The 55,500-nt window shown below is 30.2% G+C and carries 45 protein-coding genes, 1 tRNA gene, 1 other RNA gene, 2 pseudogenes, 2 riboswitches and 1 other annotated feature; of the genes and pseudogenes, 37 read left to right on the top strand and 12 right to left on the bottom strand.

The window, feature by feature from the left end; translation table 11 throughout:
- Positions 1-566, bottom strand: a 566-nt coding sequence (locus RH99_RS03975) for an MBL fold metallo-hydrolase (protein ID WP_010234257.1), incomplete at its 3' end; no start/stop codon positions are given.
- A 177-nt stretch (positions 567-743) separates the two neighbouring features.
- Between RH99_RS03975 and RH99_RS03970 the strand changes: the two genes are divergently transcribed.
- Positions 744-1,115 carry a VOC family protein gene (locus RH99_RS03970; RefSeq protein WP_010234255.1) on the top strand — a complete coding sequence of 124 codons (372 nt, stop codon included), beginning with the start codon at positions 744-746 and terminating at the stop codon, positions 1,113-1,115.
- Positions 1,116-1,308: 193 nt separating this feature from the next.
- On the opposite strand, the gene RH99_RS03965 is transcribed toward RH99_RS03970, so the two are convergent.
- Positions 1,309-2,094 carry an SDR family NAD(P)-dependent oxidoreductase gene (locus RH99_RS03965; RefSeq protein WP_010234253.1) on the bottom strand — a complete coding sequence of 262 codons (786 nt, stop codon included), beginning with the start codon at positions 2,092-2,094 and terminating at the stop codon, positions 1,309-1,311.
- Between the two features lie 130 nt (positions 2,095-2,224).
- Positions 2,225-2,695, bottom strand: a complete 471-nt coding sequence (locus RH99_RS19605) for a CPBP family intramembrane glutamic endopeptidase (protein WP_243441443.1) — start codon at positions 2,693-2,695, stop codon at positions 2,225-2,227.
- A gap of 690 nt (positions 2,696-3,385) precedes the next feature.
- Positions 3,386-3,656 (top strand) — a binding site (T-box leader).
- Between the two features lie 96 nt (positions 3,657-3,752).
- Between RH99_RS19605 and ilvA the strand changes: the two genes are divergently transcribed.
- The 7 genes from ilvA (at position 3,753) to RH99_RS03930 (ending at position 12,824) form a co-directional block, all read left to right on the top strand.
- Positions 3,753-4,997, top strand: coding sequence for a threonine ammonia-lyase (ilvA, locus tag RH99_RS03955; protein ID WP_010234247.1), 1,245 nt, complete (start codon positions 3,753-3,755; stop codon positions 4,995-4,997).
- 225 nt (positions 4,998-5,222) lie between these two features.
- Positions 5,223-5,332, top strand: a riboswitch (SAM riboswitch).
- Between the two features lie 92 nt (positions 5,333-5,424).
- Positions 5,425-5,527, top strand: a riboswitch (SAM riboswitch).
- Positions 5,528-5,839: 312 nt separating this feature from the next.
- Complete coding sequence (locus tag RH99_RS03950) at positions 5,840-6,985, top strand: trans-sulfuration enzyme family protein (protein WP_010234243.1); 1,146 nt, start codon at positions 5,840-5,842, stop codon at positions 6,983-6,985.
- 264 nt (positions 6,986-7,249) lie between these two features.
- Positions 7,250-8,389 carry a trans-sulfuration enzyme family protein gene (locus tag RH99_RS03945; protein WP_010234240.1) on the top strand — a complete coding sequence of 380 codons (1,140 nt, stop codon included), beginning with the start codon at positions 7,250-7,252 and terminating at the stop codon, positions 8,387-8,389.
- A gap of 174 nt (positions 8,390-8,563) precedes the next feature.
- On the top strand, positions 8,564-8,737 hold the full coding sequence (locus tag RH99_RS19170; protein WP_158511932.1) for a hypothetical protein: 174 nt from the start codon (positions 8,564-8,566) through the stop codon (positions 8,735-8,737).
- A 111-nt stretch (positions 8,738-8,848) separates the two neighbouring features.
- Positions 8,849-11,089 (top strand): RNA polymerase recycling motor HelD, encoded by a 2,241-nt coding sequence (helD, locus tag RH99_RS03940; protein WP_010234238.1) that lies wholly within the window; start codon positions 8,849-8,851, stop codon positions 11,087-11,089.
- A 112-nt stretch (positions 11,090-11,201) separates the two neighbouring features.
- Complete coding sequence (locus RH99_RS03935; RefSeq protein WP_010234236.1) at positions 11,202-11,699, top strand: TspO/MBR family protein; 498 nt, start codon at positions 11,202-11,204, stop codon at positions 11,697-11,699.
- A gap of 138 nt (positions 11,700-11,837) precedes the next feature.
- Positions 11,838-12,824, top strand: coding sequence for a biotin--[acetyl-CoA-carboxylase] ligase (locus tag RH99_RS03930; RefSeq protein WP_010234234.1), 987 nt, complete (start codon positions 11,838-11,840; stop codon positions 12,822-12,824).
- Positions 12,825-12,922: 98 nt separating this feature from the next.
- On the opposite strand, the gene RH99_RS03925 is transcribed toward RH99_RS03930, so the two are convergent.
- Complete coding sequence (locus tag RH99_RS03925; protein ID WP_010234232.1) at positions 12,923-13,750, bottom strand: SDR family oxidoreductase; 828 nt, start codon at positions 13,748-13,750, stop codon at positions 12,923-12,925.
- Positions 13,751-13,917: 167 nt separating this feature from the next.
- Here RH99_RS03925 and helD (RH99_RS03920) point away from each other — a divergent pair, with 167 nt between their 5' ends.
- On the top strand, positions 13,918-16,212 hold the full coding sequence (gene helD / locus RH99_RS03920) for an RNA polymerase recycling motor HelD (RefSeq protein ID WP_010234230.1): 2,295 nt from the start codon (positions 13,918-13,920) through the stop codon (positions 16,210-16,212).
- A gap of 395 nt (positions 16,213-16,607) precedes the next feature.
- Complete coding sequence (locus tag RH99_RS03915) at positions 16,608-17,786, top strand: FprA family A-type flavoprotein (RefSeq protein WP_010234228.1); 1,179 nt, start codon at positions 16,608-16,610, stop codon at positions 17,784-17,786.
- Between the two features lie 227 nt (positions 17,787-18,013).
- Here the strand turns inward: RH99_RS03915 and rocF are convergent, their stop codons facing one another.
- A complete protein-coding gene (gene rocF / locus RH99_RS03910; protein ID WP_010234225.1) occupies positions 18,014-18,913 on the bottom strand; it encodes an arginase in 900 nt (299 codons plus the stop codon).
- 298 nt (positions 18,914-19,211) lie between these two features.
- On the opposite strand from rocF, the gene RH99_RS03905 reads away from it, so the two are divergent.
- The 3 genes from RH99_RS03905 (at position 19,212) to RH99_RS03900 (ending at position 20,070) form a co-directional block, all read left to right on the top strand.
- Complete coding sequence (locus tag RH99_RS03905; protein WP_010234223.1) at positions 19,212-19,607, top strand: hypothetical protein; 396 nt, start codon at positions 19,212-19,214, stop codon at positions 19,605-19,607.
- Between the two features lie 136 nt (positions 19,608-19,743).
- A non-coding RNA gene (gene ssrS / locus RH99_RS18500) (6S RNA) lies at positions 19,744-19,927 on the top strand.
- A 68-nt stretch (positions 19,928-19,995) separates the two neighbouring features.
- Positions 19,996-20,070, top strand: a tRNA-Glu gene (locus RH99_RS03900).
- Between the two features lie 768 nt (positions 20,071-20,838).
- Here the strand turns inward: RH99_RS03900 and RH99_RS03895 are convergent.
- Complete coding sequence (locus tag RH99_RS03895; protein ID WP_010234221.1) at positions 20,839-21,258, bottom strand: Lrp/AsnC family transcriptional regulator; 420 nt, start codon at positions 21,256-21,258, stop codon at positions 20,839-20,841.
- Between the two features lie 175 nt (positions 21,259-21,433).
- Between RH99_RS03895 and RH99_RS03890 the strand changes: the two are divergent.
- From RH99_RS03890 to RH99_RS03865, 6 genes and pseudogenes are all read left to right on the top strand, one after another.
- Positions 21,434-21,880: pseudogene (locus RH99_RS03890) on the top strand (VOC family protein).
- 951 nt (positions 21,881-22,831) lie between these two features.
- A complete protein-coding gene (gene nuoF, locus RH99_RS03885; RefSeq protein WP_444979456.1) occupies positions 22,832-24,682 on the top strand; it encodes an NADH-quinone oxidoreductase subunit NuoF in 1,851 nt (616 codons plus the stop codon).
- A 59-nt stretch (positions 24,683-24,741) separates the two neighbouring features.
- On the top strand, positions 24,742-26,613 hold the full coding sequence (gene cooS / locus RH99_RS03880) for an anaerobic carbon-monoxide dehydrogenase catalytic subunit (protein WP_010234217.1): 1,872 nt from the start codon (positions 24,742-24,744) through the stop codon (positions 26,611-26,613).
- A gap of 5 nt (positions 26,614-26,618) precedes the next feature.
- The gene (locus tag RH99_RS03875) at positions 26,619-27,161 is read left to right on the top strand and encodes a 4Fe-4S dicluster domain-containing protein (RefSeq protein WP_010234215.1); all 543 of its coding nucleotides are present in this window, start codon (positions 26,619-26,621) and stop codon (positions 27,159-27,161) included.
- A 4-nt stretch (positions 27,162-27,165) separates the two neighbouring features.
- Complete coding sequence (locus tag RH99_RS03870) at positions 27,166-27,912, top strand: 2Fe-2S iron-sulfur cluster-binding protein (RefSeq protein ID WP_010234213.1); 747 nt, start codon at positions 27,166-27,168, stop codon at positions 27,910-27,912.
- Positions 27,909-28,673 (top strand): ATP-binding protein, encoded by a 765-nt coding sequence (locus RH99_RS03865; RefSeq protein ID WP_010234211.1) that lies wholly within the window; start codon positions 27,909-27,911, stop codon positions 28,671-28,673. The genes RH99_RS03870 and RH99_RS03865 overlap by 4 nt, the downstream gene beginning before the upstream one ends.
- 195 nt (positions 28,674-28,868) lie before the next feature.
- Here RH99_RS03865 and RH99_RS03860 read toward each other — a convergent pair whose 3' ends face one another.
- Together RH99_RS03860 and RH99_RS20020 are read right to left on the bottom strand one after the other, a co-directional pair.
- Positions 28,869-29,345 (bottom strand): NADH-quinone oxidoreductase subunit NuoE family protein, encoded by a 477-nt coding sequence (locus RH99_RS03860; protein WP_010234209.1) that lies wholly within the window; start codon positions 29,343-29,345, stop codon positions 28,869-28,871.
- 248 nt (positions 29,346-29,593) lie between these two features.
- Positions 29,594-29,695: an IS3 family transposase gene (locus RH99_RS20020; protein ID WP_138990592.1), complete on the bottom strand. Its 102-nt coding sequence runs from the start codon at positions 29,693-29,695 to the stop codon at positions 29,594-29,596.
- 105 nt (positions 29,696-29,800) lie between these two features.
- Here RH99_RS20020 and RH99_RS03855 point away from each other — a divergent pair, with 105 nt between their 5' ends.
- The 9 genes and pseudogenes from RH99_RS03855 (at position 29,801) to RH99_RS03825 (ending at position 39,497) form a co-directional block, all read left to right on the top strand.
- Entirely contained in the window at positions 29,801-29,992 is a 192-nt protein-coding gene (locus RH99_RS03855) for a hypothetical protein (protein WP_010234206.1), read from the top strand.
- A gap of 62 nt (positions 29,993-30,054) precedes the next feature.
- Positions 30,055-30,195 (top strand): hypothetical protein, encoded by a 141-nt coding sequence (locus tag RH99_RS19165; RefSeq protein WP_158511931.1) that lies wholly within the window; start codon positions 30,055-30,057, stop codon positions 30,193-30,195.
- Positions 30,196-30,837: 642 nt separating this feature from the next.
- Positions 30,838-31,398, top strand: coding sequence for a beta-class carbonic anhydrase (locus RH99_RS03850; protein WP_010234204.1), 561 nt, complete (start codon positions 30,838-30,840; stop codon positions 31,396-31,398).
- A 327-nt stretch (positions 31,399-31,725) separates the two neighbouring features.
- On the top strand, positions 31,726-32,682 hold the full coding sequence (locus RH99_RS03845) for a tRNA dihydrouridine synthase (protein WP_010234202.1): 957 nt from the start codon (positions 31,726-31,728) through the stop codon (positions 32,680-32,682).
- A 492-nt stretch (positions 32,683-33,174) separates the two neighbouring features.
- A complete protein-coding gene (locus RH99_RS03840) occupies positions 33,175-34,557 on the top strand; it encodes a L,D-transpeptidase family protein (RefSeq protein WP_010234200.1) in 1,383 nt (460 codons plus the stop codon).
- 385 nt (positions 34,558-34,942) lie between these two features.
- The gene (locus tag RH99_RS03835; protein WP_010234198.1) at positions 34,943-37,723 is read left to right on the top strand and encodes a bifunctional YncE family protein/alkaline phosphatase family protein; all 2,781 of its coding nucleotides are present in this window, start codon (positions 34,943-34,945) and stop codon (positions 37,721-37,723) included.
- Between the two features lie 153 nt (positions 37,724-37,876).
- A pseudogene (locus RH99_RS20075) lies at positions 37,877-38,142 on the top strand (transposase); the annotation flags it as partial.
- A gap of 206 nt (positions 38,143-38,348) precedes the next feature.
- Positions 38,349-39,077 (top strand): DUF421 domain-containing protein, encoded by a 729-nt coding sequence (locus RH99_RS03830; RefSeq protein WP_010234195.1) that lies wholly within the window; start codon positions 38,349-38,351, stop codon positions 39,075-39,077.
- Positions 39,078-39,131: 54 nt separating this feature from the next.
- Positions 39,132-39,497, top strand: coding sequence for a DUF4363 family protein (locus RH99_RS03825; RefSeq protein WP_010234193.1), 366 nt, complete (start codon positions 39,132-39,134; stop codon positions 39,495-39,497).
- A gap of 97 nt (positions 39,498-39,594) precedes the next feature.
- Here the strand turns inward: RH99_RS03825 and RH99_RS03820 are convergent, their stop codons facing one another.
- Positions 39,595-42,558: a cation-translocating P-type ATPase gene (locus RH99_RS03820; RefSeq protein ID WP_010234190.1), complete on the bottom strand. Its 2,964-nt coding sequence runs from the start codon at positions 42,556-42,558 to the stop codon at positions 39,595-39,597.
- A 240-nt stretch (positions 42,559-42,798) separates the two neighbouring features.
- On the opposite strand from RH99_RS03820, the gene RH99_RS03815 reads away from it, so the two are divergent.
- The 4 genes from RH99_RS03815 to RH99_RS03800 all read left to right on the top strand — a co-directional run bounded on the left by RH99_RS03815 (position 42,799) and on the right by RH99_RS03800 (position 46,141).
- Positions 42,799-43,239 carry a hypothetical protein gene (locus tag RH99_RS03815; RefSeq protein WP_010234187.1) on the top strand — a complete coding sequence of 147 codons (441 nt, stop codon included), beginning with the start codon at positions 42,799-42,801 and terminating at the stop codon, positions 43,237-43,239.
- Positions 43,240-43,313: 74 nt separating this feature from the next.
- Positions 43,314-43,586 (top strand): hypothetical protein, encoded by a 273-nt coding sequence (locus tag RH99_RS03810; protein WP_010234185.1) that lies wholly within the window; start codon positions 43,314-43,316, stop codon positions 43,584-43,586.
- Between the two features lie 109 nt (positions 43,587-43,695).
- Positions 43,696-43,941, top strand: a complete 246-nt coding sequence (locus RH99_RS03805; protein WP_010234181.1) for a hypothetical protein — start codon at positions 43,696-43,698, stop codon at positions 43,939-43,941.
- 34 nt (positions 43,942-43,975) lie between these two features.
- Positions 43,976-46,141 (top strand): heavy metal translocating P-type ATPase, encoded by a 2,166-nt coding sequence (locus RH99_RS03800; RefSeq protein ID WP_010234179.1) that lies wholly within the window; start codon positions 43,976-43,978, stop codon positions 46,139-46,141.
- Positions 46,142-46,614: 473 nt separating this feature from the next.
- Here RH99_RS03800 and RH99_RS19595 read toward each other — a convergent pair whose 3' ends face one another.
- A complete protein-coding gene (locus tag RH99_RS19595) occupies positions 46,615-47,607 on the bottom strand; it encodes a hypothetical protein (protein ID WP_507590838.1) in 993 nt (330 codons plus the stop codon).
- Between the two features lie 179 nt (positions 47,608-47,786).
- Complete coding sequence (locus RH99_RS19590; protein WP_050993320.1) at positions 47,787-48,209, bottom strand: hypothetical protein; 423 nt, start codon at positions 48,207-48,209, stop codon at positions 47,787-47,789.
- 284 nt (positions 48,210-48,493) lie between these two features.
- Between RH99_RS19590 and RH99_RS03790 the strand changes: the two genes are divergently transcribed.
- Positions 48,494-50,731: a glycosyltransferase family 39 protein gene (locus RH99_RS03790; protein WP_010234178.1), complete on the top strand. Its 2,238-nt coding sequence runs from the start codon at positions 48,494-48,496 to the stop codon at positions 50,729-50,731.
- A gap of 176 nt (positions 50,732-50,907) precedes the next feature.
- Here RH99_RS03790 and RH99_RS03785 read toward each other — a convergent pair whose 3' ends face one another.
- The gene (locus RH99_RS03785) at positions 50,908-51,084 is read right to left on the bottom strand and encodes an aspartyl-phosphate phosphatase Spo0E family protein (RefSeq protein WP_010234176.1); all 177 of its coding nucleotides are present in this window, start codon (positions 51,082-51,084) and stop codon (positions 50,908-50,910) included.
- A gap of 451 nt (positions 51,085-51,535) precedes the next feature.
- Here RH99_RS03785 and glpX point away from each other — a divergent pair, with 451 nt between their 5' ends.
- The 4 genes from glpX to RH99_RS03765 all read left to right on the top strand — a co-directional run.
- On the top strand, positions 51,536-52,507 hold the full coding sequence (gene glpX, locus RH99_RS03780; protein ID WP_010234173.1) for a class II fructose-bisphosphatase: 972 nt from the start codon (positions 51,536-51,538) through the stop codon (positions 52,505-52,507).
- A gap of 17 nt (positions 52,508-52,524) precedes the next feature.
- Entirely contained in the window at positions 52,525-53,454 is a 930-nt protein-coding gene (gene hprK, locus RH99_RS03775) for an HPr(Ser) kinase/phosphatase (protein ID WP_373854698.1), read from the top strand.
- Positions 53,435-54,019, top strand: coding sequence for a 5-formyltetrahydrofolate cyclo-ligase (locus RH99_RS03770; RefSeq protein WP_026038392.1), 585 nt, complete (start codon positions 53,435-53,437; stop codon positions 54,017-54,019). The genes hprK and RH99_RS03770 overlap by 20 nt, the downstream gene beginning before the upstream one ends.
- 241 nt (positions 54,020-54,260) lie before the next feature.
- Positions 54,261-55,500: aminopeptidase (locus RH99_RS03765; protein WP_010234168.1), on the top strand; the 1,240-nt coding region annotated here is incomplete at its 3' end.

Below are 55,500 nucleotides of genomic sequence, written 5' to 3'. Positions count from 1 at the left end.
TAGTCCTTAAGACGCAAATCTACGGGAAAAAAAGCTATATCTATAGAATTACCCTTAATTTTTTTTATTTCTTCTTTAAAAGATTTTTCCATATTTGAATTAAATTCTTCGTTTTCATCCAACCAATACCACCAATTTAAATCACCAGCATGAAATATAGTTATTTCATCTATCTTTACTAAAAAGGAAATGCCTATATCAGTAGAACCAAAAGCTTTAATATATATATCTTTTATATTCAAATCTTCATAAGCAGATATCATATTAATATGAGAATCTTTCTTATCTATACTGATGTCACTACTCAATATATATTGAATATCTGGTCTTGATTCTTTCCAATTTAATATTACGGGATTAAAATGGTCAAAATGGCTATGAGAAGAAAAAACTATAATCTGTTTTGGTGTTTTTAAATCTATATCACCTATAGCACCATTTTCTATACGTTTTTCACCCTTGGATACAGAGTCTTTATAGTAATCAAATATTAAAAGATTATTTTCTGTTTCTACAGTAAATCCACTATTATACAAATAATTAATTTTTACATTTTTATTTTTCATAAATTAAATACCTCACTTACTAATTAATATTTTATAAGATTGTATATATTTATTATTGCACAAATTTATATTTTGTTCTATATAGCTGAATTAGAATAGGATTTTTAATATTTCAAGAATTGTATTATAATAGATTATAATACTTTGTAGACGATATATAAGAGAGGAGTTATAAAAATGAAATTTGTATTTGATCACAATAATTTTAATGTTTTAAATTTAGAGAAAAGCATTGCTTTCTATAAAGAGGCCCTGGGTTTTGAAGAAATAAGAAGGTATAATGCACCAGATGGAAGTTTTATTTTAAGTTTTCTTGGAGATAAAGAAACTAACCATAAGTTAGAGTTAACTTGCCTAAAGGATAGAAAAGAACCTTATAATCTTGGAGAAAATGAATTTCATCTAGCTGTAAAAGTAGATAATTTTGATGAAGCTTATGAATATCATAAAAAAATGGGGTGTATATGTTACGAGAATAAGCCTATGGGAATATATTTTATAATTGATCCAGATGGATATTGGATAGAAATAGTACCTTGTAAAAAATAAATTTATCTGATAACTGGTGGCTGTAATATTTTATAGTCTTTTTAAAGCCAGAGATAACAGGAGTACATTTCTGGATTATTTTATGTAAGCATAATATATTTCTTTGAGAGCTATGCTATGCTTACATAATTCTATTTTAGATAATATTTGGTGAAATGTAAAATATTTAATTAGTGTTAATAATGCAATGTATTCATCTTGGATTTTTGTTATTTTTTTTAAGCCATAAATTGAAACTTATTGAAAAAAGTTTACTATAAATAGGATATAAAATTGGAATTACTCTATTTATGATACTAGAAATAAGAAATAAAATTGAAGGATATATATTTCGTAGATTAAGTTTTATTCCGAGTATTATACTAGAAGCAACTATTTTAGGTGATTGAACAGGCCAAGGTACTGGCGCCGTATTTCCTCCAGCTCTTTTAAAAAACTTTGTCCTTGTTGCAATAGGATAAACTAAAGCCAATCTTCCTTTATTCTTCATTTCATATCTATAAGTTTTAGCAAACATATTTATAGAAGCTTTCGTTGCACAGTAAAGAGTATATCCAGGCAGAGGTACTTTACTCACTGCAGAACAGGTTATAACCATATAATATTTTCTATCTTTATTTACAAGTTTCATCTTTTCAGTAGAATATATAGGTGAGAAAACATTTGTATTGTATATTTCTTCTATATGTTCCCAATTTGCCACTTTAATTTCCTCGCAATAGGCAAAACCGGCATTAGCTATAAATATATCTATATGACCTAGAAGATTTAAGGCATATTCAAAAAGTTTATCTACTTCCTCTTTTTTTGATAAATCACAGGATAATGATGTAACTCTTTCTCCATAATTAGGTATTTGGCTAATATTTCGTGCTACAGCAATTATTTTAACATCATAATTTTTTAACTTTCTTAATAGCTCTTTACCAATACCAGAAGAAGCCCCTGTTAAAATTATATTTTTACCTTGTATATTCATAAAATATAATGCCTTCTTTCATGCTTTTGATTTTAATATTAGTGTATATTAAGATTATATACCCAAAATTGTATAAATTATAATAGAATGATGAGGAATGTAAAAAGAGTACTTGCTAAAAGATAAAAACTTAACTTTTAGCAAGTACTCTTTTTATCTTAGGTATTAAAACTTGGTTCACTATAATAAATACTAAAATTGCAGAAGCTGCAAACTGTATAGTTTCATGACCTAGAGGCTCTACATGAGATATAAAAGCAATAGTATCAAAGATAAAGTGTGCAGCTATTAAAATATAGAGACTTTTGTATTTTAATAAATATATAAAACATGGAATTGTATTAAACATTATAGGGATCATAGCAGTTTGTTTATAGTTTATTGCATGCATAGCACCAAAAATGAAGGATGTAAATATAATGGATATAAATATATTAAACTTGTTATCCATATTTATTAAAGATAAAATTGCAATGAATATAGTAAACTTAAAAAATTCTTCGCTAAAGGCTAAGATTATTGTTTGTACAACATGATTGCTTAAGTAATAATTAAATGAGTAGGACATATTTTTTATGCCTTGAGGGTCTGAATTTTTCATAAGTAAAATAACTGCAGAAGATATTATTATTTGAAAGCAATATAATTGCAAGGCTAGTACTAGAATTTGTTTTAAGGATTTATCATTCTTTTGCAAATATAATGATGTGTCTGACCAACCAAAGGTTAGAGCAAATAAAATGAAAATTAAATAAAAAACAGCTTCGAATAGTATATGATTTTTTATAGGATGATAAACTAGAAGTATATACATAATGGGTATTTGAGTTAAATAAATAAGAGCTTTATATTTCGGTGTAAATTTAATAGGATAAGAATAAAATTTAGACATAAGTACTCCTTGTACAATTAATAAATTTAAACTAATACCTTAAATTATATTAATAAAAACTAAGAATTATTACTTAGGCACATTGAAATAAATAACTAGTCAGTATGCTAGTCTATTTTGAATCCCACCGCGTCAACAGAACCCTAAGATAGCTCACTATCTTAGGAACCTATTTCCTTGTTGACTTCAAAATATACGTCGCATCTTTGACTTGTTATTTATTTTCATATGCCTTAAAATACATAATGTGAATTGACTTTTATAGATATTAGAAGAATATACAATGAATTTAAATGAAGTATAGATATAGCTAGGGTGAAATTAAAATTTGAGTTAAAAAATGTATTGACAATTGTATTAAACAATAATATACTTAAGAACATATTAACTGATTATAAAATTAAAACTAAGATGGAGAAAAAAGTATTCAATCTGTTATTTAAAGAGAGTTAGCGGTTGGTGTAAGCTAATATTAGCATGGGTATGTAATGATCACTCCGGAGTTTCCAAATTGAAAGGCTTCTGTTAAGTAGATAAGGACGGTTACCAGCGATATATGGTTAAGATTAATTATGATAGTCATCTCATAATGATCTGATTGAAGGGGTAGTTATTATGATGTAACTACAAAAAAGGTGGTACCGCGGAAGCTTAATCTTTCGTCCTTATGAGCATATGACTTAATATGTGTGCTTATAAGGACGAAAGATTTTTTGTTTATAATTATTGAAATATTAATAAAATAGTATAAGGAAGGGATATTGTTATGGAAGAGAGTTCAGTATTAGAAGTAGAGAATGAAGCAAATTACATTACTTTAAATGATGTATTAGAGGCAAGAGAAAGAATAAGGGATATATGTATAAATACAAAATTAATATATAGTTCAGAATTTAGCAATGAAAATGGTAATGAAGTGTATATAAAGCCTGAAAATCTTCAAATTACTGGAGCTTTTAAATTAAGAGGAGCATTAAACAAGATAAGTAAATTAAGTGATGATCAGAAAAAAAGAGGGTTAATAGCATCTTCAGCAGGAAATCATGCTCAAGGAGTTGCTTACTCTGCAAATAAACTTGGAATTAAGGCAACTATTGTTATGCCAGAAACTACTCCTTTAATAAAGGTACAAGCAACTAGAAGTTATGGGGTAGATGTGGTGCTTAAAGGCCAAATTTATGATGAGGCTTATGAAGAAGCTAAGAGATTGGAAAAAGAAAATGGATATACTTTTATACATCCATTTGATGATGTAGATGTTATGGCTGGACAGGGGACTATAGCACTTGAAATAATTGATGAGCTAAAAGATGTAGATGCTATTTTAGTACCGATTGGTGGCGGTGGATTAATAAGTGGCATAGCAGTAGCTGCTAAATCTATTAATCCTAATATAAAAGTTATAGGAGTTCAAGCAGAAGGAGCAAACGCTATGAAAGTATCTTTTGATACTGGTGTGTTAACTGCATCAGATAAAGTTGATACTATTGCTGATGGCGCGGCTGTAAAGCAACCTGGATATAAAACTTTTGAAGTTGTAAAAAAATATGTGGATGAAATTGTTACTGTAAGTGATTGTGAACTTATAGAGGCTGCATTTATACTATTAGAAAAGCATAAACTCGTAGCAGAAGCGACGGGAGTAATGTCTTTAGCGGCTTTGAAAAGGCTGGATTTCAAAGGTAAGAAAGTGGTGTCACTAATAAGTGGAGGAAATATAGATGTAGTAACTATAGCATCAATGTTAAACAATGGATTGTTATCTAGAGGTAGAATATTCTGCTTCTCAGTTAAACTACAAGATTCTCCAGGACAGTTACTTAAAATATCTCAAATATTATCTAATAAAAAGGCTAATGTAATAAAATTGGAACATAACCAATTCAAAGCTATTGATAGATTAAAAGATGTTATGCTTGAAGTAACAGTAGAAACCAATGGTCATGAGCATATAAGTGAAATAATAAAGGCTTTAAATGAAGATGGATATAATGTAGAAAAGGTCTATTAATAATAAAGGGAAAATAGTTGCTGTTATAGGCACTATTTTCCCTTTGTTTATTGAAATACAATATTTAACTTTTATATTAGTAAAATTATCTGTAATTTTAAAACTTAATTATAAATAAAGTATCAATTTACAGTTGCATTTTAAATTTTTATTAAAAAGTTATTGACATTAGTAAGAATAATAGCTATCATATGAATTAAAGAAAATTTAATAACGAAAATCTTGTTCTTATCAAGAGAGGTGGAGGGACTGGCCCGATGAAACCCAACAACCGACATTTTGTTGAAAATGTGACGGTGTTAATTCCAGCAGAATCATTTTCTGAGAGATAAGGAAAGAAGCGGATAATGTATTATTTGCTGCTTTTCTTATGAAGAGCAGCTTTTATTATTAAATTAAAATTTGTTTAAATATAAAATTAAATAAACTCTTATCAAGAGAGGTGGAGGGATAGGCCCAATGAAACCCAGCAACAGTCAGTGAAAACTGAAAATGTGCTAATTCCTACAGTGTTTTCTGAAAGATAAGGGGCTAAATTTCTATAAGCCTCTTATTTTTAAGAGGCTTATTTCAATTAATAATAATTTGCTTTATAAGTATCTGAAAAGAAATAATAAAATAAAAGATGACAGGAATATTTTGCTTTATCTGATGACTAGCAGCTATAACACTCCCATCTTCTTTAAGTGGGAGATAACAGCTGCACGTCCCTAGATAATTCATCTAAACTTAGTGGGAGAAACAAACTCCCACTAAGTAAGATTCATTGATAAATAACACAATAATTTATTAGTTAATTTAAGATGATTAATATAAAATCATGTAGTCTTAGGAGGGATTTTATGAAAGAGGATTGTAGGGCATTAGAAACAATTATGGTGCATGGATCTAAAGAAAAGGATGAGCAGACTGGAACTATAAGTATGCCTATATATCAAACTGCAACTTTTAGTCACAGAGGATTAAATCAAAGTACGGGATATGACTATTCAAGATCAGAAAATCCTACTAGAGAGGAACTTGAAAAGACAATTGCAAAACTTGAGGGTGGTAAAAGTGGTTTCGCTTTTTCAACAGGAATGGCAGCTATAGATGCGGTGTTAAGACTTTTTTTACCTAAAGATCACGTAATTGTATCAGAAGATTTGTATGGAGGAACATATAGATTATTTGAAAAAGTTTATAAGAAATATGGAATTGAAGTTGATTATGTGGATACAACAGATATAGAAAAGATTAAAGCAGCTGTAAGAAAAAATACTAAAGCAATTTTTATAGAAACACCTTCAAATCCTATGATGAGAGTAACAGATATAGAAAAGATAGCAGCTATTGCAGAACCATTTAAAATATTGACTATAGTAGATAACACTTTTTTAACTCCATATTTTCAAAGACCATTATCTTTAGGTGCCGATATAGTAATTCACAGTGGAACTAAATTCTTAGGTGGACATAATGATACTCTTTCGGGACTAGTAGTAGCAAATAAATTTATTGAAGAATTAAAATTTACTCAAACTTCTACGGGTGCAGTACTTTCACCTTTTGATAGTTGGCTCATACTTAGAGGGATAAAAACACTGGCATTAAGAGTTGAAAAACAGCAAGAGAATGCAATTAAATTAGCTGACTGGCTTAGAAAATGTAAAAATGTCAATGAAGTTTACTATCCAGGACTTAAAGAACATAAAGGATATGATATAGCTATTAAGCAGGCCACTGGTTTTGGATCAATGATTTCCTTTACTGTTGTAAAAAAAGAATTTATTGAAAAAGTTCTTAAAAATCTTGAAATTATATATTTTGCAGAAAGTCTTGGAGGAGTTGAAAGTCTTATAACCTACCCGTATCTTCAAACTCACGCGGCTATACCTGAGGAGATGAGAAATAGAATAGGAGTTACAGATAAATTATTAAGATTATCTGTAGGTATAGAAAATATTAATGATTTAATAGGAGACTTAGATAGAGCGTTGAATTTTTAATTGGCTAGGTAGTTAAGAAAAATTAAAATATATTGTATATTTTATTAATATGAAATTAAGGCATATGAAAATAAATAGTAAGTCAAAGATGCGACGTATATTTTGAAGTCTACAAGGAAACGGGTTCTGAGGATAGTGAGCTATCTGAGGGTTCTGTTGACGTAGTAGGATTCAAAATAGACTAGCATACTGACTATTTATTTATTTGAATATGCCTAAAACAAAGTAATGGTATTAAATACCGTATATAAAGGGGATAGTAAAATGGATTTTGGAACAAAACTTATTCATAATGGAAATGAAATAGATAAGAATACAGGAGCATTAAGCGTACCAATATATCAAGCATCTACCTTTCATCAATTCGATATAGATAATTTTGGTAAATATGATTATTCTAGATCGGGAAATCCTACTAGAGAGGCCCTTGAGAATACAATAGCTATTTTAGAGGAAGGAGATAGTGGCTTTGCTTTTTCTTCAGGAATGGCCGCTATATCATCGGTATTATCAATTTTTTCTGCTGGAGATCATATTTTAGTTTGTAAAGACGTTTACGGTGGTACTTATAGAGTAACTTCTTCATTTTTTACAAAGTTTAATATGGAAACAACTTTTATTGATGCAACTAATATTGGAGAAATTAAAGAGAGAATAAAAGATAACACAAAGGCAATATTTTTGGAATCGCCGTCTAATCCACTTTTAAAAATAACTGATTTTAGAGCTGTTATAGAATTAGCAAAGGAACATGATATTATAGTCATTGTAGATAATACTTTTATGTCTCCATATTTACAAAATCCTATTAAATTAGGAGCTGATATTGTAGTTCATAGTGCTACAAAGTTTATTGGAGGTCATAGTGATGTAGTAAGTGGACTTGTAGCAGTAAAGGGAAAAGAGCTTTCAGATAAAGTTAAATTTGTACAGAATTCTTTTGGAGCAATTCTAGGGCCTCAGGATTGTTGGTTACTTTTGAGAGGACTTAAAACTCTTAAGGTAAGACTTGACTATCAGCAAAAAAGTGCATTAAAGCTTGCTAATTGGTTAAAAGAGCAAGCTGAAGTTGCTAAGGTTTACTATCCAGGACTTTCTGATCATCCAGGTAGTGCCATTCATCTTTCACAGTCTAGGGGGGGAGGTGCAGTTCTTTCCTTTGAAACTAAAGATGATGAGACAGCTAGAAATTTCATGAAGAAAGTTAGACTTGCAGCAGTAGCAGTTAGTCTTGGGGGAGTAGAAACTATAGTTTCTTATCCAGCAAAGATGTCCCATGCAGCCATACCAAAAGAAGAAAGAGAAGAATTAGGAATTAAGGATAGTCTTATAAGGGTTTCTTTAGGACTTGAGGATACGAATGATATAATAGAAGATTTTAAAAAAGCACTTTCAATAAAATAAAAAAGGGGCTGTCTATAAAAAATTAGTGTGTCAGCCTCTTTTTATGCAGATTATTTATAGTTAAAGAATGTTTAAAAAGATACAAAAAACACTAGAAATTTATGCTAGAGTGATTTTTATGTTTATTATAGCATTGCAGGTGGCCGAATAAGGTTTGCATATACTGATTGTGGTATGATAAATCTTGAGGCTAGAGAAGAAGAACTTGTAAATGCTTTAGCTGAAGGTGCTGGTTGGGAAAGAGATTTTGCTAGTGATTATTTTAATTATAGTTTATTAGAAGATTTATATATGACTTTAACACAAAATGGTATTCATACTTTACATGAATGCCTTTTTGTTATATAATTAAAAATTGAACTCAAAACCTTAAAAATATAATATTTTACATCTAAATTATATCACAATGATATATTATAAGTCAATAGGTTTTATGAAAAAAGTTTGGAGGTAGATGAAATGTGTAGTATTAAAGAGGAAAGAGAAAATGAAGAAAGCTATTTGGATAAAACAGTGAGTTTAATAAAAAAATCACTGCTAAAGGAAGAAAATAATCTCCCAAGCAAACTTAGTAAACTTATTGCGTCCGGAAAGGAGATGTGGGAAAATAGTGTTCACTTCTCCAATGATTTTGATAAAATTCCTGAAGTGACAGATTATCTTATGGAGGTAAATAATGATAATAGAAATTTATGCAGCCTTAAAAAAGAGATAAAAAAGTATAAATCCATGATTAAATGTCCTTATTTCGGAAGGTTTGATTTCAAGGAAGATAATTTTGAGGATGAAGATAAAATATATATAGGACTCCATAATTTAATGGATTCAAAAACTAATGATATATATGTTTATGATTGGCGTGCTCCAATTTCCAGTATATTCTATAGAAAGGAGCTTGGAGATGCCTCTTATATTTCACCAAAGGGGCAGATTACAGGCAAAGTTAGTTTGAAAAGACAATATAAAATAGAAAAATCACAACTTAAATATTTTTTTGATAGCAGCATTACTATTAATGATGAAGTTTTACAGGACGTATTGAGTAGAAATTCATCTTCTAAGATGAAAAATATAGTAGAAACCATACAGAAGGAACAAGATATAATTATAAGGGATACGGATAATGAATTACTAATAGTTCAAGGTGTAGCAGGAAGTGGAAAGACATCTATAGCACTTCATAGAATTGCATTTTTATTGTATACAGGTTTGAAATTAAGTTCTAACAATATAATTATAATTTCTCCAAATTCTATATTTAGTAATTATATTTCCAATGTATTACCAGAACTTGGTGAAGAAAATGTTATAGAAACAACCTATGATGAAATCATTAAAAAAGCTTTTGGCAATAATTTCAAGATTGAAAATAGAAATATAGCTTTAGAATGTATAATAAGTAATCAGAATAGTGAAAAAAGTATTGATGAAATTGAAAATATAGAATTTAAAGGATCCATGGAATTTATAAAGCTTATAGATAGATTTATAAAGTATTATGAACATAGGCTTATTTCATTTAAAGATATATATTATGATGGAAGGGTTATTGATACTAGAGAGGAATTAAAAAATAAATTTTTAAATAATAAAATCAATATGCCTATGTCAAAGAGGCTTAAGAGAATGGAGAATATCATACTTCACAAGGTACATTCTATGAGGAAAAAAAGACTTAGTAAAATAGAAAACATAGTTAAAAACAGTTATGGACATGAATTTGAAGAAAAATCTTTTAGTAGACTTTTAGCCATAAAAGAAGCAAAAAAATTTATGAAAACATTGAGATGTTTTACCAATATATCTTATTTAGAGGTATATAAGGGTTTATTTTATAGCGAAGAACTTTTCTTCAGATTAAGCAAAGGCTTAAAGCTTCCTGAAAATATTAAAAATATCATAGAGGAAACTAGAGAAAATTTAAATAAAGGATTTATTTCTTTTGAGGATTCAGCACCTCTTTTATACATTAAGCTGAATATAGAAGGTAGTGATGTGTTTAAAGAAATAAGGCAAGTTGTTATTGATGAGGCTCAGGACTATTATCCAATTCACTACAAAATATTTAGCATTTTATTTGAGTCTGCAAGATTTACTGTACTTGGCGATATAAATCAATCCATTGAAAAAGATAAAAATGAGAATATCTATGATGAAATAGAAAGAATACTTAATAAGAGAAAATCATTAAAATTGTTTTTAAAAAAGGGGTACAGATCTTCATTTGAAATAAATGCTTTTGCACAAAGTCTATTAAAAATTAAAGATGATTCATTAATTTTTGAAAGACACGAGGAAAAACCTGAAACTATATTTAAATCTAATGTAGAAGAAATAAATGAATCAATAATAAATAAGATAAAAGAGTACTATAAGCAGGGATATGAATCTGTAGCCATTATATGTAAGAATGAAATGGAGAAAGAAAGTTTGTATCATAATCTAAAGAAAAGTATCAATGTAAAAAGTATAGATGAAAGTAATATAGAAATGAAAAAGGGAACTTTAATTGTATCATCTTATATGGCAAAAGGATTAGAGTTTGATGCGGTTATAGTATATAATGTTTCTAATGAAAATTATTTTACTGAATTAGATAAAAGATTATTGTATATAGCATGTACAAGATCTCTTCACAAATTAACAATATATTATGCAGGTAAAGCTAGCAAGTTTATTAAAAGTAAATACACAAAATAAATTTAGGACTATAGTCTTATTAAATAAAGATTAACTTTCATCTATTTTACTCATAATATAACGTTCTCCTAACTATAATATTATTATAATATAATCTGGAGGGAGCTATATAATGGTTAATATATTTAAAGTCAATGGTAAGAGTAATATACTGAAAGCTATTCTATTTGTTGCTATTACTGAAGCAATAGGTTTATTAGGTGGATCTTTAGGAAATATAAATATTCAAACCTATGAGGCATTTATAAAACCAGTATTTTCACCACCAGCCTATTTATTTCCTATAGTATGGCCAATTTTATACTTATTAATGGGACTAGCAGCTTATAGAATATGGGAAGTGGGCAAGCAAAGAAAAAATGTTAGAAAGGCATTACTTCTCTATGGAATTCAGCTTTTTTTTAATTTTCTTTGGCCAATTTTATTTTTTAGATTAAGATTATATGGACTTGCTTTCCTAGAACTTATGATTTTACTTGTATTTATGCTTTTAACTACTTTTAAATTCTTTAAATATGACAAATTGTCAGCATTTATGATGATACCTTATATAGCATGGGTTTCCTTTGCTGGAGTATTGAATTTTTCTATATGGTATTTAAATTGCTAGAATTGTGTTTATAAGAATTCATATAGGAATATATATTAATAAGATTTATAATAAATATTAAAAGATGGCAATAATTAAAAGAAGTAGTTTTTTATTGATAGTGAGTTTTACTCTATGAGAAACTTAGGAGGAAAAAAATTGAAAGATGAAATATTAAGACTATTAAAAGGAAATGTTGAAGGATTTATATCCGGCCAGGAAATCAGCGAGAAGTTTGGTGTTAGTCGTACTGCTATATGGAAATACATAAATCAGCTAAAAATAGATGGGTATGAAATTGAAGCTATATCTAAAAAGGGTTATAGATTAATATCATCTCCAGATATACTAACGAATGAGGAAATAGCAGGAAGTTTAAATACAAAATATATAGGAAGAAGTATTATTCATTTTGATAGTATTGATTCTACAAATAATAAAGCTAAGGAATTAGCTTTATTAGATGAAAAAAATGGTACAGTTATAATATCAGAAGAACAGACTATGGGAAAGGGACGAATGGGAAGGAATTTTATATCTCCAAAGGGTAAGGGCATATGGATGTCAATTATTTTAAAACCAGATATAAATCCTTTAAATGTAGCTATGGTAACTCAAATAGGTGCAGCGGCTATAAATAAGGCCTTTAGAGAAATGAAAATAGAGACTCTTATAAAATGGCCTAATGATATATTGCTAAATAAAAAAAAGATTTGTGGTATACTTACTGAGATGAGCGCTGAGCTTACTAAAGTAAACTTTTTAGTTATGGGTATTGGTATAAATGTAAATCTAGATGAAGGTGATTTTACAGAAGAGGTGAAAGAAATGGCTACTTCTGTAAAAATAGAAACAGGTAAAAGCTTAAGTAGAAAAGAAATTGTAAGTAGAATACTCAACAATTTTGAAGTCCTATATGAAGATTTCATTGAAAGAGAAGATATAGAGAAGACTATATCCATTTGTAGAGAAAATTCTATTCTGATAGGCAGAGAAATTAGAGTTATTAAAAGAGAAAATTCAATAAATGCAAAGGTACTGGATATAGACAATAAAGGAGAACTTGTTGTTCAATATGAAGATGGAAAAAGAGAAAATTTAATATCCGGGGAAATATCTATAAGGGGAATGAAAAGCTATATATAGCTCCAAAAACACTATCAAAATTCATGGATTTTGATAGTGTTTTTATATTTCATCTAACTAATTTGTAGAATATATATCATATTATTATCATGTATATACTATTTGGTGTTTATATATTGGATAAGTCTATCTTCCCAATCAGGAAGGTCTATATCAAAGCAATTTTTTATAAGAGATATATTTAAAGAAGAATTTTTAGGACGTGTTGCAGTATTTCTTAAAAAATTTTCTGGTATTTCAAGTATACGTCTTTCTATGCCTGCATAGTTAAAAATCTTCTTTACCCAAGTTGATTTAGTAGTACTAGGAGGATTGCCGCAGTTGTATATTCCATATAAGTCTGAGTAAAACATTTTTTCAATTACATTACATAGGTCCGCTACATATGTAGGGCTACCTGTTTCAGTACTGCATACAAACATAGATACATTTTTATTACTCAATACTTTTTTTACAAAACAATTATCCTCACCGAATATCCAGCCAGTTCGTACAATGAAATATTTCTTGCAAAGAGTTCTAATAAGTTTTTCTCCCGCAAGTTTTGTTTTACCATATATATTTACAGGAGAACATTTGTCGGTTTCAAAATAAGGGGAATCTTTCTCACCACCATATACATAAGAAGTAGATAAATAAATTATAGGGATATTTAATATGCTGCAGGGATAAGCAACATTCAGTGTTCCTATGGTATTTATGGTATAGGCAAGGGATTCATCTGATTCGCAGGTATCAATATTGCTCATTGAATCAACATGAATTAAAATATCGGGTTTGATATCTGTTATAATTCTATAGGTCATTTCTCTATTTGATATGTCTAGTTCGTCTCTTGTAAAACTATATATTTCATGAGTGTTATCAAAGTAATTTTTAATGTATTTTGATAATGAATTTTCAATTCCTGTAATCAGGATTTTCATAATATAACTACCTCCCAAAAGTATAAGTTATAATAAAATTATATGCAGCAAAAACTTAAAATAGTGCTATTGATTAATTTACATACTAGGGATATAATTTTATTTTGCATATAAAAATAATAGTATAGATAGATTATTTAAAATATTTATTAAAGTGGGGTTTTAATATGGCCATAGATAAAGAAAATTTTAAATTGGAAAAGGATAGACTAAATAACACAAAAAATTGGATAAAGAATGAAATTGATTTAATAAATAAGAATGATTTAGATCTTCAAGGGAAAATTGCTGAACTTAGAAAACAATCTAAAGGTAGATATAATGAGGAACTAGAGACAACTCAAAAATTATATAACATAACACATAAAAATTTAGAAAAATATATGGATGCAGAGGAGCAACCTTATTTTGCAAGAATAGATTTTAGAGAAAAATATAGAGATAATGAAAGCTATTATATAGGAAAGTTTGGTCTTGGTGACAGTAAAACAGGAGATGAAATTGTAATTGACTGGAGAGCACCTATTGCAGATTTATATTACAGTGGAACGCAAGGAGAAACTTCTTATGAAATACCAGATGGATTTGTAGATGGAACATTAAATTTAAAACGCAAATTTTTAATTAGAGATTCAAAACTGAAAGATGCCTTTGATGAAGGGATAAATGAAATAATATTAAAGTCCAGTGATAACGATGAAAATTCACTAGTAGATGAATTCCTAAGGATAAATCTTGAAGAAAGCGTTAGTAGCAAGCTTAAAGATGTAGTTGCCACCATACAAAAGGAGCAAAATGATATTATAAGAGCAAGTAAAAATTCGCCCCTTATAGTACAAGGATCGGCGGGATCAGGAAAGACAACTATTGCACTACATAGACTTGCTTATCTTCTTTACAAATATCGTAAAAACTTAAATGGTAGTGATATATTAGTTATTGCACCAAATAAAATATTTTTGGATTATATTTCAATGGTACTGCCTAGTCTTGGAATTAATAAAGTTAAACAGAAAACTTTTGAAGAATTGTCTATTGAAATGCTTAATTTAAAGGGAAAAGTACTTACCAAGGATAAAAAGCTTGCTGAAATATTGGAAGAAAAAGGTGAAAATAATAATTTTATAACGTCAAGCAGTAGACTCAAGGGATCTATGATGTATAAATGTATTATGGATAATTATATAAAGTATATAGAAGAAAAAGATGCAGAAATTGAAGATATAAGAGTGGATAAATATATGTTGTTTTCTGCAGTGGATATAAAGAGATTATTTATAAAAGATATGACACATTTGCCTGTAGATAGAAGAAAAGATGAAATAAAAAGATATTTTACAATTAAATTTTCAGATAGAATTGCAGAAATAATAGAAAAGGTAGCTTTTAATTATGAATATAACATAGCTAGAATAAAAAAGACCATGGAAGATGGAACAGAAAGACGAAAGAAAATTATAGAGTTATATGATGAAAGAGATGCTAAAAAGAAATATATAATAAAGCTTGCTAAAAATAATATAGAGGACTATTTTGAAAATTGGAAACATAAGGATACTAAACAGCTTCTTCATAAACTTTTTAATGATAAAGATATGTTTAATAGGGTTACTGAAAATAAAATACCGAAAGAATTATCTGATTATATAAAAGTAGAATTAAAACATAATGAAGAAAAGGGAATCGTAGATAGTGATGATTTAGCTGCTATGATTTATTTGAAATTTAAAATAGAAGGTGTACCAGAAAAATTTACATTTAAACATATAGTTATAGATGAAGCCCAGGATTATAGCTTTTTTCAATACTGTATAATTAAAGCTATGGCAAGAAATAATTCATATACAATAGTTGGAGATGTAGGCCAAGGAATTTACTATTATAAAGGTATAGATGATTGGAAAAAACTTATAAGCGCTGTATTCTTAAACGATGGGAACTATGTTCAATTAACACAAAGTTATCGTTCCACAGTAGAAATTATAAATTTTGCTAATAAGATACTAATAAAACAAGAAAATAGTTTAAAGCCAGCAAAACCGGTATTAAGACATGGAATGGAACCAGAAATTAAAAAATTTGAAAATAATAAAGATTTTGCCTCTAAGCTTGATGAAATTGTAAAATATTGTGAAAAACTAGGAAAAAGTAATGTAGCAATTATAGGTAGAACTTATGAGGAATGTAAAAAAATAAAAGGATTTTTAAAAAAATATAGTAACTATGATTGGAACATAATAAAGGATACAGATAAAGATGTGAAACTAGAAAAAGTAATTATTCCATCTTATATGACAAAGGGATTAGAGTTTGACTGTAGCATAATATATAACTGTAATGAGGATAATTATGCTGATAATGAACTGGATAAAAAAATATTATACGTAGTACTTACAAGGGCCTTGCATTTAGAATATGTATTTTATAATAAGAAGTTATCTTCACTTTTAAATGATAACTAAATACTTCAGTATTATGTATATATAAGATAAATTCTTAGATTTAATTAGAATAAAATTAAATCTAAGAATTTTGTTTATAATTAATAATATAAATGCTATCTATTGGCAGATTAAGTTAAAAAATTAACATATAAGGCACATTCAAATAAATAACTAGTCAGTATGCTAGTCTATTTTGAATCATACTACGTTAACAGAACCCTCTGATAGCACCACTATCATCAGAACCTGTTTCCTTGTATAATTCAAAATATACGTCGCATCTTTGACTTATTATTTATTTTCACATGCCTAAGTTTGAAATATTGCTTAGTTGTGGTAAAATTAAATGAATTTAAGAATTTAATTTTGGCTATGAAACATTATAAGAGGAAGAATTTATAGGAGGTATGAAAATGAGCGCTATAAAATTAAAAGACAACATCTATTGGGTTGGGGTAAAAGATGAGGAATTAAGAGTATTCGATATAATAATGAATACTAAAAAGGGAAGTACTTATAATTCTTATTTAATTGATGATGAAAAAGTAGCTGTAATTGATAGTGTTAAAAATGGATTTTTTGATGAATTTTTAGATAATATAAAAGAAGTTATAGGTGAAAGAAAAGTGGATTACATCATTGTTCAACATACAGAACTTGATCATAGTGGTTCACTTTTTAGACTTATAGAAGAATATCCAGATGCAACAATAATAGCTACAAAAGCTGCTATAAATTATGCAAAGGAAATTGTTAATGGAGATTTTAAAAATGAAGATGCATTAGCGCTTGGTAGTCTTAATCTTGGAAAAACTAATTTGAAGTTCATATCTGCACCAAATTTACATTGGCCTGATACAATGTTTACTTATGATGAATCAGATGCTACATTGTTTACTTGCGATGTAATGGGATGTCACTATTGTCCAACTTGTGATGTAACTGATAACTGTAATGAAGAATATTTCCAAGAAATGAAATATTATTTTGATGTAATAATGGCTCCATTCAAAAGATTTGTTAATGCAGGACTAGATAAAATAAAAGATTTAAAAATCCAGATGGTGGCACCAAGTCATGGACCAGTTCACATTAAAAATGTGGAGAAATATATTAATCTTTACAGAGAATGGGCAAAACAAGAACCTATTAAGGAAAAAAATGTACAAGTATTTTATATAACTGCTTATGGAAATACAGGACTTATGGCAGATTATTTAGCTGAATCTATAAATAAAAAAGGTATAAAAGCAGAGGTGCATGAAATTACATCTATGGATCCTTCTGAAATAAATGAACTTATTGAAAAGGCAAGTGGTATCCTAATTGGTTCGCCTACAATAAATCAAGATGCTGTAAAGCCATCATGGGATGTACTTTCACATGTATCAGCCATTGTTAATAGAGGTAAAGCCGCAGGTGCATTTGGATCCTATGGATGGAGCGGAGAAGGTGTTCCAATGCTTACTGAGAGATTAAAAACTCTTAAATTTAAAACAGTACCAGAAGGATATAGATTTAAATTTGTTCCAGCTGAAAAGAAATTTAGTGGAGCAGATGAATTTGTAGAAAAATTTATAGCCTTATTATAAAACTATCAATGAATCTTACTTAGAGGAAATTTGTACTCTCACTAAGTTTAGATGAATTAGCTTGAGTAATTATGGTTAATGTCACATTTGAAAAACTTTTTTATACATAATTTAATAAAGCTAAGTATATACCAAGTTAAGGGTTATATGCTTAGCTTTTTAGTTATATAATCTTAAAAATCAGTATTGAATTTTACTATAACAATTGTAGCTTATAAAAAAGTTTATTAATGCATATTTTTAAAGGTCCAGTCTACTAGATCTATAACTAGCTTTGTTGTAGAATCATTTTTATCCAATAAAGTATTTAACTCGACTAAATCCATTGATTTTATAAGTTTGGTACTCATTAAATACCTTAGTAGAAATTTTGCATCTTCTATAGACATGCCATTTAAAACAGGAGTACCAGTGCCAGGAACAATAGAAGGATCAAGGCAATCTATATCAAAACTTAAATGTACCGCATCTACACCATTTTCAATTAGTTTATGGTGGATTTCCTCAAGAATAAATTCTATGCCTTTATTTTTTATATCTTTAGTTGAATATAAACTAATTCTTTTCTCTTCAACTAATGCTGACTCTCCTTTATCTAAGTCTCGTGCACCTATTATAAATACGTTTTCTGGTTCTACCTTTCTACCTTTAAAGTACAAATCTGTTAAGATAGATGGTCCTATACCCATAGCAGCAGCTAGAGGCATGCCATGTACATTACCAGAGTTTGTAGTTTTATCAGTATTTATATCACCATGGGCATCTACCCATATTACTGCAAGATTTTTGTGGTATTTACTAGCTCCTGATATGCTGCCAAGGCCTAAGGAATGGTCTCCTCCAACTACGAAAGGAAAACTACCAGAGGTGAAGGAACTATATACCTCATGGGCTAAATTTGTATTGACATCTATAATGGGCTTTAAATATTTCATTTTAGAATTAAAGGAATATTTATTCCCTTCATTTACATTTGGAACAAACATATTTCCACAATCATATATTTCGTGATGGTCATTATGAATAATATCTATTATTCTATTTTCTCTTAATTTATCTGGAGCACAGTCTACACCTTTTCTATCCGAACCATAAAATAATGGTACTCCTATCATATTTATAATCATTTATCATACCTGGTTAAGAAAATTTGGATAATCTTAACCATATCCCTTCTCTATATTTTTTGTTTATCAAGTTTTTATATGCAATAAACTTTATTAAATCTATATAGTAACTGACTATATATTAATTAAAATGAAAAAGATTTTAAATATTTACATAAGATATATTCATATATATAATTTTTATATTTACAATTATAATTTATGTATTTCTGTGATATTATAATTACAAGAAAGACTTTAATATTAAATTTAACCAAAAAACATATAATTATCAAAAAAATTTTTGGAGGGTTTTGTTATGGATAAACAAAATATAATAAAATTTTTAAAACAAAATCAAATAGATGATATAGAAGAAATTAAGTATAAAGAAGATATTTTTACTACTAGGATTTATTATGACTTCGATGATTCTGAGATTGAAGCAGCAAGAGCCTACGCAAATGACGAATGTGAAGATGAAGAGGAAGGAGAAGTTTGGTATGGTGAATTCTTTAAGCCTTATTTAAATGATATAGTAATAGACAATGTTGGAGACCTATTAGAAGACTGTATGAAAGAATTTAACATAGAAATTCAGTTTATAACTTATGACATAGATGATCAGTATGAATATAGTGAAGTAGTTGCAATATTTTATGATGAAAATAAAAATATTAATATTGAAAATGTAATAGATGATTTAAAACTTTAGTATTATGTATGCACAAGTAAATGAAAGAATAACAGAGTAAAATTGAGGTATTGTATATTTAAACTCTAAAAATAGGGCTAATTGATGAAATAAAAGTTTGAAACTAAAGTGAAAAATGATATAATAATACACGTAGTTAGTTCTGATGTGCCCGTGAAGCTTATATGTTCAACCGACATAATCAAAAAGGGATTTTCAAAATATTATTTGTGGATATGGAACTTCTCTTTAATTGGGAAGTAGATAGAAGCAAATTGAGAAAAACCCACCTGCTATAGTGCGGGTGTGACTTTTAGGCGTGACGACATATCGGAAATACATTTTAAAAATAATGTTTTTTTAATTATGACATGGAGCTTAGTTCCATGTCATATAAATGTTATAATGTGGCCTCATGGTCAAGCGGTTAAGACATCGCCCTCTCAAGGCGGAATCACGGGTTCGATTCCCGTTGGGGCTACCAAAGCTTTAAATAAGCTAGTTTACAGAGTTTGTAGACTGGCTTATTTTTTATTTGCCCAAATTAGTTTTAGAAAATTATAGTTTCTGTCAGAAAGCAGTAGTTAGTAAAGCTAGAAATATCAATGCTTACAGCAAATTTTAGAAAACTGTAGTTTGCTATTAGGGTAAAGCATTGGTTGTGGTTCAAATCTATTTACCATCCTATTTATGAGGCTTTCAGAGGTTCCGGAAAGCCTTAGATATTTTATAAAAGATATTATTAGAATAATATGTAGTATTATGGTGAGCGATGATATAATTAACTATAATAATAGAGTATATTCTACAAGTATATTTTATCTAAGAATAATTATGTCTATAATATGTAGTTCATGTGCCCTATTTATTTTCTGTAATTCATAAATTGTATCAAAAACCGGATAAAGTAAAAATACAAAAAGGAGGAGCTATTATGTTTCCATTTATGAGAAAGAAAATAGATGATAGAAAGCTAGAGTAAAAACACTCTGGTTTTATTTTATTTGAAAGTACCTGTGGTAGTATCAGCTTTCGTGACAACAGGGGCAAAGTAGGTATTTATAGTAAATTAAAGGTTTAAAACTATAAATAACTTTACTTTGAATAAATAACTAAATATATTTACTTATAAAATGGCTTAAAACCGTAAATAAAGAACTCCACTAACCAAAGTAAATAAAATGGCGTTTATTTTATCCAATTTATTTACTTTGCACTTCATGACACGGATGATGGTATTATCTATATATTATTAATTAAAATCAATATTCTTTGTCACTACAAATGCATTAGATGGTCCAAATTTCACAAGTCCTTCTTGGAATTTATATAGTTCACGTAAAGTTTCTGTCTCTAATTTAATCAAATAATTATAATTTCCACTTACTCTTTTCATTTCCTTAACAGACTTAAAGTTTCGACAATAGTCTTCAAGCTGCAGACATTTTGATGTTTTTATCATGATATAAGTTTCAATAAAGTTTTCTTTTTCTTGAATTTTTATTGTATAACTTTTAATAATATTTGCTTCTTCTAATTTAGTCATTCTTTCTTTCACAGCAGGTGGTGACATATTTACTTGTGTTGCAATATCCACCAGTGGAATTCTTGAATTACTTTTTAAAAGTTCCCAAATCATATAATCTGTTCTATCTAATTGTAATGACTTCATTCCATTAACACCTCAATATTTTCTGAAAATTGAATTAAACACTTTTTATTTAAAAGTAATTTGACTTATATACCTTTGAAAAGATATTCTTTTGAGTTAACAAAAAAAGTATAATTTTATTATAAGAAGAACATTAAATAAATACAATATAATTTTATTACAAGGAGTAGATTATATGAATACAAAAGGATTAGCTCATATAGCAATAATGGCTTATGACTATAACAAAACAATTCAGTTTTACAAAGATGTATTTGACTTTAAAACAGGACATCATTGAACCTTACCTTCATTTAAAATTAATGATGCTACTATGCTTATTTCACCAGATGGAGTGACAGGCATAGAAATATTTGACCGTAATGCAGAAGTTCCCGCACAAGGATTAAAAGCTAAGCATAAAGAAGATGTTAGATATGGTGCTTTACTTCATTTTGCACTATATGTTGATGATGTAGATGCAATATATGAAAAAGCTTTGGCACATGGCGCCAAAGCTGTCGTACCACCTGATAAATTATATTTGGGTGAACCTACATTAGATATCTATAATGCTTTATTTGAAGGATTAAATGGCGAAATTATTGAAGTAATTAAAAATGTGAATTTTAAAATAAAATAATATACCAGCTTATGCCATATTTCTAACAATTATAAAACATTTATGCTACTTATATTTGGTTATTATTAGTTTTACGTGCGCTTTGTCGGAAATGTTGGCGACACCCATTATAGAAAAAATATTAATTCATATTTCTCCTAAAGTACGAATAAGTAAAATGCGATTTCAAATAAAGTAAGCATAACTTTATTTAAATCAAAAGTTAGCTTATTCAACAAATAAACTGATTAAAATTTCCCCACACTTTTTCCACAAAAGTTTCAGATAGCTATAGTTTTGTTTAGAGAGTATAAGTAAGGAAATCTAGTAATATCAACATTTATAGGAAAGTGCAGAAAAATAAAAATATATAAAAACAAATCACGGGTTCGATTTTCGTTGGGACTACCAAAGCTTGAAATAAGCGGGCTTACAGAGTTTGTAGACTTGCTTATTTTTTTATTTTTCCCACATTAGCTTTAGATAGATATAAAAGGCTATGCAAATAAACCATTTATTTTTTCTACAGCAGTGACTTTTTCTTTAGGTATAACAATTCTATTTAATAATCTTCAATATGTTGATGTGGAGACAATTACACAAGCAAGAATGACAAAGCTATGGGAGAATATAAGTTAGCAGACTACTTAGAACATAGACAGAATTATACAGATTATATCTATAAATTTGTTATAAAATATGGTATAATTATCCGTATATTTCATTTTTTCAGCCCCTTTGTTTAACGGATTTTGCAACATAGTGATTAAACAAAGAAGCTTTTATTTTCAAAGTGATTTCAGCTAAAAAACGATGAAACGCTAGTGATGTGGAATAAATAAATTTAATAACTTTTCAAGATTTTATAGAATAAATAATGAATTAAGCAATAACTAACCAAGTATATGAATTATGAGAAAAAATACTGAAGTACTTAATTTTATTCTTGAATTAATGCTCTTTATTGTGGAGGTGAATAGTTTGAAATCACTGGAAGAATTAAAAAAGCTGCAGAAAGATTTTCAAGAAGGTTTAGAAGAAGTAGAAAAACGAATTCTAGTCTGTGGGGGTACAGGGTGTATTTCCTCCGGATGCAGAGAAGTTCAACATGCATTAAAAGAAGAACTTATTAATAACCATTTAGAAAATGAAGTAAAGGTAGTAGAAACAGGTTGTCATGGTTTTTGTGAAAAAGGACCAATTGTAATAGTGTATCCAGAAAGAATATTTTATTGTAAAGTAAGTGCTGAAGATGTAAAAGAGCTAGTAGAAAAACAGTTTTTAAAGGGTGAGATAGTAGAAAGATTATTATATAAAGATCCGGTTAGTGGAAAAAATATATTTTCTTATGATGATATTGATTTTTATAGTAAACAGAAGAAAATTGTATTGAATAATTGCGGTAAAATCAATCCAAAAGATATTAAAGATTACATAGCAAGAGATGGTTATCAGGCATTAGGACAAGCTTTAACTGAAATGAAGCCACAGGAAGTAATTGATGAAATTAAGCAATCAGGTCTTCGTGGACGAGGAGGCGGAGGATTTCCAACTGGACTTAAGTGGCAATTTGCTCGAGATAGTAAAGGAAGCAAAAAATATGTTATTTGCAATGCTGATGAAGGTGATCCAGGTGCTTTTATGGATGAAAGTGTACTGGTAGGAGATCCACATAAGGTTCTTGAAGGAATGATTATTGCTGCGTATGCTATTGGTTCCAATGAAGGATATGTTTATGTTAGAGCTGAGTATCCACTAGCCATTAAACGCTTAAAAGAGGCTATTGTTCAGGCTAGAGAGTATGGTTTTTTGGGAAAAGAATTGTTTGGTACAGAGTTTAATTTTGATATTGAGATTAAAGCTGGTGCTGGAGCTTTTGTCTGTGGTGAAGAGACGGCTTTGATAGCATCTATTGAAGGAAAACGTGGGATGCCTAAATCTAAACCACCATTTCCAGCCCAGAAAGGATTGTGGGGTAAGCCTACAAACATTAATAATGTAGAAACCTATGCTAATATTGCAGGGATTATTATTAATGGAGCTAAAGTCTATAGCAAAATAGGCACTGAAGGCAGCAGAGGAACTAAGGTCTTTTCTTTGACGGGTAAGATAAATAATACTGGTTTAGTGGAAGTACCAATGGGAATTTCAATGAAAAAAATAATTTATGATATAGGTGGCGGGATACCTAATGGCAGAGACTTTAAAGCAGTTCAGATTGGTGGCCCTTCTGGGGGCTGCCTCCCAAAAGATAAGTTAGATTTAGCAGTTGATTATGACTCATTAGTGCAAGCGGGAGCAATGATGGGTTCTGGTGGGTTGGTTGTACTAGATGAAGATAACTGTATGGTAGATATAGCTAGGTTCTTTTTAAACTTTACAGTAGCGGAATCTTGTGGTAAGTGTGCTCCTTGCTGTGAAGGTACTAAAAGAATGTTAGATATATTGGATAAGATTACAGAAGGTAAGGCTAAAATCGAAGATTTAGATCAATTAGAGACTTTGGGCAAAACAATAAAAGATACTGCTTTATGTGGCTTGGGACAAGCTGCACCTAATCCTGTATTGTCAACACTGAAATATTTTAGAGCTGAATATGAAGTTCATATAAAAGATAAAAAATGTTCAGCTGGGGTATGTCAGTCATTATTGGAATACTATATTACTGATGATTGTAGAGGATGTACTAAATGTGTAAAGGAATGTCCTGCAGATGCTATCAGTGGAGAAGTTAAAAAGCAGCATATTATACATAAAGACAAATGTATTAAGTGTGGAACGTGTATTGAAGTTTGTCATTTTAATGCAATAGCAAAAGAATAAAAAATAATAAAATATATTTAAATATTGATAATTCATACAAAAGAGAGGAGTTAAGTATTTTGCTTGAAAAAAAGTCATATGATAAAGCAACACAGGAAGGAATTAAAAAATCACATGCTGATGGAGTGGAGACTGTTTGGGATAGATTTGAAGCGCAACAGCCTCAATGTGGTTTTGGTCAACTTGGTTTATGCTGTACTAATTGTACTATGGGTCCATGTAGAATAGATCCTTTTGGAGAAGGACCTTCAAAGGGGGTATGTGGTGCCACAGCGGCTACAATAGTTTCTAGAAACTTAGTTAGAATGATTGCGGCTGGTGCGGCTGCCCATAGCGATCATAGTCGAGAGATAGCATTAGTATTTAAAGAGGTGGCTGAAGGAGAATTATTAGGGTATGAGATAAAGGATGAAGCTAAATTAAAGGCAATAGCGTCTAAATTAGGAATTGATATAAATAGAGAAATTAAAGATATTGCTGAAGATGTTGCTAGAATAGCTCTTTTAGACTTTGGAAAACAGGATGAAAACATGCTTCAATTTGCCAATGCTTATGCTCCTGAAAGTTTAAAGAAGATTTGGAAGAATATAAATATTGCTCCTAGAAATATAGATAGGGAAGTTACAGAAAGTATGCACCGAACACACATGGGAGTTGATGCTGATCCTCTTAACTTGAGTCTACATGGACTTAGAACAGCGCTTGGAGATGGTTGGGGTGGTTCTTTAATTGGTACTGAATTTTCAGATGTAATGTTTGGTACTCCTCAGCCTGTTAAATCTTTTTCTAATTTAGGTGTGTTAGAAGAAGATAAAGTAAATATAATTACTCATGGTCATGTGCCAATCTTGTCTGAAAAAATTGTTGAAGCTGCTGAAGATGAAGAAATGATAGAATTGGCTAAAAGTAAAGGAGCAGAAGGAATTGTCGTAGCTGGTATGTGCTGTACAGGAAATGAAATTACAATGAGACATGGAATACCAACAGCGGGTAACTTTCTACAACAAGAATTAGCAATAACTACCGGTGCTGTAGATGCTATGGTAGTCGATTATCAATGTATTATGCCTTCGCTGGTAGATGTAGCTGATTGTTATCATACAAAATTAATTACTACTTCTGAAAAAGCAAAGATACCAGGAGCAGAACATATTGAGTTTTCTCCAAAACAGGCAGATGAAATTGCTAGGAAAATTATTAAAACAGCCATTGAGAATTACCCTTCTAGAGCAAAAGATAAGATTAAAATACCTTCAGAAAAGATGGATGGAATTGTAGGCTTTTCTGTTGAAGCTATAGTTGAAGCCCTAGGTGGTTCCTTGAATCCACTTATTGATGCAATTAAAGAAGGTACAATCAAAGGGATAGCAGGTATAGTAGGTTGTAATAATCCTAAAGTAGAACATGATAAAAGCCATATTGAAGTTGCTAAAGATTTAATAGCTAATGATATCTTGGTAGTAGGAACAGGCTGCTGGTCAATTGCTGCTATGAAAGCTGGCCTTTTTAAAACAGAAGGTGCTAAATTAGCAGGAGATGGTCTGAGAGCAGTTTGTGAACAGCTTGGTATTCCTCCTTGTTTACACATGGGAAGCTGTGTAGATAATACAAGAATTCTTGTTGCAATAGCAGCAATAGCAGAAGCTTTAGGTGTTAAGACTTCTGACCTACCTGTTGCAGGAGCAGCTCCTGAATGGATGAGTGAAAAGGCAGTATCTATAGGTGCCTATTTTGTAGCTTCGGGAGTCTTTACTGTTTTAGGAACTACACCTCCTATTTTGGGAAGTAGTGAAGTAGTTAAGTTATTAACTGAAGATGTAGAAGAAGTGACTGGAGGTAAATTTGCTGTGGAAAGTGATCCTCATAAAATAGCAGATCTAATGCTTGAGCATATTGAAAGCAAAAGGGAACAACTCTTAGGGAAGAGGTGATAAATATGGAAAAGATAATAACTGTTGATATAGATAAATGTTTAGGCTGTCGTACTTGTCAGCTTGAATGTGCTATTGAACATTCTAAATCCAAGGATTTATTTGCTGCTATTCAGGAAGACCCTATTCCACAGTATAGGATAAGTGTAGAATTTATAAATGGAAGCAATATTCCCTGGCAATGTAGGCACTGTGACGATGCTCCATGTGAGACTGTCTGCCCTACAGCTGCTATAAGCAGAAAAAATGATGAATCTCCAGTTGTGATAAATAAGAATAAATGCATAGGATGTAAGATGTGTATTCAAGTTTGCCCCTTTGGAGTATTAAAGAGAAGTAAATCAGACAATACTGTAATTAAATGTGATTTCTGTATAGAGAGGCTTGAAGAAGAAAAAGAACCAGTATGTGTGAAAGGATGTCCTACGAATGCCTTGAAAATGACAACTTTAGAAGAACTATCTAGTAAGAAAAAAGAAGCGTCAACACAAAGACTTTTAACTTCATTTCAAAAAGGTAAGAACAGTGTAGATATGGGGCAGGAGTGATAGGATGAAAGTAACTATTGATGGTCAAGAAGCTAAAGTTCAGGAAGAAAAGACTATTCTTGAATTGGCAATAGAGCTAGGGATTGATATCCCAACGCTATGCCATCATGATGGCTTAGAGCCTTATGGTGCTTGCAGATTATGTATCGTCGAGATAGAGAAGAACGGGGAAAAATCGCTAGATACTTCTTGTACTAGATATGTAGAAGATGGTATGGTAATTAAGACAGCAACAAAAGAAATAGTTGAAAGAAGAAAATTAATAGCAGAACTAATACTGGCTAGAGCGCCAGGCTCAAAAGAATTAAAAGAAAGATTTGAGAAACTAGGGGTTACTAAAAGCAGATTTGAAAGTAAGGACAATGATTGTTTGTTATACTGTGGTAGATGTGTTAGAGTGTGTAAGGAAAAAGTAGGCATTGAAGCAATAAGTTTTGTAGGGAGAGGCTATGATACTAAGGTTGATACTCCTTTTTCTATTGATTCTGATGTTTGCATTGGTTGTGGGTCATGTGCTGAAATTTGTCCTACTGGAGCAATAAAAGTCAGAGATGAAGGCTCAAATAGATATATTGAATATTTTAATACAAAGGTTGAGCTTATAGAATGTAAGGAATGTGGGAAGTTTTTTAGTACTAAAAAAATAATCGAGAAATTAAAAAAAGAATTTCCACATTTGTCAGACATTGATTTATGTGAAACTTGTAAAAAAAATAAAAAAATGAAGAAATTTTGGAGGGCAAAAAGATGAAGATAGGTATTTCAGGAAAAGGTGGAGTAGGGAAAACGACTATTTCTGCAGGACTTGCTAGAATATTTTCCAGGGAAGGAGAAAAAGTAATTGCTTTAGATACGGACTCTTCTCCTAATCTTATAACTACGTTAGGTGGAGCTAAGGCTGATATCAAACCATTGACAGAAATGAATGATTTGATTGCAGAAAAGACAGGAGTTAAACCAGGCAGTGGGTATGGTCAAATGTTTAAATTAAATTTTACAGTAGATGATATTTTAGATAGATTTGGAATCGAATGTAATGATGGTGTTCAGTTGCTAGTAGCTGGATCTATTAGACAAGGAGGGGGCGGATGTTTTTGTCCTGAGAATGCACTAATAAAAAAATTATTACAACATTACATAAATAAATCTGACTATACATTGATCATGGATATGGAAGCTGGAATTGAACATTTAGGAAGGGGAACTACAGAAAATATAGATGTATTAATAACAGTTGTTGAACCAAATCTACGTTCAGTTGAAACGGCAGAAAGAATAAATAAATTATCTAAGGATATAGGTATAAAAAATAATGTAGCTGTTTTAAATAAAGTGAAGAATTTAAGAGAGAAAAAAATTATAGAAGATAAATTAAGTGAATTAAGTATACCAATTATCTATACTATTCCATATAGTGATAGTGTTAATGAAGCTGATCTTAAAGGAACTTCTGTATTTGATGAAGATGAAAAGTTAATGAATATAATGTCAGAATTGAAGCAGAAATTATAATATTAAAATTTTTAACCAGTTACTTGATTATCTAGAATATTATACTCATAAGATAATACATGCTGACAATTGGTTAAATAATTTATGTATAAAGAATCTAATTTTCAATACAATAATAAATTTCAACTATCATTATTGTACTGAAAATTAGATTTAATATTTATTATGTAGTTTGAAATGAATAACTGGTCTATTTTATTGTTTAATCTTTAGTTCTTTCAAAAGGTCAGCGGCTTTATCTGGTGTCATAGCAGGGTATACCTTATCATTTACAGTCAATACGGGAGCCAGCCCGCATGCACCAAGACAGGATACAGTTTCTACAGTAAAGATTAGATCATCGGTTGTAGCTTTTTCTGAAGATAGATCTAATTCTCTACGCATTCTGTTAAGTATAGGAATTGATTTTCTAACATGGCAGGCAGTACCATCACAAACTTTTATTACATACTTACCTTTTGGTTTCAGTGAAAAGTTCTTATAAAATGTGGCCACACTATAGATCTCAGCTTTACTTATGCTAAGTTTTTTTGAGAGATATGGAAAAATCTCTTTTGGCAGGTACCGATAATGCTCCTGTACACTCTGCAAGATAGAAATAATTGCACTTTTCTTACATCCAAGCTCATTAATAATACTATCAACAATATTGAAATCAAATGTTTCGTTCATATATATCCTCCATTTAAAATAACTACTTTAATTTCCTTTTCCATCTGCTTTATACAAATAGATAATATCAGTATTTAAATATTGATATTGTAATACTGGAATGGTTCATTGTCAACAACATCTTAATGGTCGGATTTTTTTAACCTGTGGATAAGATTGAATTAATAAGAGTTGTAATTTGAAAGTTAAGATTTCATTTATATTTTCGGATTGACCTCTTTATTTCCACAAAAGCTAACGAATGTTAACTAATTTATAGATTTTCTTATAAAATCATTTGGACTTAAACAATTTAAGCTCCCATGAATTCTTTCTTCATTATAGAACTTTATATACTTGTCAATAAGCATATATCATGGGTAAAATTCCAAATCCAATTCCAACTAATGCACTCCTTAGAAAATAAGGAATGAAAGGACTCTATATGGTACATTGATTTTAAGAGTCAAACCAAAATGGAAGTTGTACCGTTTGAAGAATTAGATATAAATGAAGTAGAGATAATAAGTAATTATTTATATTATGCTAAGATAATCGATAAGAATAATGAAGGTTTATTAACGTATGATTACTATAGTGGAGAGATTTATAGGATTAGCATTGAAAGTTTTAAAATAGATTTGAAATGTTATCTGAGAAATACATAGTCTTTCATTCAAAAGACCAAATATCCTATTAAGATAAAGTGGAATATATACAAAGTAGAATATTGGAAATTTGTAACGCTCATAAAATAAAAAAAGAAATAGATGATTCTTTAAATTTAATAGATATACGATATCTAACAAAAAAATATCTTAAACAATTAATAGAAAATGGAAAATTGCAGATGACATTGATTGTTACTTGATAAGCCAACCAGCAGAAATATTTTACATGGAAATTTAATTAATTAATGATAATGAAAAAATATAAGCAAATAGTGTTGTAAGTTGTTTTGAAATATTTATTAAATTTTCCCACACTTTTCCCACAAAAGTTTCAGATAGCTATAGTTTCGCCCAGAAAGCAGAAGTAAGGAAAGCTAGTAATATCAACATTTATAGGAAAGTGCAGAAAAATAAAAATATATAAAAACAAATCACGGGTTCGATTCCCGTTGGGGCTACCAAAGCTTTAAATAAGCCAGTTTACAGAGTTTGTAGACTGGCTTATTTTTTTATTTCCCTACATTAGTTTTAGAAAACTCTAGTTTCTGTCAGAAGGCAGTAGGTAGTAAAGCTAGTAATACTAATGCTTACAGTGGATTTTAGAAAATTGTAGTTTGCTATAAAGCAAAACCATTGGTTCAAGGTAGTATGTTTGCACATGATATGGATTTCTGTGGAACGATAAAACATGTACCAGAGTCTTATGAATAGAGTTTAGCTTATATATCTTAATCATCGTGAGATAATTTCATATAAACCAGGTTCTGAACGCATTTATAAATTGTTATATTTAGCTACTGTGCTATAATAAATCTAATACTATAAAACTTTAGGAGGATATAATGAGCAAGTTACAAGAAATATTAGACTATAATAGATTCTTTGTAGAAAATAAAGAATATGTTAAGTATAGGACATCAAAAGAACCAAATAAGAAGTTAGTAATTTTGTCATGCATGGATACTAGATTAACAGAGCTTCTTCCAAAGGCACTAAACCTTAAAAATGGTGATGTTAAGCTTATTAAGAATGCTGGTGCTTCTATAATGCATCCATTTGGAAGTATAATAAGAAGTATTGTGGTTGCTGTTTATGAATTCAAAGCGGATGAAGTATTAGTAATTGGACATTATGGTTGTGGTATGAGTAACTTAAATGGAGACAAAATTTTAGAAAAAGCAATAGAGAGAGGTATCTCCAAAGAGGTTATAACAACTTTATGTAATGCAGGAATTGATATAAAAAAATGGTTGCATGGTTTTGATTCTGTAGAAGAATCTATTAAAGAGAGTGTGGAATCCATAAAAAATCATCCTCTAATGCCTAAGGATATAAAAATACATGGTCTAATAATAGATCCAGAAACAGGAAAATTAGAAGTTGTTGTTAATGGATATGAATAGCTATATCAAAATATTCAATTATGAAACTCACGAACAGAAATGTCGTGGGTTTTTCAATTTTTGTTAAGTTTTCCTATACATAACAAGAAATTTTTCTGAAACTATGCGATTGAAGTCAATTAGCTTTAATTGGGATATTGATTTGAGAGATAAAAAATATCTAGATATTTTGATACAGGAAGAGTATAGAATATCTAAGAAATTGTATTTTTAAGGTTTAAGAAATGCAGGTGAAGAAATTTCATTTAATAAATTAGACTACTATACAAAAATATATTTGTTGGATACAATAGATGTAAAATTACTTATAATGAGGAGTCTTATAATATGAAATACTATTTTGCACCGTTAGAAGGTGTTACTGGATATATATATAGAAATGCGCATCAAACTTTTTTTGGACAAATTGACAAATACTTTATCCCCTTTATTTCACCAACTAGTAACAAGGGTTTTACTTCGAGAGAATTAAATGATATATTACCTGAGCACAATCAAGGACTGCCAGTGGTTCCTCAAATACTTGCGAATAATGCTGAGTATTTCATTCGTACGGTGAACGAGTTAACTAAGTTTGGTTATGATGAGATTAATTTAAACTTGGGCTGTCCATCTGGTACAGTTGTTGCAAAACATAAAGGCTCAGGATTTCTTGCACAAAGAGAACAGCTGGATGAATTTTTAGAGGATATATTTTCAAAGCTATCAACGAAGATTTCCATAAAGACAAGAATCGGAAAGGATTCTTCAGATGAATTTTATGAGCTGATTGAAATCTTTAACAAGTATCCTCTAGAGGAGATTATCATTCATCCAAGAATACAAACGGACTTTTACAAGAACAAGCCGAATATGGAGGTGTTTAAAGATGCACTAGCATTAAGTAAAAATCCTGTTTGCTATAATGGTGACATTTTTAATGCGAAGGACTATAGGGAATTGGCAGAAATGTATCCAAGTTTAGATGCAGTAATGCTAGGTCGAGGCCTTATTGCAAATCCAGCATTAATAGGAGAAATTAAGAATAATCATGTCATAGATAAGCAGGTGATTAAGGCATTTCACCATGCAGTTTATGCAGGCTATCAGGAAATCCTTTCTGGAGATAGAAATGTATTATTTAAAATGAAAGAATTTTGGTTTTATATGATACATCTGTTTGCAGAGAGTGATAAGTATGCTAAGAAAATAAGAAAGGCAGATAGATTACGTGATTATGAGGAAGTTATATCAAGGCTCTTTCAAGAACTTGATATAGAAGAAACACTTTTACGGGGATTTTAATATAATCAATATTGATACAAGAAATAACATATAATTTGCCTTAAAGCAAAACCATTGTTCGAAAATTTGAATCTATTTATCATACTATTATTAGGATTTCCGAGATTTTAGAAGTCCTTTTTTGTATGTAAATAATTAATATATTATATATTTTATGAAAAATATTATTAGAATAATATGTAATATTATAATGAACGATGATATAATTTATTAGAGTAATAAATTATATTCTACAAGTATATTTTGTCTAAAAATAATTATGTCTGTAATTATAAGTTAGATGATAACTAGAATTGTTGACAAGATTTAAGTTTATATGCCATATTTATTTCTTTAAAGTATTACAAATATAAACTTTTATTTTACAGAACTAAAATTATAAATCGAGAAAAATTTTTTTAGTTAATAAAAGATACATATAATAATTATCTTTAGAAAAGGTTGTAACAAAAAACTACTAAAAACTAGTTTTAAAGACGAGGAGAAGATGCTATGAAAATTATAAATAGGTGTAATAAAATTACTGCAGGAATAATAGTTTGTCTCTGTACTTTATTTACTGTATATTTTATGTTTTCAATATATTTTATGAATCATCTATATTTTGGTTCTAAAATTAACGGTACTGATGTATCAGGTAAAACAGTGGAAGAAATTAAAGCACAAATGACATCTGAGTTGAATACATATTCTTTGAATATAAAAGAGCGAGGTGGCAAGAAAGAACAAATTAATGCAGGTGATATTAATTTAAAGTATAAATCTGACGAACAATTTAAGAGTATCAAAGATGAACAGAATCCTTTGAAGTGGCCTTCAATGTTTTTTAGTAAAAAACATTCCAACATGATAGCCGAAATTTCATATGATAAAGGATTACTAACAAAACAAGTAGATAATCTATCGGGCCTTGCTGATAGCAATATAATTGAACCTAAAGAACCCAGCTTCAAATATGTAGATAATGCTTTTATGATTGTAGACGAAATTAAAGGTAACAGGATAGACAAGAATATTTTACTTAAACGTGTGGTAGATGCAATATCTAAGCAGGAATCAACAATAGATTTGGAGTCTTCTAATTGTTATATAACGCCAAAGTATACTTCAAAGTCTCAAAAGGTTATCAAAGCTAAGGACATGCTCAATAAATATGTATCTTCAAAAGTTACCTATGATTTTGGAGACAGTAAAGAAATTTTAAATGGTTCAATAATAAATAAGTGGCTTAAAGTTGATGATAATTTTAATGTTATACTTGATGGGGGAAAAGTAAAAGAATATGTAGAGTCACTTGCCAATACTTATAATACTGCTGGTAAGGCGAGAAGTTTTCATACATCATCAGGAAACACTATAAATATTAGCGGTGGTGACTATGGTTGGCAAATCAATGTTGACAAAGAAGTAAAAGATTTAAGTGAAGCGATAAAAGAAGGACAAACAGTAACAAAAAAACCGGCATACAGTAAAACAGCGCTCTCTCAAGGCAGCAGTGATATTGGAAATACGTATGTGGAAATAGATATGACAAAGCAACATCTATGGTTTTATAAAAATGGCTCGTTGGTAGTGGAAGGTGATGTTGTTACAGGTAACGTAAGCCTAAATGATGCAACACCCGTAGGAATTTACAGATTAAAATATAAAGAAAAAAATGCTACTCTAAAAGGTGAGGGCTATAGTTCTCCAGTTAGTTATTGGATGCCCTTTAATGGAGGGATTGGAATACATGATGCAAACTGGAGAAGTGTTTTTGGAGGAGATATATACAAGACAAATGGTTCTCACGGTTGTATAAATTCACCATACAATTTAGCACAGACAATATTTGATAATATTAATGCTGGTACTCCTGTTGTGTGTTATTATTAGGGAGCTGATTAAAAATCAGAAGTAATTAAAACTAGTAATATCAACATTTATAGGAGAGTGCAGAAAAATATACAAAAACAAATTACGGGTTTGATTGTCGTTGTGGCTACCAAAGCTTAAAATAAGCAAGTTTACAGAGTTTGTAGACTTGCTTATTTTTTTATTTTAACACACCTTTCCAACACTAGGAAAATAAAAAAATTTCCCAAATATTATTTGAATAAAGAGTTTAATTTTTCTACAATATTGTAAAGGTCAAAGAAAAAACGGTTATTTTTATAAATCTACCATTCAGTAAATTAACAATATTTAACATTATCTTTGCAGTAGCTTAACAAATTGGGAGTAGCTTATTAAGTGTGAAAGGGAATGGAGATGATAAAACGTGTCAAAAAAATCAAGTAAAAAGAAAAAACTTATAGCTGGATTAACATTAAGTACTCTTCTTCTTAGCTCTGCTGGAGTTTATGCTGCACAAAGTGGTCTGCTTGGATACAATCTTGTAGGAGAACAGCCGAATGGCTCTGTTCAAACTCCTGTTAACCAGTTGATTACACCAGCTGGTACGCAAATTAAATTTGGAGGAAACCCAATTTCCGTCGCCGTCAATCCAAATGGAAAAACGGCTACAACAATTGTTGGTAGAAGTGATTATGGGGGTAAAGGAATTAACGTAGTTGATCTGGCGTCTGGAAAAATGATTAAACAAGATGTAAATTTAGGTCTTTCGCATATGTGGGGATTAGCTTATTCATCAGATGGGAGTCAACTTTATGCGACTGGCTCATCCGGAACCACAGGGAAAGTAGTTGTGATGTCCATCGGTACAGATGGAACTCCAACAATTCAAAAAAGTATTTCCTTACCAAACGCAACTGTTGGCGGAAATATCAACCCACTTGACATAAGAGTTACTCCACAAGGCAAGCTGCTAATTGCCCTAAACCGTGACAACAGCCTTGGCATTCTTGACCCCAAAACAGGTGCATTGACTAAAGTTACAGTAGGTAATGCGCCAACAAGTATTTTAGTTAATGAGAATATCGCTTATGTAACCAACCAAGGCGGCCGAGAAGCACAATCAGGCGATACAACGGTTAATTCTTCAGGAACGAAAGTGGTTGTGGATCCTAAGACAGGTGCTACTTCAACAGGAAGTGTTTCTGTTGTTGATCTTACTACTAACACGGTCATTAAGACAATTCATATTGGCGTACAGCCAGAACGTATGACTCAGTCAGGTCAATATGTTTTCGTTGCAAACACAAATAGTGATACTGTTTCTGTTATTGATACGAAAACAAATAATGTGATACAAACCATTGACGTTAAGCCATATCCAAATTCTCCAAAGGGTTCTGCACCAAACGCTGTAACAGTGATAGATGGTAAGTTAATGGTCAGCCTTGGTCGTGACAATGCCATTGCCGTATATGATTGGAAAGCTCCTGACGCAACCAATAATAAAGATGAACATAATAATAACCAGCCTGAACTATTAGGATTGTTACCAACCGCATGGTTTCCAGTGGATATCGCTGTGGATTCTACTAATAAAAAATTAGTAGTAGCCAATGCAGATGGAATTGGTTCTGGCGGACCGGCACGTAATCTAACCATTCAAGGAATTACGGTAACAGGTCACTCTTCTTATGCGCAAGAAGGATCTCTTTCATTGATTCCATTTCCTGATCCTCAAGATATAGCTAAAAGTACAACACAAGTATACGCTAACAATAACTGGTATGGCTTAAAAGATTTAAACGCGAAGCCGCGGAAAAATATAAAACCTGTGGCTATGCCTGAACGAGTGGGCGAGCCTTCAACCATTAAGCACGTATTCTATATTATAAAAGAAAACAGAACGTATGACCAAGTACTAGGTGACCTTGGGAAAGGAAATAGTGAACCAGCTTTAACGCAGTTCCCTCAAAAAGTATCTCCTAACTTGCATAAATTAGCAAATACTTTCCCACTTCTAGATAATATGTATACTTCGGGTATCCAATCAGCAAGTGGACATCAATGGGTTATGCAAGGAACGAATACAGACTATGAAGATAAAGAAACAGATACTGGAAATGTAAAAAGTTATCCTGGTGGAGCAGGAGATGCCATGGCATATGCCCCTACAGGTCATCTTTGGGATCAAGCGGAAAAATATCATAAATCTGTTGAGAATTTCGGGGAAGATACAACAAGCTTTACAGGTTCAGCACCATATGGAAATTGGACAGATTGGTATAAAGATTACCAAATTCTTGATGGACAACAAAACGGTAACCTTCATGTACCAGTAGGAAACTATTCGGCTACATCTGATATTCCGTCACTTGGACCAATTACCTATAAGCCGTTCCCAACATTTGATACGAATATTCCAGATCAGTACCGATTTGAAATTTTTAAACAAGAATTTGAAAAACACGTAAAAAATAAAGACTTGCCAGCATTGAACACCATGTGGGTAATGGCTGACCACACAGCTGGAACGTCAACAGACAATCCAACACCACAAGCAATGGTTGCTGACAATGACTTAGCCGTAGGCAAAATTGTTGACTTGATTTCACACAGTCCATATTGGAAAGATTCTGTTATTTTTATCACAGAAGATGATGCACAAAATGGATTAGACCACGTTGACGGCCATCGTCAGCCTGCTTACGTTATTAGCCCTTGGGTGAAGAGAGGAATTACGGATAGCCACTATTGGACTATAATTAACATGGTTCGCAGTATTGAACAAATTCTTGGAATTCCTGCTATGAACCAAAACGACTTCGCCGCAGAGCCGATGAGTGAGATCTTCACGAATAAACCAGATTTCACACCATATAATTTTGAACAAAACCAAATTCCACTTAACACATTGAATGGACAAGCAAATTCAAATGCGGCAGCACTGTCTAACACACAAAATGTAACATCTGAAGCAAAAGACCTTTCGAAACAGTGGACAGAATGGTCAAATAATAACAAAAATAAATTTTCTGGGAAACATGCAACACCAGATGCTGTTAACGCGAACATGCTTAACCATGCTGTATGGTATGCGACAAAGGGCTTTGATAAACCGTATCCAGGAGAGAAAAAGGCACTTACACCAGATGAAGTAATGAAACAACCTGAAAGCAGTGCCCCATCACCTGCTGATAACGACTAATCGTTTTATGTGGTTATTTCCGTAAAAAACAATTTCAAGTAGCTACCAATACAAGGGGGTAGCTACTTGTATTAAGGTGAAAAGATGAAAGTAATTTGTAAATAAGAATTAGAATTTATATCTAGTTCTTATTTTTTTACTAGCCAGGAGAACATAACGCTAAAGAAAAATACTAAAAAAGAATTTAAATTCATATCCTATACTCTTGATGATCTAGTACCTAAAAATTATTTACTCAGAAAAATTAACAATAAAATAGATTTTTCATTTATCTATGATAAGGTAAACGGTTTATATTTATCTACAGGAGACCTTCTATAGATCCTGTAATTCTAGTGAAAATAATGCTTTTAGCATCTTTATATAACATAGATTCTGAACGAAGACTACTGAATGAAATACAAGTAAATTTAGCATATTGAATTTAAACATGTTAAAACATAAGTCCTATATTTAGATATGATATAAGATATAAAAGCCAGTCTATTCAATCAATAAGCTGATTCAAATTTTCCCACACTAGTTTTAGAATAATTAATCTATTTATGTGTTATCCTATCTAAATGTATACATGTATAAATATAAATCCATACTTATTAAAACTTTTTATGTGGGAGTGATATTATTGAACGAAGGCATTGTGGTATTTGTAAGAGCAATAATTGCTTTTTTTTCATTATTAATATTTACACGGGTTCTAGGTAAAAAACAAATAAGTCAACTTGCTCTTTTTGATTATATACTTGGAATTACCATTGGATCAATAGCTGCCAGTATGACAACTGATTTATCAAGTAGAGCTTGGCCTCATTGGGTAGGATTGATTACTTGGGTAATTGCAGGATTAGCTATTGATTTACTTACAACTAAATCCAGATATGCAGCAAAATATATAGAAGGTGAACCAACCATAATAATAATGAATGGTAAAATATTGGAAAATAATATGCGCAAATTAAGATATACTGCTGCAAATTTACAACAGCAACTAAGAAATAAAGATATATTTGATCTAAATGAAGTTCACTTTGCAGTATTAGAGCCCAATGGTGATCTTTCTGTTCTAAAAAAACCTGAGTTACTGCCAGTAACTGCGAAAGATATGAATATTACTATGCCTAATACAGGGATAGGAATAGAACTAATTTATGACGGGATAGTGATAGATTTAAATTTGAAACAAATTAGTCGTAATCGCAAATGGTTACGATCTGAGCTAAAGAAATATGGAGTAAAGGATCCTTCAGAAGTATTTCTAGCTACTTATGAAGCCTCAGGTTCTTTGTACGTAGACAAATTCAAAGATAAAATACAAAAACCTATAGTTATAGGTGATTTTAAGGGCCCGTATTAATAGCTTAATTTCAATGGAAAATAACCTTGATAATCTATGAATGGAGGAATAATCATGAGAAAGTTTTTTGTTATATTCATTCCTGTAACTTTTTTAGTAATTTCAATATTAATTATGCTTAGTGGTCAATTTTTTAAAAATCCTAGAGGAGACTGGGATAATGTTCCAAAACATATGGATATGATTACAAAAGCTGTAACTTCAGATGAATGGACATTAGCAGAACAAGATACAAGCGAACTAGAAACAGCTTGGAAAGCTATTGTTAAACGAGTTCAATTTAGTAGTGAACGAGATGAAATAAATGATTTGAATATAAGTATTGCTCGATTAAAATCTTCTATTAGCTCTAAAGACAAAGTTTTATCCTTAATGGAATTGAGTGAAACTAGACAACATTGGGAGGACTTAGGTAAATAGTATTAACAGGAGTTCATGTGGTTGAAATCACATGAACTCTCCCATGCTATACACTGGTTTTAGAATTTAAAAAAATAGCCTTTTACGGTCTATTTTTTTAAATTCTACTACATGATGTTGAAGCTAAAAGTATACCTGCATCTGCAATTCCAAGAGGTACTGTTCCAAAAATTGAACCTATAAATGGAAGATATATTATGGCCCCAAGTAATACTACTGAAGATACGGTGGCATATGTCATGTATCTATTATTCATTATTTTTTTATTATTCCTGCAATCATGTACATTGACAAGCTGAGTCAAAATTAAATTACTAAAGGCCATTGTTCTCGCCTTTTGAACTCCAAACCCTAGGATATTATATCCCTCAAAAACGGCTGCACTAGTAAGTCCAATTCCAATTCCTCTTTTTATAATTTTAGAACTTAGTTCTTTACCAATAAGAGGTGAGTTTTTTTCTAAAGGAGGATAATCCATAACATTTTCTGAAGAAGGCTCAACTGCAAGCGATGCCCCAAGTATGGTTTCACAAATTACATTAGTCCAAAGTATTTGAATTGGAATTAATGGCAGCATTCCAGTAACAAGAGAACATGCTCCTATTGCTATTATTTCTCCAAGACTACCGGCCAAAAGATATTTTGTTGTGTTTTTGATGTTATTTGATACAGCTCTACCTTCCTCAATTGCCCTTACTATAGTTGAAAAATTATCATCTACTAAAGTGATATCTGCTGCATCCTTTGCAACATCACTCCCATTATTGCCCATAGCAATACCTATACTGGCTTCTTTTATAGCCGGTGCATCATTAACACCGTCCCCAGTCATAGCTACTACGTATCCAAACCTTTTAAAAGCTTTTACAATTCTAAGCTTTTGTTCTGGTGATGTTCTTGCAAATACTTCTATATTACTTATTTTGGAGTCCAGTTCTTCATCGTTCATATCTTCGAGCTCAGCCCCTGAAACTATTAAGCCTCCATTTAACAATCCAAGTTGTTTTCCTATTGTAGAGGCGGTGCCCTTATTGTCACCAGTTATCATAACCACCTTTATGCCTGCATTATGACATTTTTTTATTGAATTTTTTACTTCAAGTCTTGGTGAATCTTCCATGGCAGCTAGGCCTAAAAATGTAAAATTATTATTAATATCGTCCTTTTCACACTTCAAGTTTTTATATGCAAAAGTTAATACTCTTAAAGCTTCACCTGTCATATCATCACGAATTGATATTATTCTTTCTTTGTCTGCTTTTGTAAGTAATCTTTCCTCTCCATCTTCATAAATCATACTGCATTTACCAATAACTGCACCAAAAGCTCCTTTACAATATGCTCTTATGCAATTGTCACTTTTTACTACCACTGTCATGTATCGTCTGCAGCTATCAAAGGGAATTTCTCTTATTCTTTCAAATGCTTTTTTTACATCTTCTTCATCTATGTGACATTTTCCAGCTGCAGTTAAAAGCGCTCCTTCTGTTGGATCTCCCTGTACTTGCCATTTATTTTCCTGTTTCACAAGCTTCGCATCGCTGCATAAAATTCCTGCCTTTAAAAGTTCTTCTGTGCAATGTGTTTTATTAGGCTCTCCCTCTAAAAGCATCATTTTTCCCTTGGGTTCATAACCTAGTCCAGTGATTTTATACAATGATTTATCACAGTATATCTTTTTTACTGTCATTTCATTTAATGTAAGTGTTCCAGTCTTATCACAACAAATGACATTAGCATATCCTAATGTTTCTACGGCATTCATTTTTCTAACTATAGCATTTCTATTTGCAAGCCTTTGAACACTTAATCCCATGGCGATAGTTACTACTGCTGGTAAACTTTCAGGTAATGCACCGACAGAAAAACTTACTGATAGAGTTAAAATTTCAGCTAGGCTCCTTCCAAAAAGAATTCCAACTGTACTTACTCCAATGCAGAATATAATACAAATTTTTGTTAATTTTTGAGTAAAGTTTTTCATTCTTTTTTGAAGTGGAGTTTGATCCAATTTTATATTCTGAAGCATTGTAGCAATATTGCCTAGCTCAGTATTCATACCTGTTTCTACAACTACAGCTGTAGCATTACCTGAAACTATATCAGTTCCCATATATAACATGTTGTCTCTATTTGCGAGTTCAATTTGTCTATTACAAATTCCTGTATTTTTTGTTATTGCTATTGATTCACCTGTAAGTGAGGATTCATTAACTCTAAGGTAGTTACATTGGATTATTCTTGCATCTGTGGGGACCCTTTCTCCAGCATCAAGTAATATAATGTCTCCAGGTACTAAGTTCTTTGATTCTATTTCTACTTCTTTACCACTTCTTAATACTGTTGCTTTATGAACAATCATATTTTTAAGTGAGTATATAGATTGTTCTGCTTTATTCTGATGAATTACACCCAATGAGGTTTCAACAAAAACTATACCAAGTACAGCTATTGCATCTGCAATTTGTCCTAAGAAAAATGAAGCTATACCCACTCCAACTAAAAGTTTAGCGGATGTATCATTTAAATTGCTAAAAAACTTTTGAAGTATAGATTTTTTCTTGTTTTCAGAAATAACATTCAATCCAAAATCCATTAATCTATCATTTGCAGATTTATTTGATATACCTTTTTCATAATTTGTCTTCAAAATATTCCTTATATTTTTAATATCCATAGAATGCCACATATTGCCGTTGCTCTCAGTTTCCGATAAATTCGGTGCTATAGCAAGTGCAATTTCTTCATTATAATTCTTACTAACATTTTTTATAGCATTTTTGTTTTGTATTTTTAGCTCCTTAACAAGTATTTCCAAAAGTCTTACTATAGTTTCTTTGTTAATTATGTATTCATCATATAGAATAAGTACCTTTGAAGTTATTGGATTTGCTTTTACAAATTTGATTCCATGCTTTTTATATAATAGTATTTCGATATGTTGTGCATTTTGTTTACTCCTGTAAGTATACCTTACTGGTATTCTTATTCTTCTGTAAAGTACAACTTCTTTTCTACGTGTACTCTTACAATCAACACTGATAGAAGAATTCTGGTTCATATTCATCATCCTTTTTTTTCAATATTAAAATATAATCCTCCTTGATTAGTTGTTTTAGTTTTCCGAACTTTATAAAAAGTATTCATATTTAAAATTGTTTTTTAGTGTTGCTACTAGTAGGTTTACTTTAATACATAAAATATTATTTAATGTTTTATGTATTAAACTTGTATTTATAGGAGAGGATATAAGCATTATAATTAATGATTTAAGTATAATTTTAATGGAGGTATATATACCATGGATGAATATATGGAAAATAACAATGATAAAATTAACACTACTGAAAGTGATGCCACAATTGAAAATCGTTTAAAATCTCTTCAAGAAAAATATGATAACTTAAGCAAAGAAGTTCAATCTCTGAAAACCATTTGTTCAAGTTTTGAGGATATCAATAAAAACATTGCAGATATACGTGAAAGGCTTGATAGACTTGTGCTTGGCTCAGATACTGATACACGTACTAATTTTAATAGAATTAGAATGAATTCCTCACTGAAAAATTTAATAGGCAATCCTCTAAGAAGGTTAGCAGTAGGTACATTAAGTGGAATGTATACTGTAGCTGATAAGGCTTTAGAAAGTGTGTATAGTATAAAAGAAAATGCTGAAGATATTTTTGCAGAAGCACAATATGAAAGCAAAAAAAAGAGAATGCATACTGCAGAAGAAAGTTAACTTTAATACTGATATAATCTGTTGAAAATAAATTTATTTATTTTTGTATGTAAAAAATGAAAAGGAGTTTATTTATGAAGTTTAGTGTTCTAGATGAAGAAGTTTCTCCTAAAATACAAAGTTTAAAAAATGTGGAGGAGAAATTATATAATACTCAGTCAATAATAAAGGATTGTATAAAACTTACCATGGAAGATGTTAAATCAAATCCAACCTGTGAAAGAGAATATGTTGTATCTTGGGCAAATTATCTTAAAAGTTTAAGTAATTATTTTTTTGAAGCTAGTGAAAGCAGTGGAAATAAAGAAATTTATAAAAAAGTCTTTAAGCAGATAATGTTTAAATAATTTTACAACAAATATTAAAATTTGTTCTCCATATTATTAAAATATTAAAACTAGTCAATAATTAAAATAGGACTACTGTTCAATTACTTTTTAATATGGAGGCATATATATGAATAATAAAAAATTATTTTTTGGAATAGCAGCAGGAATAGTTGTAATCAAAGCTTTACCAAAAACAAAATGTTATCTAAAACCTGCAACAATAAAACTTTTAAGTAAAGCTATAACTATGAAAGATGAGGCAGTAGATTTTTTCAGCAGCATCAATGAAGAAGCTCTTAAAAATCGTAATGAAAAATACAATAAGATTATTAATGAAAATCAAAATCAAAATGGAAAAGACTTAAAAATTTAGGCAGTTGATTTTAAATTTACAGGTGGTGATAAGTTTGTATGAGCTACATGTTTTGCCTGGGCGTGTGAGATTTAAAGATAATAATATTTATAGAGATAGGGCATTGGCTAAATATATAAGTGTTTATATCGACAATTTGTACGGAGTACAATACAGTAGAATAAATACAAATACTTCTACAATACTTGTCGTTTATGATGAAAAAAAATCAGATTATAGGCTTATAAGAAGTAATATTCAAAAAGCTATTTTCTCGGTATTAAAAAATGAAAGAAGAGACTTAAAAAATTATGATAAATATTTTAAAATAATTGAGAAGAGAGATAAAGCAAAACTAAAACTCATTTCCTTTGGATTTGCTTATATTTCTTTTAAAATTAAAGAAAACTTTCATGGTAAATTTTCATTTAGTACTAATATTAGAGTATTGGAAGTAGCTTCAGTTGTTACTGTTATAGGAGGGTATCCTCTTCTAAAAGCATTCTATAAAAAATTTACAAAGCACGTTCCAACAGATACAGATATATTATTGAAAGTAACTGCTCTTGCACTTATCATTATGCGTGAAAATTCAAAAGGTGTGTTTGTATTATTTCTAAAATCCTTAAGTGAGTACATAAAATTATCAGCCGAAGTAAATTGTATAAGACAGCTAGGTCAAAGTACAAGGAAAAATGCTGGTATGACTTGGTTAATGGATCATGGCAACAAAGAATTTTTAGTACCGGTAGAAACATTAAATATTGGTGACACCATACATATTCATACCGGAGAAATGATTCCATCAACAACTATTATTGAGGATGGCAGCTGCATTATTAATACACTATACTACAATGGTCAACCAGTAGTCAGTGAATTGAAAAAGGGAAGCACCGCCCATGAAGGAATGACCTTGCTTTCTGGAAATATAAAAGCTAAAGTTTTAGAAATTCCAAAACCATCTATGAAGCCTGAAGCTGTACTTGAAAATATGATTATAAGCAAAAGTATTACACGCTATCAAAACAATGCTGCTCCTTTTTCTATAGGTGTAGCTGCACTGAACTACATATTAACAGGAAATATGTTAAACGCTCTTTCAATATTATTGGTTCTATGCCCAGCAGCTTCAACTACTGCATTAAATAGTGGAATGAGTAATTACTTTTCACTGCTGCATAAACATAAAATTTACTATAAGAATCCAAATTCATTGGAAAAAGTTATAAATATAGACAGTATAGTTTTTGATAAAACCGGTACTTTGACTGAAGGAATTATGAGAATAAAAGAAATAAAACTTTACACTGATTTTTATTCAAAAGATGAACTTCTAAACATGTGTGCTGCCAGCGAGTTAGACAATTATCACCCTATTTCTATAACTCTTAAAAAAGAAGCTAAAAATTATGACATTAGTAAAGTAAGCAATTTTACGCTCATACCTTCTAGTGGAATTGAAGCAAATTTTGGCAACCACAATATATTAATTGGAAATGTAAATCTTATAAAGGCTAAAAATATAAATACTAAAATAGCCGAAAGGGATTATTACAACTTTGAAAAAAATCTTTATACTCCAATATTAGTAAGTGTTGATGGAAATCTTTGTGCTATATTAGTTTTAGAAGATATTATAAGAGATGGGTCAAAAAATTTAATTAAAAAGTTAAAGACTTTAGGTATTGAGAATATGTATCTTCTAACAGGAGATGAAGATGCAAAGGCAAACAATACAGCTAAATTACTTGAAATAAATAATGTTTATAGTGAATGTACTGCTTCAGACAAAGAGACGGTTATAAATAATATAAAGAGAAGAAAAACCGTAATGATGGTAGGAGACGGTATAAACGACTGGCAAGCGATGAAAGCTGCTGATATAAGTATATCATTTTGTAATTCTGCTTGTGACAAAGTAAAACTTCATTCAGATTGTATTCTATTTGATGATAATATGGAAAGTCTTGTAGATTTTATTTTACTATCTAAAAAATCATATAAACTTATGAAGCAAAGTATTGCCGTTTCCGAATTATATAATATATTTTTAGGAACAATGGCATTTTGGGGATATCTTGATGCCTTTACTGCAAAATCATTAAATACTATTAATTCAATAATTGTATTAATTATGAATGAAAGAATAAAGTATCAATCTGCCAGAAAAGGTAAGTTTAATGATTATTATAAGTTTCCAAAAATTAATTATAAATAGACTTTTAAATAAACAATAAAATATAAAGAAAATCATAGGTTTGATTTTCGATGAGAATACTAGATGTTAATGCAAGCGAGTTTACGGTAATGTAGATGAGCTTGTATTTTGTTTTTATTCATGTTTACTATGCTAAGTAATATAAAAAAATAAAATGTGAAAAAATATTTACTTTTAATAAAATTCAATAAATACAAATTTATTAATGACGATGTGCAAAGAATTTTAAAGGTGATGTCTCTAAATAAGTATGCTTGTAGTAAAAGTAGTATATATCAATCTATTAATTGATAATGAATAAAGAATAAGCAGATAGTCTTAGATTTATAGTAAAGATATAAAAAGATTGTCCACCTTTGCTTTAGCTGATGACTATCTGATTTAATGCTCCAAGGGCACTCCGTGAAAGCGATTCACTGAAGAAGTTCCCTATATTTAACTGGTAAAATAATAAGAATCAAATATAAAATTATCTACTTTATAAGATTTTGCCTAAAAATAATTTGTATAGATATAATTATAAGATAAATAAAGCTTAATACATTTAAAAGGGAAGTAAATATCATTACAACATTGTAGGGCATAATATTTACACCATTAAATTGTTCAAATAAGGTTGTGTGAGTATTTATATAAATTATTAAACTAAATAAAGCAGTTAAAACTAATAAATGCCTATTTTTAATATATATATAAGCTAAAATACACATAGCAGTAGCTGTAAACATATATCTTTCATGCATACCTACGGAAAAATTAAATACCCCTACAATTTGAATAAGAGCTGCAATATAAATAGCTGACTTATTAGTACTCTTTATATAGATAAATCCTGAGAGGATTGTAATAAGAACAATAAAAATCATACCCCAATTGTGATAACTTAATATAAACATAGTAGTTGTATCTTTAACATGATTAGCACCAATTAAGCTGAAAAAATTAAATGCATTATCAGAAGCATAAGGATATTCAGATATTGTATTCTTATAAAGGCTAAAGATCCAAGTAATATTGTGGTTGCTTATTGAAAATGGCAATATAATAATCAGTGAAGTTATTAATGCTGGTAAAATACATTTAATAAGACTTTCCAAATTTCTTTTTTTTATAAGTTCAAATAAAACTAAAGGTAGTAGTATTATACCTTGAGGTTTCATAAGTACTGTAAGTGTAAAGAAAACAGAAGAAAATACAAGCCTTTCTTCTGATAAGAAATATACAGCAAGTATAACTATAAAGGTAAATAAAGAATCTGCCTGTCCCCAAATAGTTGAATTTATCAAAACTGCTGGATTAAAAATATAAAATGCAGATAAAAGAATACTAAGTTCTCTAGAAATACGTTTGTTTGCTATCCTGTATATAAAGTATGCAGATAAAATATCAGCAATTATAGAAGGCAGTTTAAGTAAAAGAAAATAATACTTACTAAATATAGATATATTAGAAAGTTTTCCAACTATAGATAGAATATAAATATATACAGGTGGATAATCTATAGAGGAATTATTACCATAAACTGTAAGGAGGCTATTTGCAGCAGAGGTAGCCCACCTTTTATATATATTAATATCAAAAGGATGCCCATCTATTAATAATCCAGAGTAAATACGTAAAAGAAAACCTACTATAAGTATAGCTATTATAAGTATACAAGCTTTGCTATTATTAATTTTATTTTTTTATATACTAAAATTAAATATGCTATTATAAATAAGACGAAAAATAATATACAATAAGCTATGAATGCAGGTGAATATTTGCTGTTAGAATTACTGCTTTCTGTACCCATTCTATTCATACCTCTACCTGAAGGTTGGATATTTTGAGCGTTTGGTTGTGGAGCAGGCGATTGGTTAGATTGTGGCATACTTGGCTTTGATTGAGATCTGTTAGGCCTAGCATTGTTTGGTTTAGCACTCTTAAAATTAGTTGGAGCATTTTGTGAAATACCATTTAAAGAATTGTTGCTATAACTTGATATTTTATAAGTACATAAAGCTACTAATATTAACATTAAAAAAGTCAGACTTATTTGTAATATGTGATTTTTAAAAAATGACATTATAATCCCTCCTAATTTTTTATCTTCATATTTAATAATTATATACAAAAATTATTGTACTGGTATCAAATATTTGTGTGAAGTTTATGTGAAATATAGTATTTTAAAAGTTTAGTATGTTATTTAAATATTTCGTTTGTAAATTTATTTCATTTTTAATCACACAGATTTCACATAAACTTTTGATATTTATCCAATAAACATTAAGTATAATTTGTACATGGCAATTAAGCAAATCATAAATAAAATTATTTGAATATGTTAAGAAGAAAGGGTGAATCTAAATGAAAAAAATAAAATTTACTAAGGAGACCATTGTACTAGCTATAATTGTAATATTATCTGCAATACTAAATTTCGCTAATTTAAGTATAGAAGACTATGGAAATTCATACTATGCTGCAGCTGTAAAGAGTATGACCATGAGCTTTAAGAATTTCTTTTTCGTAGCCTTTGATCCAGCTGCTTTTGTAACTATTGATAAACCACCTGTTGGTTTTTGGTTTCAGGCAATATCTGCTAAAATCTTTGGATACAGTGGGGTAAGTATACTTATACCTTCAGCTATAGCAGGAGTAATTTCAGTTATATTAATATATCATATCGTTAAAAGAGCCTTTGGAAGTATGGCAGGTTTAATTTCAGCATTATTTCTTGCAATAACACCTGTTTTTGTAGCAGTAAGTAGGAATAATACTATAGATAACATACTTATAGTGTTTTTATTATTAGCCTGCTGGACACTCTCTATTGCTGCAGAAAAAGGAAAAATTAAATACCTTATATTGAGTATGGTATTTGTAGGAATTGGATTTAATGTAAAGATGCTTCAAGCATATTTAGTAGGACCAGCGCTATATATAACATATCTTTTATCTACAACAATTTCTATAAAGAAGAGAATTATTCATATTGTTGTTGGTACTTTTGTTCTTATTGCAGTTTCACTGTCATGGGCATTAGCAGTTGACTCAGTATCTTCAACTAATAGGCCTTACGTAGATAGTAGTACAAATAATACAGTTATGGAACTTATAGTTGGTCATAATGGAGCTGAGAGATTATCATTAAGTAGTTCTGATAAAGGTGGCGGAGGAGGTGCTCCGGGTGGTGGAAAAGCACCAAGTCAAAGCCAAGGAACATCTAAGAATAATGGAAGTAGTAATAATCAAGGTATGCCAGGTAATCCACCAAGTGATGGACAAGGTATGAGAGGAAATCCTCCAAGTAATGGAGGCCAAGGAAGTCAAGGAGGTGCTCCTACAGGAATGGGTGGAGGTCAAGGTGGTGGCTCATCACAGCTTCAAGGAACATTTGGAGGACAAACAACTTCAGGACTTACAAGATTATTCTCTAAAAACATACTTTCAGATCAGATAGTTTGGTTTATACCGTTAGCAGCAATAGGTTTTATAGCAGCGGCTATTAGAGAAAAATTAAAATTAAAACTAGATAATAAGAGAAAGCAGTCTTTAGCGCTATGGGTTATATGGTTTTTACCAGAATTTCTATATTTTAGTTTTAATACAGGAACCTTTCATTCATATTATCTAACAATGTTAGCGCCACCAATAGCTGCTTTAGCTGGAATAGGTATCACTTCTATGTGGAAACTCTATAAAGAAGGCACATGGAAAGCTTGGTTCTTACCAGGAGCACTTATAGTTAATGGGGCTGTTCACTTACTGATGCTGTCTTATTTTATTAGTTCATCTAATATTGTAAAAATATTAATAGGATTGGTGTTTATATTGAGTATTGTACCATCTATAATACTGGGAATATTAAATATAAGAAATAATAGAAAAGTAACTGTTGAAAGTAATAAAGAAAACTTAAATCAGAATAGTAATATGAGATTGAATAAGGTTTTAGTAAGCTTGGCTATAGTGGGAATTATAATAACACCACTGGTTGGATCAGGTGCAGTATTAACTACTAAACTAAATGGATCTTTCCCAGCAGCTGGATTAGAACTTTTGTCTAGCAGTTCGCAAGCAAGTGGAGGTATGGGTGGATCTACTAAAAATTCAGGAATGGGTCAAATGGGCGGAAATAGTGAAAACACAAAGCTCATAGAATTTTTACAGAAAAATAAAACAGCTAATCAAAAATATTTACTTGTTGTTTCATCGTCCAATTCAGCGGCTGACATAATAATCAGTACTGGAGAACCTGTGATGTCATTGGGGGGCTTTTTAGGGAGTGAGAAAATAGTTACTCTAGATCAATTTAAGACAATGGTTAAAAATGGAGAAATAAGATATGTAATGACAGGCGGCATGGGTGGAGGCAACTCAAGTAGCGACATAATGAACTGGGTTAAGCAAAATGGTAAGGTCGTTTCAGAAAGTGAATATAGTGATTCAGCCAAAACAAATACACAAACAGATTTACAAACATCATCTGATAATACAAATAAAGCTTCAAAAGATACAAATACAATAGGGCGTAATAGTGGAAACATGTCACAACAACTTTATGATTTAAAAGCATATACTGATAGCCTTAAAACAAAATAATAGATAGTATTCATGTATTATAAACTCTTATTCATTTCTAAAATGAGTAAGAGTTTTCTATATTAAGGCATATGGAATGTTTATGAAATTTAATTTATAAAAAAATAAGTATGCTTTTACGCATACTCAATATATAAATTAAGATATAGAATGCAATCAAAAATCATTTGAAATGATTAAGCTACCCTTTTTAACAATTTTCGCATATTATGATATTTAACTAACAACTTGTCCAATTCTTGACTATAATTAACAACTTCGTTGTCTGTAAGAGACTTGCTAAGTATAAGCTGATAAAGCTTACTCCGCAGTTTATCTATTTCTTTAGATAAAATCTGTAAATTAGAATCCATATTAACCCCTCCTTATTTCAAACTACCCCTTATTTTTGATTGCAAATTTATTTTACCAAATTATACATCGTATGTAAATTCATTTTAGAAGTCATTATAAAACATAAATCTACATATAATGGCAATTTACAGCTGTTTTCAAAGTTTTATTCTAATTTACTGTTTTTTACATATGTTCAAACGTGTTGAAAAAAGCTATCTGTTATTATATGTAAATGACGTAATGTGTCATTCGTTTTTGTGAATTTTTATAATTATTTAAAAGTTGTTTTATATAACAATTATGTTATAATATTTATGGATAAATCGGTTATTTATGTAGCATATATATGTATATTTAACGCATCATTATAAGAAGTGAATTTTTTATAATGTTATACATAGAGTAAATTATTATTTAAGAATATAGAGAATGATGAAATTTATATCTAAAATTTAGGAGGTATGTTTTATGTTGAATATTGATATAACAATGGCTCTTGTTAGAGTTACTGAAGCAGCTGCTATAAGATCAGCAAAATTCATGGGTAGAGGAGATAAAATAGGAGCAGATCAGGCGGCTGTAGACGGCATGGAAAAGGCTTTTGAATTAATGCCAGTAAGAGGAACTGTTGTGATTGGTGAAGGTGAACTTGATAAAGCGCCTATGCTTTATATAGGTCAAAAAGTTGGAATGAATGAAGACTATATGCCTGAAATGGATATAGCAGTGGATCCATTAGATGGAACAATTTTAATTGCAAAGGGATCACCTAATGCTATCGCAGTTGTTGCCATGGGACCAAAGGGAAGTCTACTTCATGCACCAGATATGTATATGAAGAAAATAGCAGTAGGTTCTGGGGCTAAAGGGGCAATAGACATAGATAAAAGTGTTGCGGAAAATGTAATAAGTGTGGCGAAAGCACTTAAAAAAGATGTAACGGAATTAACTGTAGTGGTTCAAGAAAGAGAAAGACATGATTACATAGTTCAGGAGGCTAGAGATATTGGGGCTAGAGTTAGATTGTTTGGAGAAGGAGACGTTGCTACCATACTTGCTTGTGGATTTGAAGAAACAGGAATAGATTTATTCATGGGAATTGGTGGTGCGCCGGAAGGTGTTATTGCAGCAACAGCTATAAAATGTATGGGAGGAGAAATGCAGGCACGACTTATGCCTCACAGTGAAGAAGAAAAAATAAGATGTAAATCCATGGGTATTGAAGATGTAAATAAAACATTAAATATAGATGATTTAGTGAAATCAGATGATGTTCTTTTTTCAGCTACAGGTATAACTGAATGTGATCTTTTAAAGGGTGTTGTATATCATAAAAATGAGATAGCTACTACGCATTCAATTGTTATGAGTTGTAAAACAGGTGTAATAAGATTTATTGAAGGAAGACATGACTTGAATAAAAGTAGATTAGTAATATAATAGTATTAATCATATTTATGAAAGGCGTGATGTGGGTGCCTGTTAAGGTTAAAACTCTAGTTGAAGATTTAGGATTAGAAGTAATTATTAGGGGATCAGAAGAGACAGAAGTATTCTTAAGCGATATAAATAGACCAGGTTTACAGTTTGCAGGATTTTATAGCTATTTTGCTAATGAAAGAATACAGATTGTGGGTAAAACAGAATGGAGTTTCTTGGATGCAATGAGATCAGAAATTAGGAAAAAAAGGTTAAAGAAATTTTTCCAATTTGATACTCCATGTATTATCATAGCAAGAGAACTAGAACCTCATGATGAATTCTTGGAAGAAGCTGCAAAGCGTAATACATGGCTTGTCAGATCTAGTAGTACCACTACTAGATTTATAAGTAAGGTTATGAATTATTTGGATGATAAGCTTGCACCAGAAACAAGAATGCATGGAGTTTTAGTAGATGTATATGGTTTTGGTATATTGATAACTGGTGAAAGTGGTATAGGTAAAAGTGAAACTGCTTTGGAACTAATAAAAAGAGGCCATAGGCTTATAGCAGATGATGCAGTTGATATAAAGGCTATTGAAGGTGTACTTCATGCTAAATCACCATTTATAACTTCTGGTATGCTGGAGGTTAGAGGAATGGGTATAATTGATGTACCTGCTCTTTATGGTCTTAGTTCAGTTCTAGAGACAAAAACCATTGATTTAGTTATGTATCTAGAACAGTGGAGAGAAGGAAAGGATTATGACAGACTAGGTATAGATAATGAATGTATAGAAATTTTAAATGTACCTGTTAGAAAGATGACACTTCCTATAAGACCGGGTAGAAATTTAGCTGTTATAATTGAGGCAGCAGCAGCAAATTATAGATATGGACTTAGCTGCAAGGTGTCTCCGGTAGAGACAATTAATCATAGAATGGATGTGGGTGGAAACGAGTAAGACAAAGAGCGAATTTAGAAATTACATAACTAAAAAGAGGAATGAACTATCTTTAACAGAAAAAAGTGAAAAAGATAATGCCATCTATGAAGCTATAATTAATAGTGGATTATTTATAAAAGCTAAAATGATATTTATATATATTAGCTTTGGTAATGAGGTGGATACACATAAAATAATAGAAAAAGCACTTTCTTTAGGTAAGGAAGTTTGTGTACCAAAGGTTATAAGTAGATTAAAAGGCATGAGAGCACTTAAAATAAATAGTTTAAATAACCTTAAAGTAAGTGACTATGGTGTTTTAGAGCCAGAGGATAATTCAGAAGAAGTATTTGTAAAAGACATGAATTTAGCTATAATTCCTGGATTAGTATTTGATTTAAAGGGTGGAAGAATAGGTTATGGCGGTGGATTTTATGACAGGTTTTTTTCAAATACAAATATAGATATAACGAAAATAGCTTTAGCTTATCAGTTTCAAATATTAGAAGAACTTCCTTTAGAAGATCATGATGTATCTATTAACAATATAATAACCGAAAATGGTTTTAATAAAGTTAAATAAGGCATGTGAAAATAAATAACAAGTCAAAGATGCGACGTCTATTTTGAATTATACAAGGAAACAGGTCCTGATAATAGTGGTGCTATCAGAGGGTTCTGCTGACGCAGTAGAATTCAAAATAGGCTAGCAATACTGACTAGTTATTTATTTGAATGTGCATAATACATATGATAGAGAATAGAATAGTATACTAACTATCTCAGTATGTATAAATAACTATCTTTATTTAGGAGGAAAAGCAATGACCGCTAAAAAGAATGATTTGCAAAAAAATTATGAATATGCATGGAAAAAGTATGCTGATAAAGATTTAGATAAAGTATTTGAACTATCTGATAGATATAAAAAATTTATATCTGATTGCAAAACAGAAAGGGAATGCGTTACTGAATTTATAGAATTGGCTAAAAAACAAGGATATATAGATATAGAAGAGGTTATAAGCCAAGGTAAAAAATTAAACCCTGGAGATAAGGTGTATGCTAATAACAGAGGTAAAAATTTAGCATTATATACAATTGGTAAAGAGCCTTTTGAAAAAGGTCTTAAAATATTGGGAGCACATATAGATTCTCCAAGAATGGATTTAAAGCAAAATCCTCTTTATGAAGATACAGATTTGGCGCTTTTAGAAACTCATTATTATGGTGGAATAAAGAAATATCAATGGGTTACTATACCGCTTTCAATACACGGTGTTATTGTTAAAAAGAGTGGCGAAGTTGTAAATATAGTAATTGGTGAAGATGAATCGGATCCAGTATTTGGAGTATCAGATCTTTTAATACATCTATCTCAAGATCAACTTAAAAAATCCTTAGCTACGGGTATTGAAGGAGAAGATTTAAATATACTAGTTGGTAGTATTCCTGTAAATGATAAAGAGGTAAAGAGTAAGGTTAAATACAATATACTGAAGATTTTAAATGAAAAGTATAACATAGATGAAGAAGACTTTGTTTCAGCAGAACTTGAAGTGGTTCCTGCTGGAAAAGCTAGAGACTATGGTCTTGATAAGAGTATGATTATGGGATATGGTCAGGATGATAGAATATGTGCATACACATCTTTTGAAGCTATGATGGATATAAAAGAAACGGATAAGACTTGTGTAACAATATTAGTGGATAAAGAGGAAATAGGAAGTGTTGGTGCCACAGGAATGCACTCAAAATTCTTTGAAAACGCTACAGCAGAAGTGATGTCTTGTACTGGAGACTATAATGATATAAAGCTTAAGAGAGCTCTTGCAAATTCTAAAATGTTATCTTCAGATGTAAGTGCTGCTTTTGACCCTAATTATCCATCTGTTATGGAAAAGAAAAATACAGCATATTTAGGCAAGGGTGTAGTATTTAATAAATACACAGGAGCAAGAGGTAAGAGTGGTTGCAACGATGCACGTGCAGAATATTTAGCTGAAATAAGAAATATGATGGATAAGCACCATGTATCATGGCAAACTTCAGAGCTTGGTAAGG

The organism is Clostridium arbusti SL206, from assembly GCF_000246895.1.
GTDB classification, from domain to species: domain Bacteria; phylum Bacillota; class Clostridia; order Clostridiales; family Clostridiaceae; genus Clostridium_I; species Clostridium_I arbusti.
The sequence above is the reverse complement of the archived record's forward strand: the minus strand, read 5'-3'. Positions and strand labels throughout refer to the sequence as shown.

Excerpts from the sequence above, each read along its gene's own strand:
- RH99_RS03970 (WP_010234255.1), top strand. The coding sequence starts at position 744 with ATGAAATTTGTATTTGATCACAATAATTTTAATGTTTTAAATTTAGAG.
- RH99_RS03965 (WP_010234253.1), bottom strand. The coding sequence starts at position 2,094 with ATGAATATACAAGGTAAAAATATAATTTTAACAGGGGCTTCTTCTGGT.
- RH99_RS19605 (WP_243441443.1), bottom strand. The coding sequence starts at position 2,695 with ATGAAAAATTCAGACCCTCAAGGCATAAAAAATATGTCCTACTCATTT.
- ilvA (WP_010234247.1), top strand. The coding sequence starts at position 3,753 with ATGGAAGAGAGTTCAGTATTAGAAGTAGAGAATGAAGCAAATTACATT.
- RH99_RS03950 (WP_010234243.1), top strand. The coding sequence starts at position 5,840 with ATGAAAGAGGATTGTAGGGCATTAGAAACAATTATGGTGCATGGATCT.
- RH99_RS03945 (WP_010234240.1), top strand. The coding sequence starts at position 7,250 with ATGGATTTTGGAACAAAACTTATTCATAATGGAAATGAAATAGATAAG.
- RH99_RS19170 (WP_158511932.1), top strand. The coding sequence starts at position 8,564 with ATGATAAATCTTGAGGCTAGAGAAGAAGAACTTGTAAATGCTTTAGCT.
- helD (WP_010234238.1), top strand. The coding sequence starts at position 8,849 with ATGTGTAGTATTAAAGAGGAAAGAGAAAATGAAGAAAGCTATTTGGAT.
- RH99_RS03935 (WP_010234236.1), top strand. The coding sequence starts at position 11,202 with ATGGTTAATATATTTAAAGTCAATGGTAAGAGTAATATACTGAAAGCT.
- RH99_RS03925 (WP_010234232.1), bottom strand. The coding sequence starts at position 13,750 with ATGAAAATCCTGATTACAGGAATTGAAAATTCATTATCAAAATACATT.
- helD (WP_010234230.1), top strand. The coding sequence starts at position 13,918 with ATGGCCATAGATAAAGAAAATTTTAAATTGGAAAAGGATAGACTAAAT.
- RH99_RS03915 (WP_010234228.1), top strand. The coding sequence starts at position 16,608 with ATGAGCGCTATAAAATTAAAAGACAACATCTATTGGGTTGGGGTAAAA.
- rocF (WP_010234225.1), bottom strand. The coding sequence starts at position 18,913 with ATGATTATAAATATGATAGGAGTACCATTATTTTATGGTTCGGATAGA.
- RH99_RS03905 (WP_010234223.1), top strand. The coding sequence starts at position 19,212 with ATGGATAAACAAAATATAATAAAATTTTTAAAACAAAATCAAATAGAT.
- RH99_RS03895 (WP_010234221.1), bottom strand. The coding sequence starts at position 21,258 with ATGAAGTCATTACAATTAGATAGAACAGATTATATGATTTGGGAACTT.
- RH99_RS03875 (WP_010234215.1), top strand. The coding sequence starts at position 26,619 with ATGGAAAAGATAATAACTGTTGATATAGATAAATGTTTAGGCTGTCGT.
- RH99_RS03870 (WP_010234213.1), top strand. The coding sequence starts at position 27,166 with ATGAAAGTAACTATTGATGGTCAAGAAGCTAAAGTTCAGGAAGAAAAG.
- RH99_RS03865 (WP_010234211.1), top strand. The coding sequence starts at position 27,909 with ATGAAGATAGGTATTTCAGGAAAAGGTGGAGTAGGGAAAACGACTATT.
- RH99_RS03860 (WP_010234209.1), bottom strand. The coding sequence starts at position 29,345 with ATGAACGAAACATTTGATTTCAATATTGTTGATAGTATTATTAATGAG.
- RH99_RS20020 (WP_138990592.1), bottom strand. The coding sequence starts at position 29,695 with ATGCTTATTGACAAGTATATAAAGTTCTATAATGAAGAAAGAATTCAT.
- RH99_RS03855 (WP_010234206.1), top strand. The coding sequence starts at position 29,801 with ATGGAAGTTGTACCGTTTGAAGAATTAGATATAAATGAAGTAGAGATA.
- RH99_RS03850 (WP_010234204.1), top strand. The coding sequence starts at position 30,838 with ATGAGCAAGTTACAAGAAATATTAGACTATAATAGATTCTTTGTAGAA.
- RH99_RS03845 (WP_010234202.1), top strand. The coding sequence starts at position 31,726 with ATGAAATACTATTTTGCACCGTTAGAAGGTGTTACTGGATATATATAT.
- RH99_RS03840 (WP_010234200.1), top strand. The coding sequence starts at position 33,175 with ATGAAAATTATAAATAGGTGTAATAAAATTACTGCAGGAATAATAGTT.
- RH99_RS03825 (WP_010234193.1), top strand. The coding sequence starts at position 39,132 with ATGAGAAAGTTTTTTGTTATATTCATTCCTGTAACTTTTTTAGTAATT.
- RH99_RS03820 (WP_010234190.1), bottom strand. The coding sequence starts at position 42,558 with ATGAACCAGAATTCTTCTATCAGTGTTGATTGTAAGAGTACACGTAGA.
- RH99_RS03815 (WP_010234187.1), top strand. The coding sequence starts at position 42,799 with ATGGATGAATATATGGAAAATAACAATGATAAAATTAACACTACTGAA.
- RH99_RS03810 (WP_010234185.1), top strand. The coding sequence starts at position 43,314 with ATGAAGTTTAGTGTTCTAGATGAAGAAGTTTCTCCTAAAATACAAAGT.
- RH99_RS03805 (WP_010234181.1), top strand. The coding sequence starts at position 43,696 with ATGAATAATAAAAAATTATTTTTTGGAATAGCAGCAGGAATAGTTGTA.
- RH99_RS19590 (WP_050993320.1), bottom strand. The coding sequence starts at position 48,209 with ATGTCATTTTTTAAAAATCACATATTACAAATAAGTCTGACTTTTTTA.
- RH99_RS03790 (WP_010234178.1), top strand. The coding sequence starts at position 48,494 with ATGAAAAAAATAAAATTTACTAAGGAGACCATTGTACTAGCTATAATT.
- RH99_RS03785 (WP_010234176.1), bottom strand. The coding sequence starts at position 51,084 with ATGGATTCTAATTTACAGATTTTATCTAAAGAAATAGATAAACTGCGG.
- glpX (WP_010234173.1), top strand. The coding sequence starts at position 51,536 with ATGTTGAATATTGATATAACAATGGCTCTTGTTAGAGTTACTGAAGCA.
- hprK (WP_373854698.1), top strand. The coding sequence starts at position 52,525 with ATGAAAGGCGTGATGTGGGTGCCTGTTAAGGTTAAAACTCTAGTTGAA.
- RH99_RS03770 (WP_026038392.1), top strand. The coding sequence starts at position 53,435 with ATGTGGGTGGAAACGAGTAAGACAAAGAGCGAATTTAGAAATTACATA.